The sequence below is a fragment of the Micromonospora sp. AP08 genome (assembly GCF_008085935.1).
GTDB classification, from domain to species: Bacteria; Actinomycetota; Actinomycetes; order Mycobacteriales; family Micromonosporaceae; genus Micromonospora; species Micromonospora chersina.
In genome coordinates, this window is the sequence record NZ_VSEZ01000005.1 from 228697 (window position 1) to 284507 (window position 55811).

General features: G+C 74.2%; 55 protein-coding genes and 1 tRNA gene (2 of these 56 only partly in view). 26 read left to right on the forward strand and 30 right to left on the reverse strand.

The window, feature by feature from the left end; all coding sequences use genetic code 11:
• Both FXF50_RS11220 and FXF50_RS11225 read left to right on the forward strand, forming a co-directional pair.
• Positions 1-418, forward strand: partial view of a thioredoxin domain-containing protein gene (locus FXF50_RS11220; protein ID WP_148427151.1) — the 3' portion only. Its footprint begins 299 nt before the window's first position; the window shows 418 of its 717 coding nt (coding positions 300-717); the start codon falls outside the window, past its left edge; the stop codon is at positions 416-418.
• A complete protein-coding gene (locus FXF50_RS11225) occupies positions 415-1497 on the forward strand; it encodes a hypothetical protein (protein WP_255509990.1) in 1083 nt (360 codons plus the stop codon). Before FXF50_RS11220 ends, FXF50_RS11225 begins: the two co-directional genes overlap by 4 nt.
• Before the next feature lie 86 nt (positions 1498-1583).
• Here the strand turns inward: FXF50_RS11225 and FXF50_RS11230 are convergent, their stop codons facing one another.
• From FXF50_RS11230 to FXF50_RS11245, 4 genes are read right to left on the reverse strand one after another with little or no spacing between them, the layout of a single operon-like run.
• Positions 1584-2345: an energy-coupling factor ABC transporter ATP-binding protein gene (locus FXF50_RS11230; RefSeq protein WP_148427152.1), complete on the reverse strand. Its 762-nt coding sequence runs from the start codon at positions 2343-2345 to the stop codon at positions 1584-1586.
• Positions 2342-3112 (reverse strand): cobalt ECF transporter T component CbiQ, encoded by a 771-nt coding sequence (gene cbiQ, locus FXF50_RS11235; RefSeq protein WP_148427153.1) that lies wholly within the window; start codon positions 3110-3112, stop codon positions 2342-2344. Before cbiQ ends, FXF50_RS11230 begins: the two co-directional genes overlap by 4 nt.
• A gap of 7 nt (positions 3113-3119) precedes the next feature.
• A complete protein-coding gene (locus FXF50_RS11240; RefSeq protein ID WP_148427154.1) occupies positions 3120-3566 on the reverse strand; it encodes a PDGLE domain-containing protein in 447 nt (148 codons plus the stop codon).
• Positions 3563-4282, reverse strand: a complete 720-nt coding sequence (locus FXF50_RS11245) for an energy-coupling factor ABC transporter permease (RefSeq protein ID WP_148427155.1) — start codon at positions 4280-4282, stop codon at positions 3563-3565. The genes FXF50_RS11240 and FXF50_RS11245 overlap by 4 nt, the downstream gene beginning before the upstream one ends.
• A gap of 121 nt (positions 4283-4403) precedes the next feature.
• Between FXF50_RS11245 and bcp the strand changes: the two genes are divergently transcribed.
• The 4 genes from bcp to FXF50_RS11265 all read left to right on the forward strand — a co-directional run bounded on the left by bcp (position 4404) and on the right by FXF50_RS11265 (position 6469).
• The gene (gene bcp / locus FXF50_RS11250; RefSeq protein WP_148427156.1) at positions 4404-4874 is read left to right on the forward strand and encodes a thioredoxin-dependent thiol peroxidase; all 471 of its coding nucleotides are present in this window, start codon (positions 4404-4406) and stop codon (positions 4872-4874) included.
• A gap of 100 nt (positions 4875-4974) precedes the next feature.
• Positions 4975-5802 (forward strand): helix-turn-helix domain-containing protein, encoded by an 828-nt coding sequence (locus FXF50_RS11255; RefSeq protein ID WP_222866047.1) that lies wholly within the window; start codon positions 4975-4977, stop codon positions 5800-5802.
• Positions 5788-5871, forward strand: a tRNA-Leu gene (locus tag FXF50_RS11260). Before FXF50_RS11255 ends, FXF50_RS11260 begins: the two co-directional genes overlap by 15 nt.
• Before the next feature lie 58 nt (positions 5872-5929).
• The gene (locus FXF50_RS11265) at positions 5930-6469 is read left to right on the forward strand and encodes a GNAT family N-acetyltransferase (RefSeq protein ID WP_187399625.1); all 540 of its coding nucleotides are present in this window, start codon (positions 5930-5932) and stop codon (positions 6467-6469) included.
• A gap of 121 nt (positions 6470-6590) precedes the next feature.
• Here the strand turns inward: FXF50_RS11265 and FXF50_RS11270 are convergent, their stop codons facing one another.
• Together FXF50_RS11270 and FXF50_RS11275 are read right to left on the reverse strand one after the other, a co-directional pair.
• Positions 6591-7598 carry an expansin EXLX1 family cellulose-binding protein gene (locus tag FXF50_RS11270; protein WP_148427159.1) on the reverse strand — a complete coding sequence of 336 codons (1008 nt, stop codon included), beginning with the start codon at positions 7596-7598 and terminating at the stop codon, positions 6591-6593.
• 70 nt (positions 7599-7668) lie between these two features.
• On the reverse strand, positions 7669-8502 hold the full coding sequence (locus FXF50_RS11275) for an O-methyltransferase (RefSeq protein WP_148427160.1): 834 nt from the start codon (positions 8500-8502) through the stop codon (positions 7669-7671).
• 120 nt (positions 8503-8622) lie between these two features.
• Between FXF50_RS11275 and FXF50_RS11280 the strand changes: the two genes are divergently transcribed.
• Complete coding sequence (locus FXF50_RS11280) at positions 8623-9696, forward strand: LCP family protein (protein WP_148427161.1); 1074 nt, start codon at positions 8623-8625, stop codon at positions 9694-9696.
• A gap of 11 nt (positions 9697-9707) precedes the next feature.
• Here the strand turns inward: FXF50_RS11280 and FXF50_RS11285 are convergent, their stop codons facing one another.
• From FXF50_RS11285 to FXF50_RS11305, 5 genes are read right to left on the reverse strand one after another with little or no spacing between them, the layout of a single operon-like run.
• Positions 9708-10850 carry an endo-1,4-beta-xylanase gene (locus FXF50_RS11285; RefSeq protein ID WP_255509991.1) on the reverse strand — a complete coding sequence of 381 codons (1143 nt, stop codon included), beginning with the start codon at positions 10848-10850 and terminating at the stop codon, positions 9708-9710.
• Positions 10847-12013, reverse strand: coding sequence for a polysaccharide pyruvyl transferase family protein (locus FXF50_RS29805; RefSeq protein ID WP_148427163.1), 1167 nt, complete (start codon positions 12011-12013; stop codon positions 10847-10849). Before FXF50_RS29805 ends, FXF50_RS11285 begins: the two co-directional genes overlap by 4 nt.
• Positions 12003-13394: a lipopolysaccharide biosynthesis protein gene (locus FXF50_RS11295; RefSeq protein WP_148427164.1), complete on the reverse strand. Its 1392-nt coding sequence runs from the start codon at positions 13392-13394 to the stop codon at positions 12003-12005. The genes FXF50_RS29805 and FXF50_RS11295 overlap by 11 nt, the downstream gene beginning before the upstream one ends.
• Positions 13375-14268: a glycosyltransferase gene (locus FXF50_RS11300; RefSeq protein WP_148427165.1), complete on the reverse strand. Its 894-nt coding sequence runs from the start codon at positions 14266-14268 to the stop codon at positions 13375-13377. The genes FXF50_RS11295 and FXF50_RS11300 overlap by 20 nt, the downstream gene beginning before the upstream one ends.
• Positions 14265-15656, reverse strand: a complete 1392-nt coding sequence (locus FXF50_RS11305; RefSeq protein ID WP_148427166.1) for an O-antigen ligase — start codon at positions 15654-15656, stop codon at positions 14265-14267. Before FXF50_RS11305 ends, FXF50_RS11300 begins: the two co-directional genes overlap by 4 nt.
• 384 nt (positions 15657-16040) lie before the next feature.
• Here FXF50_RS11305 and FXF50_RS11310 point away from each other — a divergent pair, with 384 nt between their 5' ends.
• Complete coding sequence (locus FXF50_RS11310; RefSeq protein ID WP_255509992.1) at positions 16041-16886, forward strand: glycosyltransferase family 2 protein; 846 nt, start codon at positions 16041-16043, stop codon at positions 16884-16886.
• Positions 16887-16892: 6 nt separating this feature from the next.
• Here the strand turns inward: FXF50_RS11310 and FXF50_RS11315 are convergent, their stop codons facing one another.
• On the reverse strand, positions 16893-18821 hold the full coding sequence (locus tag FXF50_RS11315) for a trypsin-like peptidase domain-containing protein (protein WP_148427167.1): 1929 nt from the start codon (positions 18819-18821) through the stop codon (positions 16893-16895).
• A gap of 129 nt (positions 18822-18950) precedes the next feature.
• On the opposite strand from FXF50_RS11315, the gene FXF50_RS11320 reads away from it, so the two are divergent.
• The 7 genes from FXF50_RS11320 to FXF50_RS11350 are packed head-to-tail and all read left to right on the forward strand — an operon-like array spanning position 18951 to position 28105.
• Positions 18951-19799 carry a MurR/RpiR family transcriptional regulator gene (locus tag FXF50_RS11320; RefSeq protein WP_148427168.1) on the forward strand — a complete coding sequence of 283 codons (849 nt, stop codon included), beginning with the start codon at positions 18951-18953 and terminating at the stop codon, positions 19797-19799.
• A gap of 12 nt (positions 19800-19811) precedes the next feature.
• Positions 19812-21467 (forward strand): urocanate hydratase, encoded by a 1656-nt coding sequence (gene hutU, locus FXF50_RS11325; protein WP_148427169.1) that lies wholly within the window; start codon positions 19812-19814, stop codon positions 21465-21467.
• Between the two features lie 55 nt (positions 21468-21522).
• Positions 21523-22722: an allantoate amidohydrolase gene (locus tag FXF50_RS11330; protein WP_148427170.1), complete on the forward strand. Its 1200-nt coding sequence runs from the start codon at positions 21523-21525 to the stop codon at positions 22720-22722.
• Positions 22719-24071 (forward strand): formimidoylglutamate deiminase, encoded by a 1353-nt coding sequence (locus FXF50_RS11335; RefSeq protein WP_148427272.1) that lies wholly within the window; start codon positions 22719-22721, stop codon positions 24069-24071. The genes FXF50_RS11330 and FXF50_RS11335 overlap by 4 nt, the downstream gene beginning before the upstream one ends.
• Positions 24068-25276 (forward strand): imidazolonepropionase, encoded by a 1209-nt coding sequence (gene hutI, locus FXF50_RS11340; RefSeq protein ID WP_148427171.1) that lies wholly within the window; start codon positions 24068-24070, stop codon positions 25274-25276. The genes FXF50_RS11335 and hutI overlap by 4 nt, the downstream gene beginning before the upstream one ends.
• Entirely contained in the window at positions 25264-26802 is a 1539-nt protein-coding gene (gene hutH, locus FXF50_RS11345; RefSeq protein ID WP_148427172.1) for a histidine ammonia-lyase, read from the forward strand. Before hutI ends, hutH begins: the two co-directional genes overlap by 13 nt.
• A gap of 40 nt (positions 26803-26842) precedes the next feature.
• Entirely contained in the window at positions 26843-28105 is a 1263-nt protein-coding gene (locus FXF50_RS11350; protein WP_148427173.1) for a hypothetical protein, read from the forward strand.
• A gap of 8 nt (positions 28106-28113) precedes the next feature.
• Here FXF50_RS11350 and rdgB read toward each other — a convergent pair whose 3' ends face one another.
• The 9 genes from rdgB to FXF50_RS11395 form a co-directional block, all read right to left on the reverse strand.
• Positions 28114-28731 carry an RdgB/HAM1 family non-canonical purine NTP pyrophosphatase gene (gene rdgB, locus FXF50_RS11355; RefSeq protein ID WP_148427174.1) on the reverse strand — a complete coding sequence of 206 codons (618 nt, stop codon included), beginning with the start codon at positions 28729-28731 and terminating at the stop codon, positions 28114-28116.
• Positions 28732-28765: 34 nt separating this feature from the next.
• Positions 28766-29491, reverse strand: coding sequence for a ribonuclease PH (gene rph / locus FXF50_RS11360; RefSeq protein ID WP_148427175.1), 726 nt, complete (start codon positions 29489-29491; stop codon positions 28766-28768).
• 380 nt (positions 29492-29871) lie between these two features.
• Complete coding sequence (locus FXF50_RS11365) at positions 29872-30618, reverse strand: MBL fold metallo-hydrolase (RefSeq protein ID WP_148427176.1); 747 nt, start codon at positions 30616-30618, stop codon at positions 29872-29874.
• Positions 30619-30843: 225 nt separating this feature from the next.
• Positions 30844-31809 (reverse strand): PLP-dependent cysteine synthase family protein, encoded by a 966-nt coding sequence (locus FXF50_RS11370; protein ID WP_091312998.1) that lies wholly within the window; start codon positions 31807-31809, stop codon positions 30844-30846.
• A gap of 11 nt (positions 31810-31820) precedes the next feature.
• Positions 31821-32156: a MoaD family protein gene (locus FXF50_RS11375; RefSeq protein WP_091313002.1), complete on the reverse strand. Its 336-nt coding sequence runs from the start codon at positions 32154-32156 to the stop codon at positions 31821-31823.
• 71 nt (positions 32157-32227) lie between these two features.
• Positions 32228-32713, reverse strand: a complete 486-nt coding sequence (locus FXF50_RS11380) for a Mov34/MPN/PAD-1 family protein (protein WP_091313004.1) — start codon at positions 32711-32713, stop codon at positions 32228-32230.
• A 55-nt stretch (positions 32714-32768) separates the two neighbouring features.
• Entirely contained in the window at positions 32769-33272 is a 504-nt protein-coding gene (locus FXF50_RS11385) for a DUF2017 domain-containing protein (protein ID WP_091313008.1), read from the reverse strand.
• On the reverse strand, positions 33269-33559 hold the full coding sequence (clpS, locus tag FXF50_RS11390) for an ATP-dependent Clp protease adapter ClpS (protein ID WP_091269570.1): 291 nt from the start codon (positions 33557-33559) through the stop codon (positions 33269-33271). The genes FXF50_RS11385 and clpS overlap by 4 nt, the downstream gene beginning before the upstream one ends.
• A 115-nt stretch (positions 33560-33674) precedes the next feature.
• Positions 33675-35240 carry a hypothetical protein gene (locus FXF50_RS11395; protein ID WP_148427177.1) on the reverse strand — a complete coding sequence of 522 codons (1566 nt, stop codon included), beginning with the start codon at positions 35238-35240 and terminating at the stop codon, positions 33675-33677.
• A 196-nt stretch (positions 35241-35436) separates the two neighbouring features.
• Here FXF50_RS11395 and FXF50_RS11400 point away from each other — a divergent pair, with 196 nt between their 5' ends.
• From FXF50_RS11400 to FXF50_RS11415, 4 genes are all read left to right on the forward strand, one after another.
• On the forward strand, positions 35437-38112 hold the full coding sequence (locus FXF50_RS11400; RefSeq protein WP_148427178.1) for a LuxR C-terminal-related transcriptional regulator: 2676 nt from the start codon (positions 35437-35439) through the stop codon (positions 38110-38112).
• A gap of 16 nt (positions 38113-38128) precedes the next feature.
• Entirely contained in the window at positions 38129-39415 is a 1287-nt protein-coding gene (locus FXF50_RS11405; protein ID WP_148427179.1) for a nicotinate phosphoribosyltransferase, read from the forward strand.
• Positions 39416-39428: 13 nt separating this feature from the next.
• Complete coding sequence (locus FXF50_RS11410; RefSeq protein WP_148427180.1) at positions 39429-40010, forward strand: isochorismatase family protein; 582 nt, start codon at positions 39429-39431, stop codon at positions 40008-40010.
• A 65-nt stretch (positions 40011-40075) separates the two neighbouring features.
• Positions 40076-41293, forward strand: a complete 1218-nt coding sequence (locus FXF50_RS11415) for an MFS transporter (RefSeq protein WP_148427181.1) — start codon at positions 40076-40078, stop codon at positions 41291-41293.
• Positions 41294-41372: 79 nt separating this feature from the next.
• Here the strand turns inward: FXF50_RS11415 and FXF50_RS29275 are convergent, their stop codons facing one another.
• The 3 genes from FXF50_RS29275 to FXF50_RS11425 form a co-directional block, all read right to left on the reverse strand.
• Entirely contained in the window at positions 41373-41546 is a 174-nt protein-coding gene (locus FXF50_RS29275; protein ID WP_187399626.1) for a hypothetical protein, read from the reverse strand.
• 108 nt (positions 41547-41654) lie between these two features.
• Entirely contained in the window at positions 41655-43412 is a 1758-nt protein-coding gene (ctaD, locus tag FXF50_RS11420; RefSeq protein ID WP_148427182.1) for a cytochrome c oxidase subunit I, read from the reverse strand.
• Positions 43413-43540: 128 nt separating this feature from the next.
• Positions 43541-44647, reverse strand: coding sequence for an FAD-dependent monooxygenase (locus FXF50_RS11425; RefSeq protein ID WP_148427183.1), 1107 nt, complete (start codon positions 44645-44647; stop codon positions 43541-43543).
• Positions 44648-44967: 320 nt separating this feature from the next.
• Between FXF50_RS11425 and FXF50_RS11430 the strand changes: the two genes are divergently transcribed.
• Positions 44968-46104, forward strand: a complete 1137-nt coding sequence (locus tag FXF50_RS11430; protein ID WP_148427184.1) for a cellulose binding domain-containing protein — start codon at positions 44968-44970, stop codon at positions 46102-46104.
• A gap of 59 nt (positions 46105-46163) precedes the next feature.
• On the opposite strand, the gene FXF50_RS11435 is transcribed toward FXF50_RS11430, so the two are convergent.
• A complete protein-coding gene (locus FXF50_RS11435) occupies positions 46164-46946 on the reverse strand; it encodes an aldo/keto reductase (protein ID WP_148427185.1) in 783 nt (260 codons plus the stop codon).
• Positions 46947-47064: 118 nt separating this feature from the next.
• Between FXF50_RS11435 and FXF50_RS11440 the strand changes: the two genes are divergently transcribed.
• Both FXF50_RS11440 and FXF50_RS11445 read left to right on the forward strand, forming a co-directional pair.
• Positions 47065-48099, forward strand: coding sequence for a DNA polymerase ligase N-terminal domain-containing protein (locus FXF50_RS11440; RefSeq protein ID WP_148427186.1), 1035 nt, complete (start codon positions 47065-47067; stop codon positions 48097-48099).
• An 8-nt stretch (positions 48100-48107) separates the two neighbouring features.
• Positions 48108-49295 carry a threonine synthase gene (locus FXF50_RS11445; RefSeq protein WP_148427187.1) on the forward strand — a complete coding sequence of 396 codons (1188 nt, stop codon included), beginning with the start codon at positions 48108-48110 and terminating at the stop codon, positions 49293-49295.
• A 91-nt stretch (positions 49296-49386) separates the two neighbouring features.
• Here the strand turns inward: FXF50_RS11445 and FXF50_RS11450 are convergent, their stop codons facing one another.
• The 4 genes from FXF50_RS11450 to FXF50_RS11465 all read right to left on the reverse strand — a co-directional run bounded on the left by FXF50_RS11450 (position 49387) and on the right by FXF50_RS11465 (position 51849).
• Positions 49387-49779 carry a cupin domain-containing protein gene (locus FXF50_RS11450; protein ID WP_148427188.1) on the reverse strand — a complete coding sequence of 131 codons (393 nt, stop codon included), beginning with the start codon at positions 49777-49779 and terminating at the stop codon, positions 49387-49389.
• A 200-nt stretch (positions 49780-49979) separates the two neighbouring features.
• Positions 49980-50759: a hypothetical protein gene (locus tag FXF50_RS11455; RefSeq protein WP_148427189.1), complete on the reverse strand. Its 780-nt coding sequence runs from the start codon at positions 50757-50759 to the stop codon at positions 49980-49982.
• 47 nt (positions 50760-50806) lie between these two features.
• Positions 50807-51208, reverse strand: a complete 402-nt coding sequence (locus FXF50_RS11460; RefSeq protein WP_148427190.1) for a hypothetical protein — start codon at positions 51206-51208, stop codon at positions 50807-50809.
• Positions 51209-51375: 167 nt separating this feature from the next.
• On the reverse strand, positions 51376-51849 hold the full coding sequence (locus FXF50_RS11465) for a septum formation initiator (protein ID WP_148427191.1): 474 nt from the start codon (positions 51847-51849) through the stop codon (positions 51376-51378).
• Between the two features lie 103 nt (positions 51850-51952).
• On the opposite strand from FXF50_RS11465, the gene FXF50_RS11470 reads away from it, so the two are divergent.
• The 4 genes from FXF50_RS11470 to FXF50_RS11485 all read left to right on the forward strand — a co-directional run bounded on the left by FXF50_RS11470 (position 51953) and on the right by FXF50_RS11485 (position 55771).
• A complete protein-coding gene (locus FXF50_RS11470) occupies positions 51953-52645 on the forward strand; it encodes a response regulator transcription factor (RefSeq protein WP_148427192.1) in 693 nt (230 codons plus the stop codon).
• Positions 52642-53916, forward strand: a complete 1275-nt coding sequence (locus FXF50_RS11475) for a HAMP domain-containing sensor histidine kinase (RefSeq protein WP_148427193.1) — start codon at positions 52642-52644, stop codon at positions 53914-53916. Before FXF50_RS11470 ends, FXF50_RS11475 begins: the two co-directional genes overlap by 4 nt.
• An 80-nt stretch (positions 53917-53996) precedes the next feature.
• Positions 53997-54539, forward strand: a complete 543-nt coding sequence (locus tag FXF50_RS11480) for a PepSY domain-containing protein (RefSeq protein WP_148427194.1) — start codon at positions 53997-53999, stop codon at positions 54537-54539.
• Positions 54540-54670: 131 nt separating this feature from the next.
• Positions 54671-55771, forward strand: a complete 1101-nt coding sequence (locus FXF50_RS11485; RefSeq protein WP_148427195.1) for a beta family protein — start codon at positions 54671-54673, stop codon at positions 55769-55771.
• Between the two features lies 1 nt (position 55772).
• On the opposite strand, the gene FXF50_RS11490 is transcribed toward FXF50_RS11485, so the two are convergent.
• Positions 55773-55811 carry the 3' portion of an iron-sulfur cluster biosynthesis family protein gene (locus FXF50_RS11490; protein ID WP_091313043.1) on the reverse strand. It continues 243 nt past the right edge of the window, so only the last 39 of its 282 coding nucleotides appear in the window; its start codon lies off the right edge, out of view — the gene reads right to left on this strand; it ends in the stop codon at positions 55773-55775.

Below are 55811 nucleotides of genomic sequence, written 5' to 3' on the forward strand. Positions count from 1 at the left end.
GCTCAACCAGCTGATCAGCGACGGCAAGATCCGGGTGAACTTCCACCCGGTGGCCTTCCTCAACCGCTTCTCCACCACCGAGTACTCCACCCGCTCCGCGGCCGCCGCCGGCTGTGCGGCGCAGGGCGGCAAGTTCAAGGAGTTCACCGACCAGCTCTTCGCCCGCCAGCCGGCAGAGGGCAGCGCCGGGCTCAGCGACGACGAGCTGATCGACATCGGCGCCGGCGTCGGGCTGAACCGCGACGACTTCGGCTCCTGCGTCAACGACGGCAAGTACAAGGGGTGGACCGAGCACGTCACCGAGGACGCCAGCAAGTCCGGCGTGACCGGCACGCCGACCATCCGGGTGAACGGCAAGGACGTCGCGGACCGCTCCCCGGAGGGAATCAAGGCGGCCGTGGAGGCGGCCGGCAAGTGATTTCCGCACCGCTGCGGCGGGCCGGCCTGGTGGTCACCGCCGCGCTCGCCGCCCTCCTCACCCTCGCCACGCCGGCCGCCGCGCACGGCGCCGACGCCCCCGCCGGCACCGACTACCGGGCCGAGGTCACCGGGGTCGGCCCCGCCCGGCCGGGGCTCACCGCCCGGATGGTCGAGGCCGGCGCCCGCCTGGAGCTGACCAACCGCACGGGGGCCGACATCGAGGTGCTCGGCTACTCCGGTGAGCCGTACCTGCGGATCGGACCCGGCGGGGTGTACGAGAACAGCCGCTCCCCCGCCACCTACCTGAACCGCACCCTCGCCGGGGACACCCCGCTCCCGCCGGAGGCCGACCCCGCGGCCGCGCCGGCCTGGCGGCGGATCTCCGACGGGCCGACCGCCCGCTGGCACGACCAGCGGACCCTCTGGCTGGAGTCGGAACCGCCCGCCCAGGTGGCCGCCGATTCCGGCCGCGAGCAGCGCGTCCGCGACTGGGTGGTGCCGCTGCGCGCCGGCACCGCGACCGGCGAGGTGCGCGGCACCCTGGACTGGGTGCCGCCGCCGGACGCGTACCCCTGGTGGGTGGCCGCCACCCTCGGCCTCCTGGTGATCGGCGCGGCCGGGCTGGTCCCGGCCGGCACCGCCACCGGCGTCCGCGCGCTGCGCGGGGTCGGCGCACTGCTCGCCGTGGGCGGGGCGGCGACCGTGGCGTTCACCGTCGGCAAAGCCGTGGACACCGGCGCCGCCGGGACCGGCGGGGTGCTGCTCGAACTGCTCACCGGGCAGCTGTGGACGCTGCTCACCGGCCTCGGCGCGCTCGCCGCCGGCGGGTACGCCCTGGCCCGCCGCCCCGCCGCCGACTTCGCGCTGGCGCTGGCGGGCGCCTGCGTGGCCCTGTTCGCCGGGATCGGGAACCTGGCCGTCCTGTCCCGCTCGGTCCCCCCGGTCGCCGGCCCACCCACTCTCACCCGCGTGCTGGTCACCGTGGCCCTGACCACCGGCGCCGGCGCGGTGGCCGCCGGCCTGCTCCGCCTCCACACCGCCGCCCACGCCACCCGCCCCGCCCCCGTCCCTCGCTGACGCTCCCGCCGATCTTGCGGTTGTGGCCCCTGACACGCGGCTTTCATCCCGCTCTGGGAGGGCCGAAAGTGCAAGATCGCGGGGGGTCAGGAGCGGCGGGGGGCGAACCCGTAGGGGAGTTCCAGGCGGTGCTGCGCCAGGAGCGGCTCGTTGGTCAGCAGGTCCAGCGTGGGGGCGTCGGCGACGATGCGGCCGGCGTCCAGGATCACCGCTCGGTCGCAGAGCTCCGCCGCGTACGGCAGGTCGTGCGTGACCATGAGCAGCGTCACCGGGAGGCCGCGCAGGATCTCCGCCAGCTCCCGGCGGGCGGCCGGATCGAGGTTGGACGACGGCTCGTCCAGCACCAGGATCTCCGGGCGCATGGCGAGCACGGTGGCCACCGCCACCCGACGGCGCTGCCCGAACGAGAGGTGGTGCGGCGCCCGGTCCCGGTGCTCCCCCATCCCCACGGCGGCGAGCGCCTCGTCCACCCGGGCGGCCAGTTCCGCCCCGCGCAGCCCCAGGTTGGCCGGCCCGAACGCCACGTCCTCGGCGACCGTGGGCAGGAACAGCTGGTCGTCCGGGTCCTGGAAGACGATGCCCACCCGGCGGCGGATCTCGGCCAGGGTGTCCCGGTCCCGGCTCACCGCCAGGCCGCCGACGCTGACCGTCCCCTCGGTCGGGGTGAGGATGCCGTTGAGGTGCAGCACCAGGGTGGTCTTGCCGGCGCCGTTCGGCCCGAGCAGCGCCACCCGGTCGCCGCGCGGCACGGTCAGGTCCACCCCGTGCAGGGCGACGTGACCGTCCGGGTACGCGTACCGGACGCCACGGACGTCCAGAGAGGGCGGCTGCTGCACGTACCCGATCATGTCAGGACGAGCGCGACGCCGGCGATGGAGGCCGCGATCACCGGCACGGTCGCGGCGGCCGCCCACTGCCCCGCGGTGGCCGCGCCCGCGCCCTGCCACACCGCCGGCATCCGGCCCGTGTAGCCGCGGGAGACCATCGCCAGGTAGACCCGCTCGCCCCGCTCGAAGGCCCGCAGGAAGAGCGCGCCCACACCGGCGGCGAACCCGCGCAGCTGCCACAGGAAACGCGGGTCGTCGCCCCGGGACACCCGGGCCACCCGCATCCGCCGGGCCTCCCCCACCAGCACGTCCAGGTAGCGCAGCATGAACGTGGCGATCTGGGTGAGGATCTGCGGACAACGCAGCCGGTCCAGGCCGACGATCAGGTCCCGCGTCGTCGTGGTCGCCGCCAGCAGAAGCGACGCGAGTACGCCGAGCGTGCCCTTGGCGAGGATGTTCCACGCGCCGTGCAGCCCGTCGACGGAGAGGCTCAGCCCGGCCACCTCGACCCGCTCCCCGGTGCCGAAGAACGGCAGCGCGAACGCGAACAGCACGAACGGCAGCTCGATCAGCGCCCGGGCGAGCAGCCAGCGCGGCCCCACCCGGGCCAGCGCCGCCACGGCGGCGACCAGCAGGGCGTAGCCACCGAAGGCCCAGTACGCCTCCCGGGGCGTGGCGACCACCGCGACGGTGAACAGCACCATCGCGACGATCTTCACCTCCGGCGGGAGGCGGTGCACCCGGGAGGACGACTCGCGGTAGAGCACGTGGGCGTGGCCGGCACCCATCCGGGGCTCAGCGGGTGCCGGCGGCGCGCGCCGCGCGCTCGTCGGCGGTCGGGTCGCTGTCGGGACCGGCCGGGCCGTCCGTCGGGCCGTGGGTGGGGCCGCTTGACGGGTCGGTCGCCGGGCCGCGGCGGCGGGCCAGCCAGAACAGGCCGCCGCCGAGGGCGAAGGTGAGCAGCACGCCGAGCACGCCGGACAGGCCGGTGGAGAGGAAGCCGTTGCTCACCCCCCGGACGCCGTAGTCGGCGAGCGGGCTGTCGGCCAGCTCATGGTCCTTCGCCTGCTGGGCCGGGCAGCTGCCGCCGGTGATCTCGTCGTCGGCGTTCACCGTGCAGCCCTTGAGCAGCGACGAGTCGAGCCCGTCCGGGTGCGCCGAGGCGTAGTTGCTGACCACGCCGGCCAGCAGCAGGGCAACCAGCAGGCCACCGAGGACGAACGGCCAGGGACGCTTGCTCATCGGGCACCTCCGGCGACCGGGACGGCGGGAGCCGGCACGGCCGGCTTCAGGGCGCGCAGCGCGTACACCAGGTCGGGGCGGACCTTGGCGACGGTGACCACCGTGGTCGCCGTGATCAGGCCCTCGCCGATGCCGATGAGCAGGTGGACGCCGGCCATCGTGCCGGCCAGCCCGGTGAGGTTGCCGCCCAGGTCGGTCGTGCCGCCCAGCCAGTACTGGAGCACGAAGCCCTGGGACGCCACCACGACGCTGACCAGCGCGGAGACGAAGGCGGTGACGGCGAGCCCGGCCGGGGTGCGCGGCAGGACCCGCAGCAGCAGCGCGATCAGCAGGTACGCGGCCGCGGTGCCGAGGAGCGCCATGTTCGTGATGTTGAGGCCGAGCATGGCCACCCCGCCGTCGCCGAACACCAGCGCCTGCACGACCAGCACCACGGCGACGCAGAGCGCGCCGACCCACGGGCCGACCAGCATGGCGGCGAGGGCGCCACCGAGCAGGTGGCCGCTGACCCCGGCCGTGAAGATCGGGAAGTTGAGCATCTGCACGGCGAAGATGAACGCGGCCACCAGGCCGGCCATCGGCGCCAGCCGGTCGTCGAGGTCACGGCGCCCCCGCAGCACGCAGAAGGTGAGCACGGCCAGCGCGAGGGCCGCGAACACCGCGGCGACAGGACCGTCGATGATCCCGTTCGAGATGTGCATCGCCAGGGTTTCCACCCGCTGAGCTTATTTGCGTACGGTCGTTGTTGCCAATCCCTTGCAACAAGCCATGGTGATCATCACGCGGCAGCGCGTCGCCACCCGCACCGGACCGCACGGCGGCGGTATCGTCAGCGCCATGACCGACCGCCTGAACCCCGGCGACCCCGCCCCCGAGTTCACCCTCCCCACCGACAGCGGCGGGACCCTGTCCCTGGCCGACCTGCGCGGCCGCAAGGTCATCCTGTACGCGTACCCGGCCGCCATGACCCCCGGCTGCACCAAGCAGGCCTGCGACTTCCGCGACTCGCTCGCCTCGCTCCAGGCCGCCGGCTACGAGGTCGTCGGCATCTCCCCCGACAAGCCGGAGAAGCTCGCCAAGTTCCGCGACCGCGACGCCATCACCTTCCCGCTGGTCGCCGACACCGACAAGGCCGTGCTGACCGCGTACGGCGCGTTCGGCGAGAAGCAGATGTACGGCCGGACCGTCACCGGCGTGATCCGCTCGACCTTCGTCGTCGACGAGGACGGGAAGATCGAGCGGGCGCTCTACAACGTCAAGGCCACCGGGCACGTCGCCAAGCTGCGCCGGGACCTCGGCCTCGACTGAACCTGTCGCAGGCCGCCGCTACGGTCGGCGCATGCCTCGATACAGATACTCCCCCGAGGCCCTGACCGCAGCAGCCGCGGAGGCACGGAGCATCGCGGAGGTGCTTCGGTTGCTGGGCATACCGATGAGCGGCGGCTCACACGCCCACATCAGCCGGCAGCTCAAGCGCTTCGGCATCGACACCTCACACTTCACCGGGCAGGGGCACAGCCGGGGAGTGCGGGGTCGTCGGCAGGCGTCGTCGCAGATCCTGGTCCGGCTGCCACCGGACGCGGCCAGAACACCCGGCTTCCGGCTCCGGCGCGCCCTTGCCGCCATCGGCGTGCCCGAACGATGTGAGACATGCGGCCTCGGCCCGAGGTGGCAGGATGCTCCGCTCATCCTCCACGTCGACCACATCAACGGCGACCGGCTCGACAACAGGCCACCCAACCTGCGGTTACTGTGCCCCAACTGCCACAGCCAGACGGCGACCTTCGCCGGCCGCGCCCGAGCCCAGGTCGGCGCGCCAGCCTCGTCGGACCTCTCGGCTCGCAGCGAATCAGGCGATGGACTGCCGGATGCCGCGACCCTGGTCGGGCAGGTCAGCGCCGGCCACATGACGACCGTGGAGGCCGCTCGCCTGCTCGGCTGCACGAGAGACCACGTGAGCAGATTGCGGCGGCGGCTCGACGCAACTGGAACCATCGCACCGCGAACGCGTATCCGTGACCGGCCGGTCCAGCACAGGTTCCGCGATTCCGTCATCCGGTTCGCACTCGCGCACCCTGAGGCCGGGTCCCGGAAGATTGCCGAGGCGCTGACCGACGCCTCGGGCACCGGCGCGGCGATCAGTCATCGCACGGTCCAGGTGATCCTGCGGGAGGCTGGACTCACCACGGCGGAAGCCCGACGCTCTAGACTCAGCAGGTCTGCGGGAGTGGCGTAACAGGCAGCCGCGATAGGTTTAGGTCCTATTGTCCGAAAGGACGTGGGGGTTCGACTCCCCTCTCCCGCACTGGCCCGATGTCGTGAAGGTCACGAACGCGGGTTCACGTGGCGTCGCCTCGCGCAGGATGGCGGGCGTGAACCTGCGTTTCGTCCTGGACCCCGACCTCACCCCCGAGCTGCGCGAGCAGATCATCGCCCTCTGGGTGGACGTGACCAACGCCGGCGGCGCGGTCGGCTTCGTCGCCCCGGTGACCGAGGCCGAGGTGCGGCCCATGGCCGCGACGACCTTCGCCGCGATCAGCGACGGCCCGGACCGGCTCCTGGCCGGCTACGAGGGGGACCGCCTCGTCGGCGTCCTGATCATCGCGGACAACCGGTTCCACCTGAAGACGCACTGGCGGGTGCTGAAGCGGGTCATGGTGCATCCCGACACGCAGGGGCGCGGCTACGGCGCGGCGATGATGCGCGAGGCCGAGCGGATCGGCCGGGAGCTGGGGCTGGCGGCGTTGCACGTGACGGTCCGGGACGGGCTGGGCCTGGGCGGCTTCTACGAGCGCCTCGGCTACCGCGAGGTCGGGCGGCTGCCCGGCGCTTTGCGGCTCGCCGCGGGGGACGACCGGGACGAGGTCTTCATGTGGCTCGACCTGGACGCCGCCGCGGCCTGAGCCCGCCGTCGCCGAAGCGGATCCGCACCCGGCAGAGTTTGCCGGGCCACCAGGCGCGAGCCGGACTCCCGCCTGCGCGCGTGCCGCGCCTGGCAGCCTCGGGACCGGGGCCGGATGGACGTCAGCCGCAGCCGGCAGGGACCGGGGCGAGGCTGGCCGGGGCGGCGGCCGCGTCCACCACGGCGGGAGTGCCGGGCGGTGCCGTGGTCGACGGGATGGCCGAGGCGCTCGGCCGGGGGCTGGGCCGGGCCGACACCGAGCGGCTGGGCGTGGCCGACCGGGCCGGGGCGCCCGCGCCGTACATCCGGACGCTGCTGCGCTGGACCTGGCCGGGGAGCATCCGGATGCCGGTGGCGGTGGCGCGGTGGCCGTACGCGTCGGTGACCCGGATCGTGTACGGCCCGGGGCCGGCGCCAGACGGGATGAGCCAGTAGTTGTAGTCCTCGCGGTCGGCGGCGCGCCAGGAGCCACCCTGCCGCACCTCGACGGCGCGCAGCGGGTTGCCGTGGTCGCCGATCAGGACGGCGAACCACCACTGCGAGGCGCCCTCCTTGACGCGGAAGGTGAGCGGGCCGGGCAGCGGCGGGTCGACGACCGCGCGGTAGCTGACCTTGACGGCGCCCTGCACGGGGTCGGCGATCCGGGCGAACGCCTCGGCGGAGAGGTCGAGGTGGCCGGGTTCGCATTCCGGGCACTGGTCCATGACGAGGACCCGGATGGTGCCCTTGGGGCCGGTGACGTCGAGGTGGCCGCCGCAGGAGGCGCCGGCCGCGTACTCGTCGGGGCCGAGGGCGACGTAGAGGTGGTTGGCGGGCGCGGCGGGCCGGGAGCAGTTGCCGCCGGCCCCCTTCGAGTCGTAGAAGGTGGCCTTTCCGGTGTGGACGGTGTTGCCCAGCGGTGGGGCGGCGAGCGCCCCGGCGGGCAGGGCGCGGGGCGGCGGGGCGGCGCAGGCGGGGGCGGCGCCGCCGCGTACCGCGAGGGTCACGGCGACCACGGCGGCGAGCGCGGCGAGGCCGCCGGCGGCGAGCCACCGGCGCGGGCCGGTCGGGGCGCGGCGGCGGCCGGCCCGGGTGGGCCGGTGCTCGTCCCCGTCGGGGACGGGGCGGCTGGGAGCGCTGCCGTCGGTCACGCCGGTCGATGCTGCCGGACGGTGGGGTACCGGACAAGCGGGCTAAGCGAAAGCTAAGACGGCGGGGCCGTCACCAGGCGATGCCGATGCCGTCGCCCGGGTACCAGTGCCGGGCCGGGGTCTCCCGGTAGGCGAGGAACCGGCGGCCGGTGCGTTCGGCGTGCTCGGCGAGGACGTTGGTGGCGGTGACGTTGTCGGTGAGCAGCACGGCGCCGGGGGCGAGTTTGGGTTCGACCGCTTCGAACTCGCTGCGTTCGTGGACCCGGCTGTGGTCGCTGTCGTGGAGGAAGAGGTCGACCGGCCGGTCGAGCGCGCCGATCGAGGCCACCGAGTCGCCGATGACGAGGTCGACCACGTCGGCCCACGGGGTGGCCCGGGCCAGGTAGCCGGCCTCGGGGTTGATGTCGAGCGAGGTGAGCCGGCCGGGGTGGCCCTCGGCGGCGTTGCGGAGCAGGGCGGCGGCCAGCACGCAGCTGCCGAGGCCCTTGTCGACTCCGGTCTCGACGACGTGGGCGGGTTTGCGGGCGCGGACGATGGCGTACCAGCCGATCCGGCGGGCGTAGCGGACCTGCCGGTCGGCCAGGCCGCGGCGGGAGGCGGTGGCGGTGGCGGTCTCGATGTGGGCGCGCAGCTTGTCGTCGCCCTCGATCTCGGCGAACCAGCGGCGCACCTGCCCGACCGGGACGTCGCAGGTCACGCTGACGAACCAGGCCAGATGGTGCCGGCTGAGCTTGGTCAGCTCGTACGTGTAGTTGTGGTGCTCCCGGGAGGTGAGCAGCCATCGGGCGGAGGTGCGCAGCACCCGGGCGTCGTGCCGGGCCACCCGGGCCAGGCGCTTGGGGAAGGCGGCGACCGGCGCCAGCCGGGTGCGGGCGATGGCCCGACGGAGCTTCGTTGCGTCCACCCGTGGTGTTGTACCAGGTTCGGGGTGACGGTTGAGAAGGAAAGCGCCGAACGGGTGACGGAGGCTGGCCGGTCGGACGAGGGTCGGCGTGACGGTGCGTGAATCAGTAGCATCGCGCCCATGCCAGATGCCCAGCAGACCGTCGACCCGGAGCCGGACGCGCCGGCCGCACCGTCCGAGGTGGACGGCAGCGGCGAGGAGGCGACCGGTCCGCGGCCGCGCCGGCGGCGTGGGCGGCGTGTCGCCCTGGGCGTGCTGTTGGTGGTGGTGCTGCTCGTCGGCGGCGGCGTGGGCGGCGGGTTCTTCTACCTGCGTTCGGTCGATTCCCGCATCGAGCGCGTCGACGCCTTCCAGGACGTGCCGCAGGAGGCGCGTCCGCCCGTCGCCGCCAAGGGCGCCATGAACATCATGATCCTGGGCAGTGACTCGCGCGACCCGGAGAACACCACCGGTTCGCGGTCGGACACGATCATCGTGGCGCACCTGCCGAAGGACCGGAAGAGCGCCGAGCTGGTGTCCATCCCGCGGGACACCTGGGTGCACGTGCCGCGCTCGAAGGACGGCCAGCACGGCGGCCGCGACGCAAAGATCAACGCGGCGTACGCCTGGGGCGGGGTGCCGCTGATGGTGCAGACCGTCGAGCAGTTCACCGGGGTCCGGATCGACCACGTGGCCATCGTCGACTTCGCCGGGTTCAAGGACATCATCGACGCGATCGGCGGCGTCGACATCGACTCCGAGCGGGAGTTCGCCTCGATCCACCCGCCGTTCCGGAAGTTCGCCAAGGGTGTGCAGCACATGGACGGCGAGACGGCCCTGGACTGGTCGCGGCAGCGCAAGCAGTTCCCGGACGGCGACTTCGCCCGGATCCGGCACCAGCAGCAGGTGATCCGGGCCATCCTCGACCGGGCCGCCTCCGGCGGCATTCTCACCAATCCCGGCAAGCTGAACGACTTCGTCAAGGCGTCCTCGGCGGCGGTGTCCGTCGACAAGGGGATGTCCCTGCTCGACATGGCGGGCGACCTGCGCAACCTGCGGGGCGGCAACCTGTTCTTCTTCACCAGCCCGACGAGGGGCACCGGCCGGGTCGGCACCGAGAGCGTGGTGTTCCCGGACCCGGCGAAGGTGCGTACCTTCTACGACGCGGTGCGCCGCGACGCGGTCAAGGAGATCGTGGGCGGCGCCCAGGGGTGACCGGCCGGCGGTCAGGCGCCCGGCCCACGGGGATGCCGGGTGCCGAGCAGTTCGATCATGGCGGCGTGTGCCGGCTTGGGCCGGTACCGGTCGTCCAGCAGGCATGCGGCCCCGTAGCCGCGGTGGTAGTTGGGGATCCAGCTCCGGGCGTCGGTGAAGCCCCAGACGGTCAGCGACACGCAGGCCGGCACGGACAGGCAGGCGGCCAGGACGTCGCGGTAGACGGCGGCCTGCTGGCGCAGCTTCTCCGGGCCGGCCGGCAGCTTCACGCGGACGTCGAGTTCGGTGATCGCGACGGAGACACCGAGGGCGGCGAAGCGGTGCAGGTTGGCGAGGAGACCCGCGGGCGGCCGGTCCGACTCCAGGTGGGCCTGGAAGCCCACCCCGTCCACCGGCACGCCCTGGGCGCGCAGGTCCCGGACCAGCTTCAGCAGGGCGTCGGCCTTGCGGGTCCGCTCCTCCGTCCCGTAATCGTTGATGAACAGGCGGGCGCCGGGGTCGGCGCCGTGGGCCCAGCGGAACGCGTCGGCGATGTAGCCGGGGCCCAGCTTGCGCAGCCACAGCGTGTCCCGCAGCGAGCCGTCCTCGTCGAGCGCCTCGTTGACCACGTCCCAGGCCCACACCCGGTCGCGGTAGCGGGAGACGACGGCGGTGACGTGCGCGCGGAGCACGGCCCGGAGCCGCTCCGGCGACCAGTCCGGCGACACCCACTGCGGCACGTCGTTGTGCCAGACCAGGGTGTGGCCGTAGACGGACTGGCGGTTGCGCTGGGCGAAGTCGACGAGCTGGTCGGCGCCCACCCACGTGTTGACGCCCTCCGTGGGCTCCAGGTTGCGCCATTTCATGGCGTTCTCGGCGGTCACCGTGTCGAACTCGGCGGCCAGCACGTCGCGGTAGGTGGAGTCGAGGCTCAGCGCGCGCCCGTCGATGGCGGTGCCGATCCGTACCCCGGACGGCATGAGGTCGCGCAGTCTGTCGCGCTCCGGTGTGGCCGCCGGCGCGGAGGGCGTCGGCGAGCCGGCGGCGGACGGGCCGTGGGAGCGGTCGTGGCCGCTCGCGGCGACCACCAGTGCGGCGAGCAGGACGGCGCTGACCGCCAGGGTCACCGCGAGCAGCGGGGTGTGCCTGGTGGCGCGACGAGCGTCGCCGGTCACCGGGGGGACGGCTCGGCGCCGAGCGCCCACGGCGCGCGGGTGAAGTTCAGCCGGGCCCGGTCGGCGAAGTCCACCCGGGACAGGCCGGGCACCGCGTCGTCGGAGAGCATGGCGGCCAGTATCCGGGTCACCTCCGCCGGGTCGCGTGGCACCCGGCCGAGCCGCAGCGACGCCGGCTGGGCGATCTCGTCCAGGAAGTCGTCGCATTTCTTCTGGTACGGCACCAGCGTGAACGGGACCCCGGCCAGGTAGGCGAAGACGGCGCCGTGCAGCCGCATGTGCAGGCCCAGGTCGCACCGCTTCATCTCGTCCCAGCACGCGCGTACGCCGTCCCGGGCCGTGACGACGCGGACATCGCAGAGACCGTCGACGGCGGCACGCAACCGCTGGCTGACCCGCTCGTCCCCGTGCACCGGGTGGGTGTTGAAGACGAAGACGGTGACATCCACCGGCTCCTTGAGGACCAGGGCGCGGACCCCCTCGACCAGTGCGTCCTCGCGCCGCCGGGACTCCTCGTCCCCGGCCTCGTAGTCCACGCCGAGCAGGGTCACGCCCAGCCGGGCCCGCCGCGCGGGCCGGGGCGCCCGGGGCGGGACGGGCTCGCCGAGCGCCTCGGGGAGCAGGCCGGCCAGGTCGCCGGCCGGCACCAGCAGGCCCGGATGCCCGGCGCTTCGGAGGATCTCCGCGGAGGCGAGGTCGCGGACCCCGATGAAGTCGATCCGGCGCAGCACGTCGAGCAGCCGCCGCTCGGCGACCGGCGACAGGAAGGGCCCGACCGAGACGCCGAGGGCGGCCATCGGGTGCCCGGACATCCGGGAGAACAACGAGAAGAGCTTCTTCTCGCTGAGCGGGCCCATCTCCCGGAACACCGACCCACCACCGAAGACCACCATGGAGGAGCGCCGGAGCAGGGCGGCCTTGTTGAGCAGGGTGCCGGCGCGGCCGGTCATCCCGCCGCGGACGTACCAGCGGGGGTCCATGCCGGTGCGGTCACCGGGCAGGTCCACGAGCGGCGGCGCCGCGAAGACCGGCGCCGCGGAGCCCCAGTACGCCCGGAGCGCCCAGTCCACGACCACACAGAAGGCGTTGTCGCCGACGTTGTCCATGCCGTAGTAGCCGACGACGAGTGGACGCCGGGCGGCGGGCGCTGGCTCAGGACGCACGGGACTCCTCCCCGGTCAGGCGGCGCCGGACGTCCCGCCAGGACGGCAGCGTGGCACCGGCGACGACCCGCCGGCGCACCGCGACCCAGAAGAGACAGCAGAGCGCGACCTCGGCGATGACGGTGGCCGTCGCGGCCCCCATGATGCCCCACACCGGTGTGGCCACGGCCAGCGCGGCCAGGTAGACGGCCGCGCCGACACCCTGGTAGGCGACCTTGCGCCGCAGGAGGCCACCGCTGGTGAGCAGGGACGCCACGGCGGCGCCACCGAAGCGGAACGGGATGGCCAGGGCCAGCACGGCGAGCACGGCCGACGATTCGGCGTACTCGGCGCCGAGCAGCACCGGCAGCACCGGGCCGGCGGCCACCGCCACGAGCGCCGCGACCACCGCCCCGAGCAGCACCATCCCGGCGCCGCCGTAGCGGTAGGCCAGCAGGATCGCGTCCCGGTCGGAGCCGGCCCAGCGGTGCAGCTTGGCGAGGAAGTACTGCTGGTAGACGACCCGCGGGACCAGGTAGACGGCGGCCAGCACGGACATCGGTACGGACAGCAGGGCGGCCGCCTCGGGGCTGAGGAACTCGCCGGCAACCACTGTCCCGAAATACATGCCCAGCAGGTAGAAGACGTTGCCCAGCACGAAGGGCAGCGCACCGCCCAGCACGTCGCGCACCGCCACCGGCCGGCCCGGCGGCGGCGGAACGGCGGCCCGGGCATGCCCCTCCAGCGGCATGACGCCGCGCAGGAACGGGCGCATCACCACCAGGCAGGCCACCACGGTGAGCAGGGCGACGACGGCGTACCCGGCCGCCGCGGCGACCACGCCCAGGCCGGCGGCCCACACCGCGAGCACCACCAGCACCCGCCCCAGGTGCGGTGCGAACTGGAGCGCGGACAGCCCCCGGTAGTCGCCCCGCAACTGCTGCACCGACGCGACCAGGCCCAGGGCGGCCTGCGCGACCACCACGGCGGCCAGCAGCACCCGGACGGTCGCCGCCCGCGGATCGGGAAGCGCCGCGAAACCCCACAGCAACACCGCCGCGACGATCAGGGCCGAGCAGGCGGTGACCACCCGCACGGAGGGCCGGACCCAGCGGTACGCCTCGGCGCCCCGCTGGCCGAACTGCTGCAACCACAGCTCGGACACGCCGAACACGGCCAGCGGGGCGGTCAGCGAGATCAGCGCGAGGGCGGTCGTGAACGTGCCGAAGGCGGCCTGCGACAGGCTGCGGGCCAGCAGGATCTGGGTGGCGAACGCGGCGACGGTCACTCCGACCTGGCTGAGCCCCAGCATCCCGAGGTGCACCAGCATGGCGACGAGCCGGTTGCCGCGTCGGGACGGGACGGCAGGGTCGGCGGGCAGCTCAACGGCCGAGGGTGACAAGCCACTTCCCCGCTTCGCTCAGGGCACGCAGGGCCTTGATGCCCAGGCCGGCTCCCGGCACCGCGGACGGCCGGTACATGTCCACCAGACGGAACCAGAATCCCAGGCCGCCCATCCGGCCCCGGGTCACGTTGCCGTCGTGGCGGCGGAACAGCACGACGGGATGGGCCAGCCGACGCGGGTGCACGCCGGCACGCAGCGCGCGAAGCACCAGCTCGATGTCCTCGAAGAGCCGGAAGCTCTCGTCGTAGCCGCCGATCCGGTCGATCACCCGGCGGTCGATGGTGGTGCCGGAGTGTTTGAACGGCAGCCGCGGCCGGGTCAGCACGCCGAGCAGCATCCGCCGCGGGCTCCGGTACTCGGGCAGCCGGATGGTGCGCGCCCGCGCGCCCCTCACCTCGCGGTAGTCGGTGTAGACCCAGTGCGCTCCGGTGGTCGCCAACAGGTGGTGCAGCCGGGCGAGCGCGTCGGCGGAGAGCTCGTCGTCGGAGTCGAGCACGGTGACGTAGCGGCCGGTCGCCATCCGCAGCGCCACGTTGCGCGCCTGCGCGATGCCGCTGGGCGGCTGGGTGAACACCCGGACCCGGCCGTCCGCGGAGAGCATCGCCTCGTCCAGCACCCGCGTGACCGGCACCTGCGAGCCGTCGTCGACGACGACCACCTCGAAGTCGGGGAAGTTGTTCGCGAGCACGCTGCGGACGGCGTTGACCAGCAGCACGGCCCGGTCCCGGACGACGATGCACACCGAGAAGGTGGGGACCACGCGCGGTGCCTCGGCCGGCTGGGGCAGGTGACGGGGCCGGCCGACGCCCTGGATCCCACCGGACGGCGCCACCCCGTGCTCCCGCAGGGGCGCCGGCGGCCAGAAGCTCATCGAGCGTCCCCGCCTTCCTCCGCCACCGCGGTCGTCTCCCGGTCGATGCTGATGAGCAGCACCGCGCCGAAGACGAAGAGCCAGAGGAAGTACGGGTAGGCCAGCGGCTTCTGGGTCAGTCCGAAAAGGACGAGTGTGGCGTAGAGCACCGCCAGCGGCAGCCGCCCGGCCGGGCTGACCTGGGCGCGGATCAGGCGATAGAGCCCCACCAGGACGGCGATCGTCAGCCCCACGCCGACCACGCCCCAGATGACCAGCACCCGCAGCCAGTCGTTGTGCATGTCCCACGGCTCGTAGCCGAAACCGAACAGCCACACGTCCAGCGGGGACCGGTGCAGGATCTCGGCCACGTCGTTCCAGATGGCGCCCCGGCCGTGCATGAACGTGTCGGAGCGGACGTCCAGCGAACCCACCTCGGTGAGGGTGACGTGGGCCTTGTTGCGGACGGTGGCGCTGGACAGCGCCCCGGCCACCACGACCACCGCCGCCCCGACGGCCAGCGGCAGCCGCCGACGCGTCGTGCCGGCCCGCCAGCCGCGCAGCCGCCGCGCCTCGAAGGCGACGACGATGACCGCCAGGCAGACGATGGTGAAGCGGTGCAGAGACACGACGCCGGTGGCGACGAAGAGGGCGATGAGGGCGTAGCGCACCGCGGCGCGTACGCGCAGCCGGTCGCCGAGCACGTAGATCAGGAACACCGCGAACATGAGCAACCGGCCGAGCGACATCGGGTGGTAGTAGCCACCGGAGGCCCGGCCGATCTTCTGTCCGGGCAGTTCGAAGTAGAACGAGTACGGGAGCACGCCGGCCACCTGGAGCCAGGCCAGTACGCAGTGCACCACCGCGGCGACCACCACCACACCGGCGACCAGCGCGAGCCGTCGGGAGCGGAACCAGCCGGGGCGCAGCAGCGCGAGACCCAGCAGGGCCAGCGGGGCGAAGCCGACGACCAGGCGGAGCGCCTCGGCGGGGATGGCCGAGGCGGGCTCCAGGTGCGGGCCGTAGATCGAGTAGCGGCGGACGTCGAAGAGTTCGAGCAGGTCCTGCCGGGCCGGCACCGCCAGGTAGTCGATGCCGGACATGACGAGCATCGCCACCAGCGCCACCAGCATGTAGAGCAGCGGGCGGGCGGGCAGCCGACGGCCGGTGTACACCACGGCCGCGAGCGCGCCCAGCATCAGCATCGCGCCCAGCACCGTGACGACGACGCCGACGTCGAGCGCGTCACCGGCCTTCGACTCGCCGACGTCGAGCAGCGGCTTGACCGCGACCAGCGCCAGCGCCCCGGTGACCGCGTGGCGGGCGAGGCGTTCGACCCGGGTCGCCCGGGCGTCCGACGACGCGGCCCCCGGTGCGGGATCCCGGGCCGGCTGGGTCAGGGTCTGCATGAGGGCGTGCGTCTCCCAAGGTCTGTCGCCACCACAACTACCGCCGGTGCGGTCGGTCCCGATGGCGGCGGCAATGCCTACACCCGGCCACCGTCCTGCCCGGACGGTCGTGGTCAGGCTCCAAACAGGAGGACGGTATCAGCGGAGCAGGAGCCCACGATGCCCCGAACGACGTGGTCCACATCGCATCCGGCCCTCTGAGTGGGGCGCTGAGCAGCACTTCGGACCGGTCCGGTTCATCGGACACCTCCCCATGACGGTGCTGCTGCCCGATACGTGGACCCGCCTTGCGGCCGGCGCGACCGGTCCGGCAAGCTGACAGCCGATCACGGCCGGCCGCGCGACGCACGGGTCGGCCACCGCCCCTCGCGGAAGTGTGGACAGGTGCACGGACCGGCCGAGCCGAAGACGATCAGCGTGGTGATCGCCGCGCACAACGAGGCGACGGTGATCGGCGGTTGCCTGGACGCGCTGCTCGCCGACACCCAGCCGGGCGAGCTGGACGTCGTCGTGGTCGCCAACGGCTGCACCGACAACACGGCCGAGGTGGCGGCCGCGCGCCCCGGCGTACGCGTGGTGGAGCTGGCGGAGGCCGGGAAGGCCCGGGCGCTGAACGCGGGTGACGCGGCGGCGCGCGGCTTCCCCCGCTTCTACCTGGACGCGGACGTGGTGCTCAGCCCGGGCGCGTTGCGCCGGATGGCCGAGGTGCTGACGGCCGACGGGGCACCGCCGCTCGCGGTGACCCCGCGGCGGGCGATGGTCACCAGTGGACGGTCCCTGCCCGTCCGGGCCTACTACGCGATCAGCACCCGCCTGCCCATCTTCGGCGACGCGCTCTTCGGCCGCGGCACCGTGGGCCTGTCCGCGGCCGGCCGGGCCCGGTTCGACACCTTCCCGGGCGAGATCGCCGACGACATGTTCCTCGACTCGCTGTTCACCTCGGCCGAGAAGAGCGAGGTGTCCGGGGCGACCTCGTACGTGCAGGCGCCGCGCCGGACGCCGGACCTGGTCCGCACCCTGGCCCGGGTGCGGGCCGGCAACACCATGCTGCGGGCCAGCCACGAGGGGGTGCGACCCTCGGCGCGCTCGTCCTGGCTGCGCGACGTGGTCCTGCCGCGGCCGTGGCTGGTCCCGGCGGCCGCGGTCTACGTCACGCTGACCCTGGTCGCGGCGGCGCAGGCCCGGTGCCACCCGCGCGACGGCTGGGGCCGGGACAACTCCACCCGCTGACCGGCGTCAGCGCTGGCGCCGCCGCAGCAGCAGGGCGAGCAGCCCGACCACCAGCGCCCCGCCCAGCGCCGCGAAGACGACCGCCGGCAGCGCCGAGGGGTTCGGCTCGTCGGCCGCCAGCTTCTCCCGGTCCGCGGCGCTCTGTCGGTACGCCTGCGCGAGCAGGTTGGTCGGCTCGGCCTCCGCCACCGCGTCGAGGTGGGACACCGCGGTGCCGCTGCGGCCCGTGAACCAGGCGTCGAGCCCGGTGCGGTAGAGCCGGTCGGCGTCGGAGAGGCTGTTGGTCACGCCCGCCTCGCCGAGCAGGCTGGTGAGGGCGGAGACCGGCACGAGGGCGCGGTTCGCGCCACCGTCGGCCGCCCGGTCGCTGTCGACCACGCCGACCACCCGGCCGGTGGTGTCCACCGCGATGCCGCCGTGCGAGTAGATCCCGATGTCGTCGTTGACCCGCTGGACGGCGACGCCGCCCTGGTCGCCGGCCCCCGTCACCTGCACCACTTTGGACTCCACGGTGAACCGGGCGCCCCGGAAAGCGGTGTCGGTGGTCTGGTAGCCGAGGAGCAGCAGCACGCTGCCCGGGCCGGGGCCCTCCGCCGGACCCAGTTCCACGGCGGGCAGCTTGGCCTGGGAGAGCTTGACCACGGCCAGGTTGCCGGCGTCCGGTTCGAGCACCCGGACCACCTGGCCGGGGACCGCCGGGCTGGCGGCCAGGTCGCCCCGGGCCACGTTGAACTGGCCGGAGACCTGGCTGGTGAACGGGGAGGCCGGGTCGGTGCCGGTGAAGCGGGTGGTGGCCAGCTTGGTCCGGACGTACCCGTCGAGACCGGCGGCGGTGAGCCGCTTCTGGTCGACGAGGATCCGGCCCAGCGTGTAGAGGGCCCGCTCGCGGGCCGAGTCGTCGGTCGGCCGGACACACTGGCCGTTGGTGACCACCATCCCGTCGGCGTGCACCACGAAGCCGGAGCAGCGCCGCTTGAACGTGACGGGGGTGGGGCTGATCGGCGCGTTGCTCTTCGCGTCCCGCAGCATGCCGGTGAAGCTGGCCTCGACGAAGACCAGGGACGGCGCGGCGATCGCGAGCGCGCGCTCCTCGGCGCTGTACGGCGCGGCCTGCGTCCAGGGCCTGAGCCCCGGCACGGCGGCAGACGCCTCCGGCGCGGCCGTCGCGAAGCTGGTCGCCGGGTCCGGTCCGGACGGGGAGTCCTCGTCACCCGAGTTCGCCCAGAGCAGCGCGCCGGTGCCGACGGCGACCACCAGGACGACCAGGACGGCGACGAGGGCCACGGTCGGGCCGCGCCGGCGCGCGGGCCGCGACACGGGTTGGATACGCCGCACCGGGTCGGCGAACGGGTCGGCCTGCGGCACGTCGGTGGGCGGGACCGGCCGTGCCGGCGAGATCGGCGCGGCCTCGACGGGCGGCTGCTGCCGCGGCACGACCGGCTGCGGCGCCTGCTGGTGCGGCATCGACTCCTGCGGCACCTGCTGGTGCGCCGGCACGGCGGCGTGCATGGCCCAGGGCAGCGGGGACCCCGAGGTCGGGGTGCCGGAGACCGGCGCACCGGAGACCGGCTGCGGCGGGTCGGCGACCGTGCCGGTGGCGGGGATGAGGACGTCCGCCTCCGCCTCGGCCGGGTGCAGGTCCATGCCGAGGGTCTGGAACAGCCGCTGGGCGCCCATCCCCTCCTCGGAGGGGTACGCCACCCAGGGCTTGGCGGCGGCGAAGTCGGCGTTGACGTAGCGCTGCCCGTCGGGGCTGTGCGCCATGGCGTTCGCCGCGTTCGTGAACGCCTCCCGCCACGGCTGGTCGGTGGCCGCGGCGCCGTCCAGCACCGCCACGGTCACCAGCCGGTCCTGCCCGTCGATGGCCCACCACGCCGTGCCCACCTGGCACACGCCGAGGGCCTCGGTGAACCTGTACGGGCCGACCGGCTGCATGTGACAACTCCTCTGCTTATCCGCCGTGCGGATAGTACAGAGGGGACGCCTCCTCCCTCGTCCTCCGGTCGCCGCAGGGCCACCGGCCGAAGGTTGCGCTCTGAAAGTTTTCATGCATAGAGTCACGCTGTGAATGAAAGCGGTGCGGCACCCACCGACCGCCTGCTCGACCTCTTCCACGGCGTCCGGCTCACTCCGACCCAGCGCCGGATCGCGCACTGCCTCGTCCAGCAGGCGGGCGCGGCGGCGTACCTGTCCGCGGCGGAGGTGGCCGAGCTGGCCGGGGTCAGCCAGCCGTCGGTGACCCGGTTCGCCATGGCGCTCGGGCACGACGGCTACCCGGCGCTGCGCCGCCGGCTGCGCGAGCTGACCGCCACCGGCGCCGCCGACCCGGCCGACGCCGGCAACGCCCTCCAGCGGGCGGTGCACGCCGAGATGGGCAACCTCGACCGGCTCGCCGGGCAGCTCGCCGACGCCGGCCGGATCGCCGAGGTGGGCAAGCTGCTCGCCGCCAGCCGGCCGCTGCCGGTGCTCGGGCTGCGCGCCGCCGCGCCCCTGGCGGCGTACTTCGCGTACTTCGCCGCGAAGGTGCACCCGGACGTGCGGGTGCTCGACGACGGCGGCAGTCTCCTCGCCGACCGGCTCGAACAGGCCGTCGCGGCCGGGGCGGGCGCGCTGCTCGCCTTCGTGCTGCCCCGCTACCCCCGCGAGACCATGGACGCGCTGCGCGAGGCCCGGGAGGTCGGGCTGACCGTCGTGGCGATCACCGACTCGCCGGTGAGTCCGGCCACCGACCACGCCGACGTGGTGCTTCCCGCCGCCGTCGGCACCGATCTGGTCTTCGACCTGCACACCGCACCGATGACCCTGGCCATGGTGGTGCTCCAGGCGATCTGCGACGCCACCCCCGCCGAGACCCAGGCCCGGCTCGAGGCGTTCGAGTCGTCCGCCACCCGTCGTCAGTTGTTCCTCGGCTGAGAGGAGTACGAGATGCACCAGCCCGTCCGCGCCGCCCGCGGCACCGCACGCACCGCCAAGGGGTGGCCGCAGGAGGCCGCGCTGCGGATGCTGATGAACAACCTCGACCCGGAGGTGGCCGAGCGCCCCGAGGACCTGGTGGTCTACGGCGGCACCGGCAAGGCGGCCCGGGACTGGCCGTCGTACCACGCGCTGGTCCGCACGCTGACCGACCTGCGCGAGGACGAGACCATGCTGGTGCAGTCCGGCCGGCCCGTGGGCGTGATGCGCACCCACGAGTGGGCGCCCCGCGTGCTGCTGGCCAACTCGAACCTGGTCGGCGACTGGGCCACCTGGCCGGAGTTCCGCCGCCTCGAAGCGCTCGGCCTGACCATGTACGGGCAGATGACCGCCGGCTCCTGGATCTACATCGGCACGCAGGGGATCCTCCAGGGCACCTACGAGACGTTCGCGGCCGTGGCCGAGAAGCGGTTCAACGGCACGCTGGCCGGGACGCTGACGCTGACCGCCGGCTGCGGCGGGATGGGCGGGGCCCAGCCCCTGGCGGTCACCATGAACGGCGGCGCCTGCCTGATCGTCGACGTGGACCGCACCCGGCTGGAGCGCCGGGCGCACGACCGCTACCTGGACGAGATCGCCGACTCGCTGGACGACGCGGTCGAGCGGGCGCTCGCCGCCAAGCGGGACCGGCGGGCGCTCAGCGTCGGTGTGGTCGGCAACGCCGCGACGGTCTTCCCGGAGCTGCTGCGCCGGGGCGTCGCCATCGACATCGTCACCGACCAGACCAGCGCGCACGACCCGCTGTCGTACCTGCCGGAGGGGGTGGAGCTGGCCGACGCCCGGGACTACGCGGCGACGAAGCCGGCCGAGTTCACCGACCGGGCGCGGGCCTCGATGGCCAAGCACGTCGAGGCGATGGTCGGCTTCCTCGACGGCGGCGCCGAGGTCTTCGACTACGGCAACTCGATCCGCGGCGAGGCGAAGCTCGGCGGCTTCGAGCGGGCCTTCGACTTCCCCGGGTTCGTGCCGGCGTACATCCGGCCGCTGTTCTGCGAGGGCAAGGGTCCGTTCCGGTGGGCGGCGCTCTCCGGCGACCCGAAGGACATCGCGGCCACCGACCGGGCCATCCTCGACCTGTTCCCGGAGAACGAGTCCCTGGCCCGGTGGATCCGGATGGCCGGCGAGCGGGTCGCCTTCCAGGGCCTGCCGGCCCGGATCTGCTGGCTCGGCTACGGCGAGCGGGACAAGGCCGGTGTGCGGTTCAACGAGATGGTCGCCTCCGGCGAGCTGAGCGCGCCCGTGGTGATCGGCCGCGACCACCTGGACTGCGGCAGCGTGGCCAGCCCCTACCGGGAGACCGAGGCGATGGCCGACGGCTCCGACGCGATCGCCGACTGGCCGCTGCTCAACGCGCTGGTCAACACCGCGAGCGGGGCCTCCTGGGTGTCGATCCACCACGGCGGCGGCGTCGGCATCGGCCGGTCCATCCACGCCGGGCAGGTCTGCGTGGCCGACGGCACCGCCCTGGCCGGGCAGAAGATCGAGCGGGTGCTCACCAACGACCCGGCCATGGGCGTCATCCGGCACGTCGACGCCGGCTACGACGACGCCCGCGAGGTCGCCGCCCGCACCGGCGTCCGGGTGCCCATGGCGGAGGGCACCGCGTGAGCGCGAGGAGTGCAGCGCAGCGGAGCCCCGCAGTCGCGAACAACCGGGGTGCCGCGTGAGCGATCTCGCCGTCCGGTTCCGCAAGCTCTGGGACGAGATCGCCCCCGTCGGTCGGGACGCCGGCAGCGGCGGCTACCTGCGTTACGCGCTCACCGAGCCGGAGCTCACGCTGCGCGGCTGGTTCCGGGAGCAGGCCGGGCAGCGCGGCATGCCGGTCACCGAGGACGGCAACGGCAACCTGTTCGCCTGGTGGGGCGACCCGGCGGCCGGGGACGCCGTGCTCACCGGCAGCCACTTCGACTCGGTGCCGCACGGCGGGGCGTACGACGGGCCGCTCGGCATCGTGAGCGCGTTCCTGGCCGTGGACGAGCTGCGGGCCGCCGGGGCCGCCCCGGTCCGGCCCGTGGCCGTGGCCGCGTTCGTCGAGGAGGAGGGCGGCCGGTTCGGCGTACCCTGCCTGGGGTCGCGGCTGCTCACCGGTGAGATCGCGGTGGACCGCGCGGCCGGGCTGCGCGACGCGGCGGGGGTGAGCTTCGCCGAGGCCCTGGGCGACCGGCCGGCGGGCGCCGGCCCCGGCCTGCTCGGCCGCTTCGCGGCCTTCGTGGAGCTGCACGTCGAGCAGGGCCGCGCGCTGGTCGACCTCGGCGCGCCGGTCGCGGTGGCCAGCGCCATCTGGCCGCACGGCCGCTGGCGCTTCGACTTCCACGGCGAGGGCAACCATGCGGGTACGACCCGGATGGCCGATCGCCGCGACCCGATGCTCACCTACGCGTTCACGGTGCTCGCGGCGAACAAGGAGGCCCGGCTGCGCGACGCGCACGCCACCGTGGGCCGGGTGGCCGTCGAGCCGAACGCCACCAACGCCGTCCCGTCCAAGGTGACCGGCTGGCTGGACGCCCGGGCGGCCGAGCCGGCGACGCTGGACGGCCTGGTCGAGGCGGTCCGGGCCAAGGCCGCCGAGCGGGCGAAGCGGGACGGCACCGAGCTGACCTGCACCCAGGAGTCGGCCACCCCGCTGGTGGAGTTCGACGGCGGGTTGGCCGACCGGCTGGCCACGCTGCTCGACGCGCCGGTGCTGCCCACCGGGGCCGGGCACGACGCCGGGGTGCTCGCCGCGCACCTGCCGACCGCGATGCTCTTCGTGCGGAACCCGACCGGGGTGTCGCACTCCCCCGCCGAGTCGGCCAGCGACGCCGACTGCGCCGCCGGGGTGGCCGCCCTGGCCCGGGTGCTGGAGGAGCTGGCATGCCGCTGACCCGCTGGCTGGCCGAGTACGCCTGGCTGCCCGACCACGCCGAGCCCACCCCCGACGTGCTGATCGAGGCCGAGGGCGGCCGGATCACCGCGGTCACCCCGCTGGTCGGCGGTGGCGCGGCCCCCGCCGGGGTCGAGGTGCTGGGCGACGCCGTACGCCTGCCCGGGCTCACCCTGCCCGGCCTGGCCAACGCCCACTCGCACGCCTTCCACCGGGCGCTGCGCGGGCGCACCCACGGCGGGCGCGGCGACTTCTGGAGCTGGCGGGACGTCATGTACGACGTGGCGGCCCGGCTCGACCCCGACTCCTACCTGGCCCTCGCCCGGGCCGCGTACGCCGAGATGGCCCTCGCGGGGATCACCTGCGTCGGCGAGTTCCACTACCTGCACCACGGCCCCGACGGCAGGCCGTACGCCGACCCGAACGCCATGTCGGCCGCGCTGGTCGAGGCCGCCGCGCACGCCGGGATCCGGATCACCCTGCTGGACACCGCGTACCTGACCGCGAGCGTGGACGGCGCGCAACTGGCCGGGACACAGCGCCGGTTCGGCGACGGCGACGCGCTGCGCTGGGCGGCGCGGGTCGACGCGTTCCGCCCGGAGAACGACCACGCCCGGCTGGGCGCGGCCATCCACTCGGTCCGGGCCGTGCCCGCCGAACAGCTCGCCACCGTGGCCGGCTGGGCCGACCGCAACGGGGTGCCGCTGCACGTGCACCTCTCCGAGCAGCCGGCCGAGAACGACGCCTGCCGTGCCGTGCACGGCTGCAGCCCGACCCGGCTGCTGGCCGACCACGGGGTGCTGGGCCCGCACACCACGGCGGTGCACGCCACCCACCCGACCAGCGCCGACGTCGCCCTGCTCGGGGAGAGCCGGACCGGGGTGTGCCTCTGCCCCACCACCGAGCGGGACCTGGCCGACGGGATCGGGCCGGCCCGGCGGATGGCCGAGGCGGGCAGCCCGCTGAGCCTGGGCAGCGACAGCCACGCCGTGGTCGACCTCTTCGAGGAGGCCCGGGCCGTGGAGCTGGACGAGCGGCTGCGCACCCGCAAGCGCGGGCACTTCAGCGCCGCCGAGCTCGTCACCGCGGCCACCGTCGCCGGCCACGCCGCGCTCGGCTGGGGCGACGCCGGCCGGCTGTCCGTCGGCGACCGGGCCGACCTCGTGACGGTACGCCTGGACAGCGCCCGGACCGCCGGGGTCCCGCCGGTCGGCGCGTTCTTCGCGGCCACCGCCGCCGACGTGACGCACGTGGTGGTCGACGGGCGGACCGTGGTGGCCGACGGCCGGCACCTGACCGTGGACGTCCCCGCCGAACTACGCTCGGCCATCGCGGAGGTGACCTCATGAGGGGCAGCCTGCTGGTCGACAACATCGGGGAGCTGGTCACCAACGACATCGGCGGCGAGGCCGGGCCGCTGGGCATCCGCCGGCACGCCGCCGTTCTGCTCGAGGACGGGCAGGTGGCCTGGGTCGGGCCGGCCCGGGACGCGCCGGCCGCCGACCGGCGGATCGACGCCGAGGGCGGGGCCGTGCTGCCCGGCTTCGTGGACAGCCACGCCCACCTGGTCTTCGCCGGGGACCGGGCCGCCGAGTTCGCCGCCCGGATGGCCGGCGAGCCCTACACCGGGGGCGGCATCCGGACCACCGTCGGCGCCACCCGGGCCGCCTCCGACGACGAGCTGCGGGCCACCGTCCGGCGGCTGCGCGGCGAGGCCATGCGGCAGGGCACCACCACGATCGAGATCAAGAGCGGGTACGGGCTGACCGTCGCCGACGAGGCCCGCTCGCTGCGGATCGCCGCCGAGTTCACCGAGGACACCACCTTCCTCGGCGCGCACGTGGTCCCCGCCGAGTACGCCGACCGCCCCGACGACTACGTGGGCATGGTGTGCGGGCCGATGCTCGCCGCCGCCGCGCCGTACGCCCGCTGGATCGACGTGTTCTGCGAGCGGGGCGCCTTCGACGTGGACCACGCCCGGGCGATCCTCGCCTGCGGGCAGGCCGTCGGGCTGGGGATGCGGGTGCACGCCAACCAGCTCGGCCCCGGGCCGGGCGTCCAGCTCGGGGTGGAACTCGGTGCGGCCAGCGTGGACCACTGCACGCACCTGACCGACGCGGACGTTGACGCCCTGGCGTCCACCGGCACGACGTGGGTGTCCGGCTTCGAGCCCACCACCGTCGCAACCCTGCTGCCCGGGGCCGAGTTCTCCACCCGGTCGCCCTATCCGGACGCGCGCCGGCTGCTCGACGCCGGCGCCACCGTGGCCCTCGCGACGGACTGCAACCCCGGGTCGTCGTACACGTCGTCGATGCCGTTCTGCATCGCACTCGCCGTACGCGAAATGCGGATGACCCCGGCGGAGGCGGTGTGGGCCGCGACGGCCGGCGGCGCGGCGGCGCTGCGCCGCACCGACGTGGGCCGGCTCGCGCGGGGCGCGCGGGCCGACCTCGTGATCCTCGACGCCCCGTCCCACCTGCACCTGGCCTACCGGCCGGGGGTTCCCTTGATCCGCCAGGTTCTGCACAACGGAGTGCCGCAATGTCGACCGTAGTCATCCAGCCCACCGGGATCTCCCCCGCCGACGTGCTCGCCGTGGCCCGCGGCACCGCCAAGGTCGTCCTCGACCCCGCCACGGTGGAGGCGATGGCGACCAGCCGGTCCATCGTGGACGGCATCGAGGCCGCCGGCCGGCCCGTGTACGGCGTCTCCACCGGATTCGGGGCGCTCGCGAACACCTTCGTGGCGCCCGAGCGGCGGGCCGAACTCCAGCACGCGCTGATCCGCTCGCACGCCGCCGGCGTGGGCGCGCCCATGCCCCGCGAGGTGGTGCGGGCCATGATGCTGCTGCGGGTACGCTCGCTCGCCCTGGGCCGCTCCGGGGTCCGGCCGCTGGTCGCCGAGGCCCTCGTGGACCTGCTCAACCACGAGGTGACCCCGTGGGTGCCCGAGCACGGCTCGCTGGGCGCCTCCGGCGACCTGGCCCCCCTCGCCCACTGCGCGCTGGTGCTGCTCGGCGAGGGCTGGGTGCTCGGCCCGGCCGGCGACCGGATCCCGGCCGGCGACGCGCTGCGCCGGGTCGGGCTGGAGCCGCTGGAGCTGGCCGCGAAGGAGGGGCTGGCGCTGATCAACGGCACCGACGGCATGCTCGGCATGCTGCTGCTGGCCGTCCACGACGCCCGGCACCTGTTCGCCATGGCCGACGTGACCGCCGCGCTGGCCATCGAGGCGATGCTCGGCTCGGAGCGGCCGTTCCTGCCGGAGCTGCACGCCATCCGGCCGCACCCCGGCCAGGCCGCCTCGGCCGCGAACATCCACAAGCTGCTGCAGAACTCGGCGGTGATGGACTCGCACCGCGACGACCTGGGGCACGCGGTGCAGGACGCCTACTCGATGCGCTGCGCGCCGCAGGTGGCCGGCGCGGCCCGGGACACCCTCGACTTCGTCGAGGTGGTGGCCGGCCGGGAGCTGCTGTCGGTGGTGGACAACCCGGTCGTGCTGCCGGACGGGCGGGTCGAGTCGACCGGCAACTTCCACGGGGCGCCGCTCGGCTTCGCCGCCGACTACCTGGCCATCGCCGCGTCCGAGGTGGGCGCGATCGCCGAGCGCCGGGTGGACCGGCTGCTCGACGTCACCCGCTCCCGGGAGCTGCCGGCGTTCCTGTCCCCCGACGCCGGGGTCAACTCCGGCCTGATGATCGCCCAGTACACGGCCGCCGGGATCGTCGCGGAGAACCGCCGGCTGGCCGCCCCCGCCTCGGTCGACTCGCTGCCCACGAGCGGCATGCAGGAGGACCACGTCTCGATGGGCTGGGCGGCGACCAAGAAGCTGCGCACCGTGCTGGACAACCTGACCAGCCTGCTCGCGGTGGAACTGCTGGCCGCCGTACGCGGGCTCCAGCTCCGCGCCCCGCTGACCCCCTCGCCGGCCGGCCGGGCCGCGCTGGCCGCGCTCGGCGAGGTGGCCGGCGAGCCGGGCCCGGACGTGTTCCTCGCCCCGCTCATGGAGGCGGCACGGGAGGTCGTCCGCGGCCGCGGACTGCGCGCCGCGATCGAGGGCGAGGTCGGCCCGCTGGGCTGAACAGGGATGCTGTCGGCGGGGGCTGCTACCGTTCGCCGCCGTGACCGATGACGCCGTGGCAGCCCCCGACCGTGCCGACATCCCCGACGGCGACGACCTGCCCGAGCAGGTCCGGGCCTTCGTGCGCCGGCAGGTGGCGTTGGCCGAGTTGCCGGCGGCCGCCATCGTCACCGAGACGGTGGAGTACCTGGACGACGCGGCCGAGCGGAACCGGATCGCGGAGCTGGCCTGGGCGGCGGTGGCCGAAGAGCTGACCGCGCACCTGGCCGACCAGGAGACCTGGCCGGAGACGACCGACAGCGACCGGCTCACCACCGCGTTCCGGGCGCTCGACGCCGCCGGGATCGTGGCCCGGGAGAGCTTCACCTGCTGCCAGAACTGCGGCGTCGAGGAGATCGGCGCCGAGGCGCGGCGGGGCCTGAAGCCGCGGGGCTACACCTTCTACCACCGGCAGGACGCCGAACGGGGCGTCGAAGGCTCCGGGGTGTGGCTCGCATACGGGGCGTTCGAGGGAGCCTCCGCAGCGGAGATCGGCGCGGAGGTGGCGGCCGCGCTGCGCGCCGCGGGGCTGACCGTCAACTGGGACGGCGAGGTCGGCCGGCGGATCCACGTACCGCTGCGGTGGCAGCGGCGACGGGTCGGCCGGCTCGCTGCCGTACCCGCCGCCGTGGTGGACGACGTCGACATCGACGTGGAGCTGCTCGGCGCTTGGACCGGCGTGCACGCGCCGGCGGAGGGGCCGGTGCGGGCCGGCCGGTTCACCGCCCTGCACCTGCCGTGGCTGCCCGCCGCCGTCCCGGTCCGCCTGGAGTGGGAGGGCCGCGCGGTGCAGGTCCGGCGCAGCGGCGACGCGCTGGTCGGCACGTACGACGACCCGGACGTGTCGGCGCTGACCGTGGGCCGGCACGATGGCCTGGCGCTGGTCCGGGCACTGCGCGGCCTGCCCCCGGCCGGCGAGCCGGAGCCCGCACCGGTCGGCTACGTCGAGGTGACCGGCGGCCACGCGACGGGGTGGGAGCAGGAGGTGCCGCTGGAGCTGGCGGAGCTGCTGGCCCGGATCCGCGCCATGCGCCCGTCCAGCTACGACTGCCTCACCTGCGTGGGCCGCTCCGGCGCCTGCGTGCAGACCGCCTGGGAGCCGGGCGGCCTCTGGGTGGAGCACCTCGACATCGAGGCGGCCGTCTCGGTGGGTCGGCACGCCACCCTGGCCGAGGTGGAGCGGGTACTCACGGCGCTGGCCGTGGAGGACCGGTTGGCGGTACACGAGCTCGGCGGCGAGCTGACCACGCTGCACCACCGCTGAGCGGTCGGTCAGCCGGCCGGCGGGAGCACCTTCGCGACCAGCTTGGCCAGTTCGCGCAGCGCCTTGCCGCGGTGGCTCACCGCGTCCTTCTCCTCCGGGGTCAGCTCCGCGTTGGTCCGCTCCTGCCCGTCGCCCAGGAAGATCGGGTCGTAGCCGAAGCCGCCGTCGCCGCGCGGGGCGCGCAGCAGCCGGCCGGACTGCCGGCCGTCGACCAGGTGCTCCTTGCCGCTGGGCAGCACCAGCGCCACCGTGCAGACGAAGGCGGCGCCGCGGTGCTCGTCCGGCAGGTCGGCGATCTGGTCCAGCACGAGCTGGAGGTTGGCCCGGTCGTCGCCGTGCGAACCGGCCCAGCGGGCGCTGAACACGCCCGGCATGCCGTTGAGCGCGTCCACCGCCAGACCGGAGTCGTCAGCGATCGTCGGCAGGCCGGTGCGCCGGCAGCCCTCCCGGGCCTTGATCAGCGCGTTCTCGCCGAAGGTCAGGCCGGACTCCGGCAGCTCCGGGTACTCCTCGACGTCGTCGAGGCCGAGCAGGGCGATCCGGTGGGCGCCGAGCGCGCCGTCGAGGATCCGCTGGAGCTCGACGAGCTTCTTCCGGTTGCGGGTGGCCAGGAGCACCTTGTTCATCGTCAGCGCCTTCCGCTACGCGTCAGCCAGTTCATCAGTTCAGCGCCTTCCGCTGCGCGTCGGCCAGGTCCAGACAGCCCATCACGCCCAGGTCGAGCAGGGCGTCGAGCTGCTCCCGGGCGAAGACGCCGGCCTCGCCCGTCCCCTGCACCTCGACGAAGTCACCCGTCCCGGTGCAGACCACGTTCATGTCGACCTCGGCGGCCACGTCCTCCTCGTAGCAGAGGTCGAGCCGCGGCTCGCCGGAGATGATGCCGACGCTGACCGCCGCCACCGACCGGTGCATGACCTTCTCCACCTTGCCCGCCAGGGCCTTACGCTCGGCGAGCCAGGTCACCGCGTCGTGCAGCGCCACGTACGCCCCCGTGATGGCGGCCGTCCGGGTGCCGCCGTCGGCCTGGAGCACGTCGCAGTCGAGCACCACCGAGTTCTCGCCCAGCGCCTTGAGGTCCACGCAGGCCCGCAGGCTGCGGCCGATCAGCCGGGAGATCTCGTGGGTCCGGCCGCCGACGCGGCCCTTGACGCTCTCCCGGTCGGAGCGGGTGTTGGTGGCCCGGGGCAGCATCGCGTACTCGGCGGTCACCCAGCCGAGCCCGGAGCCCTTGCGCCAGCGGGGCACGCCCTCGGTCACGCTGGCCGTGCAGAGCACCCGGGTCGCCCCGAACTCGACGAGCACCGAGCCCTCCGGGTGGGTGCTCCAGCCCCGCGTCAGGGTCACCGGTCGGAGTTGGTCGGGCCGCCGCCCGTCAGGTCGCGCCATGCCTGCACCTTATGCGGTGCCGTGATCGAACCGGCCCGCGGTCTCCCAACGGCCGCCGGCCACGGTCGCGCTCGGCCGGTTTGACAGGCCGCGGAGCAGGTCACTGTCCGCGACGGCCGCGCCGGTCGGGCAGGTGCCCGTGGCCGCCTTTGCTCTGCAGCCATGGACGCATCAGCTACCGAACGTCATGAGCGTCGGCCGCGACGGCGATCGGCAAGCCGCAGCTCAATGGGCTGCTGCGTGGATGGCTGCAGAGCAAAGCCTGGCGCTGGCGACCTGCCGTCGGAACCGAGCCGGACACGGAGTGTCACAAGACCCGTCCACACGATGCGTAACCGGACTCGCGCCGCCGACAGCGACCGACGGCGATACCGGCGGGGTCAGACCTCGTAGGAGGCGCCGGCGCGGACCACCTCGAGCGGCCCGGCGTACGCGCCGGCCGCCGACTCCACGGTGTGCGACTCGCTACCCCAGGCGGGGACGAGGTGGGTGAGCAGCAGCCGACCCACCCCCGCCTTGGTGGCCACCTCGCCAGCCTCCCGGCCGGTCAGGTGCAGGTCCGGCGGGTTCTCCACCCCGTCCATGTAGCTGGCCTCGCAGAGGAACACGTCGGCGCCCTGGGCCAGGCGCAGCAGCGCGTCACAGGGCGCGGTGTCCGAGGAGTAGCAGAACACCCGGCCGCCGTGCTCCAGCCGCACCCCGTACGTCTCGACCGGGTGGTTCATCTGGTCGACGGTGACGGTGAACGGGCCGATCGGGAAGGTGCCTGGCTGGAGGCCGTAGAACTGGTAGACGTCCTCGACCGTGCTGTCCTCCTGCCCGTACGCGCTGGCGAGCCGGTCCGGCGCGCCCGAGGGGGCGTACACGGGCAGGGGCGGATACGGGCCGTCCGGGGCGTACCGGCGCACCACCACGTAGGTGACCGCGTCGAGCATGTGGTCGCAGTGCAGGTGGGTGAGGAGGATGGCGTCGGGGGCGTGCAGCCCGACGTAGCGCTGGAGGGTGGACAGCGACCCCGAGCCGAAGTCGATGAGCAGCCGGAACCCGTCGGCCTCCAGCAGGTAGGCGGAACACGGGGACTCGGGCCCGGGAAAGCTGCCGGCGCAGCCGAGAACGGTCAGTCGCATCCGGTCGCCTCGATCTCACGCTCGGTAGTCGACACGCCGGCAGTCGCCCCGCCGATGATCTCTACCGACGCGTTCGCCACGCTGCGCAGCCTACGCGTCGGCCCGGTCGGGCAAGAATCGACTGCCGGAAGTTGTCATCAACGTGACACCCGCACGCGTCCGGTCCCGGGACGCAACGGTCGGTTCGGTCGGCGGCGTACGCGGACCGAACCGACCGGCGGGCCGTCAGGCCCAGAGCTGCCCCTCCAGGGCGTCCTCGGCGTCCGCCAGGGTGCCGCCGTACGCCCCGGTCGACAGGTACTTCCAGCCGCCGTCGGCGACCACGAACGCCACGTCGGCACGCCGGCCGTCGCGGACCGCCTCGTGCGCCACCGCGAGGGCGGCGTGCAGGATCGCCCCCGTGGAGAAGCCGGCGAAGATCCCCTCCACCTCGACGAGCTGCCGGGTCCGCAGCACCGCGTCCCGGGTGCCCACCGAGAAGCGCCGGGAGAGCACCGAGGCGTCGTACAGCTCGGGCACGTAGCCCTCGTCGATGTTGCGCAGCCCGTAGACCAGCTCGCCGTAGCGGGGCTCGGCGGCGACGACCTGGATGCCGTCGACCTTCTCCCGCAGGTAGCGCCCGGTGCCCATGAGGGTGCCGGTGGTGCCTAGGCCGGCCACGAAGTGGGTGATGGTCGGCAGGTCGTGCAGCAGCTCCGGCCCGGTCGTCTCGTAGTGCGCCCGGGCGTTCGCCTCGTTGCCGTACTGGTAGAGCATCACCCAGTCCGGGTGCTCGGCCGCGATCTGCTTCGCGGTCGCGACGGCCTGGTTCGAGCCGCCCGCGGCCGGCGAGAAGATGATCTCCGCGCCGTACATCCGGAGCAGCTGGACCCGCTCGGTGGAGACGTTCTCCGGCATCACGCAGACCAGCCGGTAGCCGCGCAGCTTGGCCACCATGGCCAGGGAGATGCCGGTGTTGCCGCTGGTCGGCTCCAGGATGGTGTCGCCGGGGCGGAGCCGGCCGGACTCCTCGGCCGAGCGGACCATGAACAGGGCCGCGCGGTCCTTGATGCTGCCCGTCGGGTTCCGGTCCTCCAGCTTCGCCCAGAGCCGCACCGGCGGCGCCCCGTCGGGCACCGTCGGCGAGAGCCGGGGCAGCCCGACCAGGGGCGTGCCGCCGCAGGCGTCGAGCAGGCTGTCGTACCTGGCCATGGCCGCCGCCCTCAGCGGGCGGTGACGGCCGCGCGGTGACCGGCGATGGCAGCCGCCGCGGCGAAGCCGAACGCGCCACCCGCCACAGCCGGCAGGATGGTGACGCTGTCACCGTCGTTGAGCTTGGCGTCGAGCGCGCCGAGGAAGCGGACGTCCTCGTCGTTGACGTAGACGTTGACGAACCGGTGCAGGGCGCCGGCGTCGGTGACCAGGCGGGCCCGCAGGCCGCCGTGCCGGGAGTCCAGGTCGGCGAGCAGGTCGCCCAGGGTGTCGCCGCTGCCCTCGACGACCTTCGCGCCGCCGGTGTAGCTGCGCAGGATGGTGGGGATGCGAACCTCGATGGCCATGATGTCTCGTGCTCCTTGTTCGGGTGCTGCCAGGTGACGGAAGGAAGAAAAGGTGTGCCGGCGCTGGGAAGTCAGCGGTCGGAACACTCGTAGTCGACCGTCGCCGGGCTCTGCCCGAACATGTAGGACTGGACGGCGTGCGGGTCCACGGCAGCCACGATCTCGACCGGCTCCTCGGTGACCACGCCGTCGACGATCCGGAAGGACCGGATCTCCTCGGTGTCGGGCTCGCGGGTCGAGACGAGCAGGTAGTGCGCTCCCGGCTCCCCGGCGAAGGAGATGTCCGTGCGGGACGGGTAGGCCTCCGTCGCGGTGTGCGAGTGGTAGATGACCACCGGCTCCTCGTCGCGGTCGTCCATCTCCCGCCACAGCCGCAGCTGCTCCATCGAGTCGAACTCGTAGAAGGTCATGGAGCGGGCGGCGTTCGCCATCGGGATGTGCCGGGTCGGGGTGTCGCTGCCGGCGGGACCGGCGACCACGCCGCACGCCTCGTCCGGGTGGTCCCGGCGCGCGTGGGCCACGATCGCGTCGATGATCGACCGGTCGATGCTCAGCACGCCGCCCAGCCTAGCGCCTGGCGGTCCCGGGCGGCGAGGTGGTGACCGTCACGGCTCAGTCGATCAGGGCGTTGAGCAGGGACTCCTGGAGATATCCCAGGTACGCGTAGACCGATAGTTGGAACACGCGGGACGAGGTGGGGTCCTCGGCGACCGCGTCGTCCAGCTCCTCGCCCAGGTCGGTGCCGTCCTTGATCTCCAACCGGACGCCCATGGCCAGCCGGGCGTCGTTGAGGGCGCGCAGCCACGCCTCGGCCGCCTCCGCGTCCAGCCGCACCTCGCCGCCGGCCTCGCCGTCGGGCAGCGCGGCGAGGATCGCCCCGGCCTGGTCGATCTTGGCGGTCTTGAGGTCGCCCTCGGTGTAGCGGCGGAACTCCGCGCTCCCCGCCGCGTCGTCCGGGTAGACCTCGGGGAAGAGCCGGCCGACCACCGGGTCGCCGTGGTCGAAGCCGTCGGTGAGCAGGCCCACCACCTCGGAGGCGACCTTGCGCAGCACCCGGACCTCGTCCACCGCGAAGGTGGCCACGTAGCGGTCGCCCTGGCGACGGAACATGCTCATGACCGGTCCACCGTCGCCCAGAGGCCGTACGCGTGCAGCTGCGACGCGTCGTGCTCCATCCGCTCCCGGGCGCCGCTGGAGACGACCGCCTTGCCCTTGTGGTGCACGTCCAGCATGAGCTGCTCGGCCTTCTCCCGGCTGTATCCGAAGAGCTTCTGGAACACCCAGGTCACGTACGTCATGAGGTTGACCGGATCGTCCCAGACGATGGTCACCCAAGGCCGGTCGGAGACCGGCACCTCTTCGGTGTCCGGCGTCTCGACCGGCGCAACCTGTGGAGCCGCCATGCCCCCCATCGTGCCACCGGATCCGGGGAACCGATGAACCGGAACGGCGCGGCGGTCGGGATCACCCGCCCGGGCCGCGTACGCCGGCCCGCGCGGCCGTGCCGCCGCCCCGACCTCAGGCGAGCAGGATGCCGTGGTCGACAGCATCGGTGAGGACCGCGCCCAGCGAGAGACGGATCACCTCGAAGCGGCGGGACACCTGACGGGACAGCTCCAGCTCGACCTCGCGCAGCGCCCGCTGCGCCCAGGAGCGGGCGGCGTTCGGGTCGGCGTTGCCGGGGACCCGCCAGTGCTGCCAGCACCCGCCGTTGAGGGCCACCCCGACGGGCGGGAGCGCCTCGTCGCGCTCCGCGCCCGGACAGCCCGCCAGCGCGTCGAGCGCGCCGGCCCCGGCCAGCCCGGCCACCCCGGCCGTGCTGGTGACCAGGAGCACCCGGTCCAGCTCCGGACCGTCCGGGTGGTCGGCCAGGCCCCAGCGGACGGCGTGCACGATCCGGCGGCGCACCCCCTCGGCGAGCGGCGCGCCGAAGACCCGGGCGGTCGCGTCGTCGACGATGCCCCGGACCGCCTCGTCGCACTGCGCGGTGGCCAGCAGCGACAGCGCCTCCATCTCGCGGTCGAGCAGCTGCGGTAGGCCGGCGCAGCCCACCCCGAAGACGATCTCCTGCACCACCCGGAGGTGGATGTCGGCCAGCTCCAGGGCGAGGTGCTGGCGGATCCGCTGGGCGCACGAGCGGGCCTGGCGGTCGATCCGCTGGACGAGGTCGGCCGGCTCGACGCCGGCCACCACGGGCACCCGGCCGTGCGCGCCGGGCGGCTCGGGCGGGCGGGAGCTGGCCCGGCGCAGCCCCTCGTCGGCGGCCCAGCCGACCAGCGCGCGGCGCAGCACCGAGTGCTCGTTCTGGCGGACCGGGAACCAGCGGGCCGGTGCGAGTGCGGGCACCGCGGCCAGCAGCGCGGCCCGGTGCGCCGCCACGGAGACGTCCACCGGGTCGTACCGGCGGGCGGCGGGGCCGGGCGGGCCGGACCGGCCGGCCGACGACCGGGACGCCCCCGTGTCCTCCGTCGTCGTGCCGTCCGCCGGCGCCGCCCAGCCGGCCACGCCGGGGGTGACGGCGAAGAACACCTCGACCGGCGTGCGCGCCACCTCGGCCAGCAGGTGCAGCTCGGCCGCGCTGAACGCCTGGTCGGCGGAGATCACGAAGAGCAGGGCGCCGGCTCGGCCCGCCGCGTCGAGCAGCACCCGGCCGCCGGCCACCCCGAGGGTGCCGGTGTCCGGCGTGTCGAGCACGGCGAAGTGCCGCAGCAGCGGGTCCGGCAGGCTCAGCTCCACCCGGCGCGGCGGGCGGGCCAGCGCCGGACCGGCGGCGAGCGGGTCGGCGCCGTAGGAGTGCGGCTGGCGGTAGCCCGGCACGTAGGCGGCGCGGGTGGGCACCTTGGCGTGGTTGACGAGCAGGTGGCTGCCGGCGGGCACGGCGAGCATCCCGGGATCCAGCCCGAGCAGGCCGGCGAGCAGCTCGCGGCGGCCGGCACCGGCCGGGCCGGTGACGACGACACACAGCGGCTCCTCCGGCCCGGGTTCGGTCACCCCGAGCCGGGTGGGCAGCGGGGCACAGCGGGGCGGCTCGGCGAACCCGTCGGGGTCGGGCACGTCGACCGCGGGGAGCGGACCCGGCTTCATCAGTCGGCCTCCGGTAAGGCGACCGGGTTGCGGTCCGGTCGCGTGGAAATCCCTGGTCGCAGGGGATGTCGGAAGAGTACGGCTGTCGCGGATACGACACCGAAGACATCCGATACTCACGAGTAATCACCAGATTACTCAACTTCGCAGCGTGACGGTACGCGCGCGGAGGGAACACCGTCGATATGCTGCACCGATGAGTCGGTGGGACTTCGTCGGCCGCACGGATGAACTCAACCGTCTGTTGTCGGCGGTAGGAGGTGCGGAGGGACGCGGGCTGCTCTTCAGCGGAAGCGCCGGGGTCGGCAAGAGCCGGCTGCTGCGCGAAGGGGTGGCCGCCCTCCCCACCGACCGCTACGCGATCTGGTCCGTCGCGGCCAGCGCCACCACCGCCGCGCTGCCGTTCGGCGGGCTGGTCCAGGTGCTCCCGGCCGCCCAGCCGCAGGGCCTCTCCCCCGCCGGTGTCCTGCGTTGGGCGGTCGACGTGCTCCAGGAACAGGCCGCCGGCCGGCCGATCGTGCTGGCCATCGACGACGCGCACCTGCTCGACCCGCCGTCGGCGGCGCTGGTGCACCTCATCGCCCGCTCCGAGAACGCCACGGTGCTCGGCACGCTGCGCAACGGCGAGCAGATCCCGCTGCCGATCCGTGCCCTGTGGACCGACGACCTCGTCGACCTGGTCGAGCTGGGTCCGCTGGGCCCGAGCGAGACCACCGGGCTGCTCGCCGCGATCCTCGGCGGCCCGGTCGACGCCGGCTCCTCCGAGCGGCTGTTCCGGCTCTCCGCCGGCAACCCGCTGCTGCTGCGCGAGCTGGTGCTGGCCGCCTCCGGCGGCGACGAGCTGAGCCGGCGGTACGGCATCTGGAAGTGGACCGGCCGGCTGGAGTTGGCGCCCAGCCTCACCGACCTGATCGACACCCGGATCGGCCAGCTCACGCCCGGCGTACGGGCCGTGGTCGAGCTGGTCGCGTTCGGCGAGCCGCTCGGCCTGCAACTACTGGAGCAGGCGGTCGACCCGGCCGACGTGGAGATCGCCGAGGAGCGCGGCCTGATCTCCATGGTGCACGACGACCGGCGGCTGAACGTCCGCCTCGCCCACCCGCTCTACGGCGAGGTGATGCGCCGGCACTGCCCGGTCAGCCGCACCCGCCGGCTCCAGGCCACCCTGGCCGGCCTGTTGGAACGCGTCGGCAAGCGGCGCCGCGAGGACCTGCTGCGGGTCGCCGTGTGGCGGCTCGACTCGGGCACGGCGCAGGACCCCGCGCTGCTGCTCGACGCGGCGGCCCAGGCCTTCGGCCGCTACGACGTGCCGCTGGCCACCCGGCTGGCCCGGGCGGCGCTGGACGCCGAGGGCGGCTCCGACGCGGCGGAACTGCTCGCCACCATCCTCATGTTCGGCGACCGGCCGGAGGAGGCCATCGTGGTCCTCGACCAGGTGGCCGGGGCGATCCAGGACGACCGGCGGCGCGGCCGCTGGCTGACGGCCCGGGGCATGGTCAGCTACTGGGGGCTGAGCCGGGAGTCCACGGTGGAGGAGATCGCGGCGCGGGGCGCCGAGCTGAGCGACGCCGCGGACCAGGCCCGGGTCCGCGCCTTCGAGGCGATCATGCGGCTGCACCGCCTGGACGTCGAGACGGCGGTCCGGCTGGCCCAGACGGTGCTGGACCGGCCGGCCGCCCCGATGGCGGCACGCGAGCTGGCCCGGTGCACCCTCGCGCACCTCCAGGCCGCGCAGGGGCAGTACCGGCGCAGCGCCACGGCGATCGCCCGGGTGGAGGCCGAGGCGGCGTACTGGCGGGGCGACATGCCCTATCTTCAGCTCGCCATGGAGCTGGCCCGGGGCACGCGACTGGCGCTCTCCGGCGACCTGGCCGGCATCGACGCGATCGTCGCCGACGAGTTCGCCGACCTGGCCGGCGCCGGGGACTTCCGGCTCGGCACCGGCTACCTCGCCATCCTCCAGGCGCACGCGGCGCGGCTGCGCGGGCGCGGCGACGAGGCGCTGAAGACCAGCCTGGGCGCCTGCGCCGTCCTCGCCACCAGCCGCGTCTACGCCGGTCTCGCCCACGCCGAGCGGGCCCAGGCGGCGGCGCTGCGCGGCGACGCCGGCCACGCGGCGGAGGCGATGGCCGAGGCGGACCGGACCCACGCGCCCGGGATGGCGGTGCTCTACCCCTGGCTGGAGCAGGCCCGCGGTGCCGTGCACGCCGTGGCCGGCGACCTGCCGGCGGCCGTCAAGCACCTCTGCGCGCTCGCCGACCGGCTGCGCGAGGACGGCCTGGCCGGGCACGAGCTGCTCGTCCTGCTCGACCTGGTCCGGTTCGACCAGGCCGCCGCGGCGGTCGGGCCGAGCTGCACCGACGGCGGCCGGCGGACCGTGGCGCAACGCCTGGCGGAGCTCTCCGAGCAGGTCGACGGGGTGCTGCCGCCGCTGGTCGCCCGGTACGCCCGCGCCACCCTCGACGGCAGCCCCGACGAGCTGCTCGCCGTGGCCGACGGCTTCGCCGCCCGGGAGCTGACCGTCTACGCCGCCGAGGCGACCGCCATGGCGTTGCACCGGATGGGCCGGCGCGCCGGCGCCACCGGCCCGGCCCGGGAGCGCCTCGCCGACCTGCTCGGCCGCTGCGACGAGGTGTCCACGCCGGCGCTGCGGCTGCTCCGCCCGACGCTGACCGAGCGCGAGTGGGAGATCGGCCGGCTCGCCGCCGACGGCGTGACCAGCCGCGCCATCGCCGAGCGGCTCTTCCTCTCCACCCGCACCGTCGAGAACCACCTCCAGCGGATCTACAGCAAGCTCGGGGTGGCCGGGCGGGCGGAGCTGCGGGCCGCGCTGCGCTCGATGCCGGGCCACGACGGCGGGGATCCGGCCTGAACTCTAGGCTGAGGCGGTGAGCACCCTTCGCCCCGCGCTGCTGACCGACCACTACGAGCTGACCATGGTCAGCGCCGCCCTGCGGGACGGCACGGCCGACCGTCGCTGCGTCTTCGAGGTGTTCAGCCGGCGGCTGCCGGCCGGCCGCCGCTACGGCGTGGTCGCCGGGACCGGCCGGCTGATCGACCTGATCCGCGACTTCCGGTTCGACCCCGACGAGATCGAGTTCCTGCGCCGCACCGGCGTGGTGGACGACCGGGCCGCCCAGTGGTTGGCCGACTACCGCTTCAGCGGCGACGTCGACGGGTACGCGGAGGGCGAGTTGTTCTTCCCCGGCTCCCCGATCCTCACCGTCTCCGGCACCTTCGCCGAGTGCGTGGTGCTGGAGACGCTGGTGCTGTCGGTGCTCAACCACGACTGCGCGGTGGCCGCCGCGGCGGCCCGGATGGTGACCGCCGCCCGCGGCCGGGCGCTGATCGAGATGGGCTCCCGGCGGGCGCACGAGGAGGCCGCCGTGGCCGCCGCCCGGGCCGCGTACCTGGCCGGGTTCCGGTTCACCTCCAACCTGGCCGCCGGCCAGCGCTACGGCATCCCCACCGCCGGCACCGCCGCGCACGCGTTCACCCTGCTGCACGACGACGAGCGGGCGGCGTTCGCCTCGCAGGTCGCCACGCTGGGCAAGGACACGACGCTGCTGGTCGACACCTACGACATCAGCCAGGGCATCCGCAACGCCATCGCGGTGGCCGGGCCCGAGCTGCGGGCGATCCGGATCGACTCGGGCGACCTCGCGGTGATCGCCCAGCAGTCCCGCGAGCTGCTCGACTCGCTGGGCGCCACCGAGACGAAGATCATCGTCTCGGGCGACCTCGACGAGTACGCCATCGCCTCGCTCGCCGCCGAGCCGGTCGACATGTACGGCGCCGGCACCGCCGTGGTGACCGGCTCGGGCGCCCCCACCGCCGGCCTGGTCTACAAGCTGGTCGAGGTGGAGGGGCGCCCGGTGGTCAAGCGCTCCGAGCACAAGGCCACCATCGGCGGCCGGAAGGTGGCCGTCCGCCGGCACAAGCCCACCGGCACCGCCACCGAGGAGATCATCGTGCCGCAGGGGGTGCCGGACCGGCAGCCCAACGACCGGCTGCTCCAGCGCTCGTTCGTCGTCGAGGGCGAGCCGGTGGCGCTGCCCACCCTCGACGAGTCCCGGGAGCACCTGCGGGAGTGCCTGATCTCCATCCCCTGGGAGGGGCTCAAGCTCTCCGGCGGCGACCCGGCCGTCCCGGTGACCGTCGTACCCGCGAGCTGAGAGGAGCGATCCGATGGCCAACGCCTTGATCATCGTGGACGTGCAGAACGACTTCTGCGAGGGCGGCTCCCTGGCGGTGACCGGCGGGGCGGGCGTCGCCGCCGGCATCTCCCGGCTGCTCGCCGCCGAGCCGGAGCGCTGGGACCACGTGGTCGCGACGAAGGACTTCCACATCGACCCGGGCGCGCACTTCGGCGACCCGCCGGACTACGTCGACTCCTGGCCCCGGCACTGCGTCGTGGGCACCGCCGGCTCGGAGTTCCACCCCGACCTGGAGACCGGCCCGGTGGAGGCGATCTTCCACAAGGGCGAGCACGCGGCCGCGTACTCCGGTTTCGAGGGCCACGCGGACGACGGCGAGCGCCTGGCCGACTGGCTGCGCCGGCACGACGTCGAGCGGGTCGACGTGGTGGGCATCGCGACCGACCACTGCGTCCGCGCCACCGCGCTGGACGCCGCCCGGGAGGGCTTCCGGACCACCGTGCTGCTGGACCTGACCGCCGCCGTCGCGCCCGACACGCTCGACGTGGCGCTGCGCGCCTTCGACGGCGCCGGGGTCACCATGGTCGGCGAGCCTGTGATCAGGGCCGCTTGAGCCGGTAATTGGTTGCGGCTGTCGTACCCCCGGCCGAGGATTGTCGGCCGGAGGTACGGACCGTCGTGAACTTGAAGCCTTACCGGGAGGCACTCGCCCTGCCCGGTCTCCGGTCGTTGCTGCTGATCTCGGTGCTGGCGCGCATCCCGCTCACCGCGACCGGCGTGACGCTCACCTTCCACGTCGTGCTCGACCTCGGTCGCGGCTACGGCGCGGCCGGGCTGGTGGGCGCCGCGTCCACCGTCGGGGCCGCGCTCGGCTCCCCGCTGCTCGGCCGGCTGGTCGACCGGCGCGGGCTGCGCCCGGTGCTGCTGCTCACCACGGTCGCCGAGGGCGTCTTCTGGGCGTGCGCGCCGACCCTGTCGTACCCCGTGCTGCTGCCCACCGCGTTCCTGGCCGGCCTGCTCGCGCTGCCGGTCTTCTCGGTGGTCCGCCAGTCGGTAGCCGCGCTGGTGCCGGCCGAGCGACGCCGCCCCGCGTACGCCCTCGACTCGATGTCGGTGGAGCTGTCGTTCATGGTCGGCCCCGCGCTGGCCGTGGCCATGGCCGCCGCCGTGTCGCCCCGGCTCACCATGTGGGCGGTCGGCGCCGGGATCGTCGCCTCCGGGGTCTGCTTCTGGCTGCTCGATCCGCCCACCCGCGCCGCCGACGAGCCGGCCGGCCCGGCCCGCAAGGTGCCCCGCCGGGAGTGGCTCACCCCCCGGCTGCTCGCCGTGCTGGCGGTCAGCCTGGCCGCCACCCTCGTGCTCGGCGGCACCGACGTCGCGGTGGTCGCCGTGCTGCGCGAGGGCGGCGAGGTCGGCTGGACCGGCGCCGTCCTGGCCATGTGGGCAGTCGCCTCGCTGGTGGGCGGCTTCGCGTACGGGGCGGTGACCCGCTCGCTCTCCCCGCTGGTCCTGGTGGCGGCGCTGAGCCTGACCACCATCCCGGTCGGGCTGGGCGGCGCGCACTGGTGGCTGCTCTGCCTGGCACTCGTCCCGGCGGGGGCGCTCTGCGCGCCGTCCATCGCCTCGACCTCGGACGCGGTGAGCCGGCTCGCCCCGGCGGGCGTACGCGGCGAGGCCATGGGCCTGCACGGCTCGGCCGTCACCGTCGGCATCGCGCTGGGCGCGCCGCTGGCCGGCGCGGTGATCGACGCCTCGGCGCCGGCCTGGGGCTTCGCGGTCACGGGCGCGATCGGCGTGCTGGTCGCCCTGGCCGTCCTCCCGCTCGAGCTCCGCCACCGCCGCACCACGGCTGCCACCATGGACCCCGAGCCCGAACTCGCTCCCGCCCTCCCCTGAGCCGCCTCGCCCTCGTGTGAGGGACGACGAAAGCCCCCTCAGCCGGGCGCGGTCCGGCGACGGGGGCTTCGTTCGTCAATCAGGCGGGCCGGTCAGGGCGGCGACGCCGGCTGGTCGGCAGAGGGCGACAGGCCGGGTGGCGCACGGGCGCGGGCTCGCCGAGTTCGGCGGCGATCCAGGCGGCCACGGCGTCGATCAGACCGGGGGGCCAGCTGGGCGGCGGGGTCGGGTCAGCTCCCTTGTCGTTGTCCACGAGGCCGGAGGATACGCCGACGGGAGGCACGCCGGTGATCACCGGGCCGGACACGGCGACGGGCGCCGCCCCCGGTGGGTGCGGCGCCCGTCGTTTGTTCTGGCGGGGTCAGCTCTTGTCGAGCCGGCCCTCGGTGTCCTCGCGGTAGCTGGCGCCACCGTCGGACTCGCTGGTCAGCGGCTTGGCGCCGCCCTCCGGCGGGCCGGCCAGGGTGGTGCCGGCGGCCAGCTCGGGGAACTTGAGGTCGAACGCCGGCCGCTCGGAGCGGATCCGCGGCATCCGGTCGAAGTTCCGCAGCGGGGGCGGCGAGCTGGTGGCCCACTCGAGCGAGTTGCCGTGGCCCCACGGGTCGTCGACCTCCACCACCGGACCGGTCTTGTACGACTTCCAGCAGTTCCAGATGAACGGCAGGGTCGAGATACCGGTGATGAACGCGCCGATCGTGGACAGCGTGTTCAGGAAGGTGAAGCCGTCACCGGGCAGGTAGTCGACGTACCGGCGGGGCATGCCCTCGGCGCCGAGCCAGTGCTGCACCAGGAAGGTGGTGTGGAAGCCGATCATCGTCAGCCAGAAGTGGATCTTGCCGAGCCGCTCGTCGAGCATCCGGCCGAACATCTTCGGGAACCAGAAGTAGATGCCGCCGAAGACGGCGAACACGATGGTGCCGAAGAGCACGTAGTGGAAGTGCGCCACCACGAAGTACGAGTCGTGCAGGTGGAAGTCCAGCGGCGGGCTGGCCAGCAGCACACCGGTCAGGCCACCGAAGAGGAAGGTCACCAGGAAGCCGACCGCGAAGAGCATCGGCGTCTCGAAGGTGATCTGGCCCCGCCACATGGTGCCGATCCAGTTGAAGAACTTCATACCGGTCGGCACGGCGATCAGGTAGCTGAGGAAGCTGAAGAACGGCAGCAGCACCTGGCCGGTGGCGAACATGTGGTGCGCCCACACGCTCATCGACAGGGCGGCGATGGCGATGGTCGCGGCGACCAGGCCCTTGTAACCGAAGATCGGCTTCCGGGAGAAGACCGGGATGATCTCGGTGATGATGCCGAAGAACGGCAGCGCGATGATGTAGACCTCGGGGTGCCCGAAGAACCAGAACAGGTGCTGCCAGAGCATCGGGCCGCCGGTGGCGGGGTCGTACACGTGGGCGCCGATCAGGCGGTCCGCGGCAAGCGCGAAGAGCGCGGCGGCCAGCAGCGGGAAGACCAGGATCGCCAGCAGGCTGGTGACCAGCATGTTCCAGGTGAAGATCGGCATCCGGAACATGGTCATGCCGGGCGCGCGCAGGGTCAGGATCGTGGTGATCAGGTTGACCGCGCCGAGGATCGTGCCCAGACCGGAGATGGCCAGGCCGACGACCCACATGTTCGCGCCGACGCCCGGCGCGTGCTCGGCGGTGCTCAGCGGCGTGTACGCCGTCCAGCCGAAGTCGGCCGCACCGCCCGGGGTGATGAAGCCGGCCGTGGCCATGGTGCCGCCGAACAGGTACAGCCAGTAGGCGAACGCGTTCAGTCGGGGGAACGACACGTCGGGCGCGCCGATCTGCAGCGGCACCACGTAGTTCGCGAAGGCGAACACGATCGGCGTCGCGAAGAACAGCAGCATGATCGTGCCGTGCATGGTGAAGAGCTGGTTGTACTGCTCGGGCGACAGGAACTGCAGGCCCGGCCGCGCCAGCTCGGCGCGCATGATCAGGGCCATGAGGCCACCGATCATGAAGAACGCGAACGCGGTGACCATGTACATGATCCCGATCTGCTTCGCGTCCGTGGTGCGCAGCAGCCGCGCGAGGGCCGACCCCTTGACCGGCTCGCGGACCGGCCAGGGCCGGGTCACGACCGGCTTGGGTGCGACGGTGGTCACGAGTGGCCTCCGGTTCTGGGTTGTCCCGCTCGGCGCGCTGTTCATCTGCGCAGCCGTCATCCGCAAGGAGGATAGTCCCCGGTAGTGGGCCCCGCCGCGTGGGGTGGGCGGCTACGATCTTCGGCCCGTCAGAGCGGGCCGGTGAGTAGCCGGTAGTGCTCCTGGAAGATCCGCCCGCCACGTCCGCGCAGCAACGGGTCGCGCAGCGCCGGCGGCACGTCGCGGGTGCGGTTGCGGTCCCGGGTCCGGTCCCGCACCCAGCGGGTACGCGGGCGGCGGCGACTCTCGTACGCGATGAGCGCGGCCTCGACGCTGCCGGCCGCCCGCAGCGACTCGGCGAGCACCACGGCGTCCTCCAGCGCCATGGCGGCGCCCTGGGAGAGCGTCGGCGCGGTGGCGTGAGCCGCGTCACCGACGAGCAGCACCCGGCCGTGGAACCAGCGCCCCAGCTCGACCTCCGTGGTGAGCTCCACGTCCACCGTCTCCAGCGCGGCGAGCACCTCGGGGACCGGGCCGCCGTAGTCGCCGAACAGCTCGTGCAGCCGGGCGAGCGGGTCGGCCGGCAGGCTGGTGCCGGCCTCGTCGGCGTAGCAGTGCAGCCGGCCGGCGCCGAGCGGCACCACGAGGAAGCCGGCGCGCTGGCCGAGCAGGGCGGTCCAGTCGGCCACCCGGGGGCCGCCGCGCACCACGCTGCGGTAGACCACCTGGCCGGCGGGGCGGGGCGGGCCACCGAGCGCGGCCAGGGTACGCACCGCCGAGCGGGGGCCGTCGGCGCCGATGACGAGGTCGTACTCCCCGCTGGTGCCGTCGGTGAAGCCGACCGCGACGCCGCCGGGCAGCGGATCGACGGTGCTGACCTCGGCCCCGTGCCGGACGGCGCCGCCGGCCCCGGTGAGCAGCACGCGGTGCAGCTCGGCGCGGGGCAGCGCCCGGCACTCCCCCACCCCGGCCCAGAGCCCGTCGAGGTCGACCTCGCAGAGCGGCGCGCCGGTGGCGTCCAGGAAGCGCTGCCGGTGGATGACCTGGCCGAGGGGGCGTACAGGGCCGTCCAGGTCGAGCCGGCGCAGCGCGCGGGCCGCGTTGCCCGGCAGGTAGAGGCCGATGTCGGCACGCTCGGTCGGCGGCAGCTTCTCGGTCACGTCGGGGCGGAACCCCGCGAGGCGCAGCGCCCGGGCCACGGCGAGACCGGCGATGCCCGCGCCGACGACGAGGATGCGCAGGGGGGAACCACCCATCGTGGGGTACGCCTCCGGAGGGGATCGGAACGCGTTGGAGGCAAGACATTACTCGCCGCAACCAACCGGCGGAAGTGCCCATCGGCCCTGGCGTCACGGCCCGGTCAGCGGCCGGGAGCCCTCCCACCGGCGGGAATCCCGCCCCGACCGGAGGAACCGCCGTGCGACCGCCACGACAGAACGACATCAGAAGTTCACAGACCGTGGCCGGAACTATCGAGACGGTCGGTGCGGTTGCGCCGCAGTTTCAGGCATGTAAATGTGTTGGTCTAAGTGTGGGAGCGCTCCCGGACCCACCCGCCACCACGAATCGGAGCATCATGAAGCGTCCATTGAGAGCCCTCGCGGCGGCCGGCCTGTTGGCCGCCGGCGCGATCGTCGCCGTCGCGCTCGGCGGCACCGCCTCGGCCGACACCCAGATCTGCGAGCAGTACGGGTCGACCACCATCGGCGGGAAGTACGTCGTGCAGAACAATCGCTGGGGCACCAGCGCCCAGCAGTGCATCAACGTGACCTCCACCGGCTTCTCGATCACCCGCCAGGACGGCGTCGGATCGACCAGCGGCGCGCCGGTGTCGTACCCGTCGATCTTCGTGGGCTGCCACTACACGAACTGCTCACCCGGCACCAACCTGCCGGTGCAGGTGAAGAACATCAGCAGCGCGCCGGCCAGCATCAGCTACAACTACGTCAGCGGCGCCATCTACGACGCCGCGTACGACATCTGGCTCGACCCGTCCCCGAAGAAGGACGGCGTGAACCAGATGGAGATCATGATCTGGCTCAACCGGCAGGGCCCCATCCAGCCCATCGGCTCGCCCGTCGGCAACGCCAGCATCGCGGGCCGGACCTGGGAGGTCTGGCGGGGCAGCAACGGCTCGAACAACGTCATCTCGTACGTGGCCCCGTCGGCGATTCCCAGCCTGAGCTTCGACGCCATGGCGTTCATCAACGACACGAAGAACCGCGGCGCGATCACCAGCGACTGGTACCTGACCAGCATCCAGGCCGGCTTCGAGCCGTGGCAGGGCGGCGTCGGCCTGGCGGTCAACTCCTTCTCGCAGAGCGTCAACACCGGCGGCACCACGCCGCCGCCGGCCACCACGCCGCCGCCGGCCACCACCCCGCCGCCGGGCAACGCCGCCTGCTCGGTGAAGTACACCACCAACGTCTGGAACAACGGCTTCACCGCCGACGTGACGATCACCAACACCGGCTCCAGCACCGTCAACGGCTGGACCCTGAACTACAACCTGCCGTCGGGGCAGACCATCACCGGCTCGTGGAACGCCACCGTGACACAGAGCGGGTCCGCGGTGACCGCGCGCAACCTGAGCTACAACGGCACGCTGGCGCCCGGAGCCTCGACGAGCTTCGGCTACCAGGCGACGCTGAACGGCGCGTTCTCCACGCCGTCCAGCTTCACCCTCAACGGCGCCACCTGCACCAGGGCGTGACGCCCGCCTGATCCCGGGGCGCGGTCCGCACGGGCCGCGCCCCGCCTCAGGCTCGGACCTCAGTGGCCGAGGGCGTCGATGTCGCGCATCTCCTCGGCGGTGAGCGAGAAGCCGAACACGTCGGCGTTTGCCCGGATCCGGTCCGGGGTGACCGACTTCGGGATGACCACGATCTCGTGGTCGATGTGCCAGCGCAGCACCACCTGGGCCGGCGAGACATCGTGCGCCTGGGCGATCCGGACCAGCACGGGATCGGAGAGGTCGCTGGTCTTGAACGGGCTGTAGCCCTCCAGCACCACGCCCCGGTCCCGGTGCGCGGCGTGCACCTGACGGTCGTACAGGGACGGGCTCCAGCGGATCTGGTTGACCGCCGGGGTCTCCTCGGTGGCCTGGATCAGCTCGTCGATCTGGCTGATGCTGTAGTTGCTCACCCCGACGGCGCGGGTCAGGTTCTCGTCGCGGGCGGCGAGCAGCTCACGCCAGACCGGGATGCTGTCACCGGGCGCGGACGGCGGCCAGTGGATCAGCCACAGGTCGACGTGGTCGGTGTCCAGGGCGGCCAGGCTCGCCTCGATGGTCTCCCGCTCCCGGCCCACCCGGTCCGGCGGCAGCTTCGTGGTGATGAAGAGGTCCTCGCGGCGCAGCCCACTCTCCTTCACCGCCCGGCCGACCTCCTTCTCGTTGCCGTACATCGTGGCGGTGTCGATGTGTCGGTAACCGGCGTCGAGGGCGGCGAGCACGGCGTCGTACCCGGCCTCGCCGGTGGCCTGCCAGGTGCCGAAGCCGAGCAGCGGCATCCGGACGTCGCCGGGGAGCAGGACGGTGGGCTGGTCGAGGTCCATACCGACGCTTCTACCCGTGATCGCCGCCGCCATGCCGGCGACCCGCCGAGCGGCGGCCGAACTGGACAGAAGCGGCAGGAACCGGGCGATCGGGCCGGACCTGCCGGAGAATGCGGGGGTGGCTGACCGGCTGGAGGAGTACCGGCGGAAACGGGACGCGGCGCGTACCCCGGAGCCGGTGCCGGAACGGACCGCGGAGCGGAAGCGGGCCGCGCGGCGCAAGCCCCGGTTCGTGATCCAGCAGCACCACGCCCGGAGCCTGCACTGGGACCTGCGCCTGGAGCACGACGGCGTGCTGGCCTCCTGGGCGGTGCCGCGCGGCCTGCCCCGCGACCCGGGCCGCAACCACCTCGCCGTGCACACCGAGGACCATCCGATGGAGTACCTCACCTTCCACGGCGAGATCCCGGCCGGCGAGTACGGCGGCGGGCGGATGACCGTCCACGACACCGGCACCTACCGCCTGGAGAAGTGGCGCGACGACGAGGTCATCGTGGTCCTGGACGGCCGGCGGACGAAGGGGCGCTACGTCCTCTTCGCCACCGGCGGCCGGGGCCGGGACTGGATGGTCCGCCGCACCGACCCGGCCCCGGAGGGCTGGACGCCGATGCCGGAGCTGGTCCGGCCCATGCACACCACGCCCGGCAAGGGACTGCCGAAGGACGAGGCCGCCTGGGGGTACGAGCTGCGCTGGGACGGTGTGCGGGCGATGGCGTACGTCTCGGGTGGCCGGCTGCGGCTGCTCGATTCCTCGGACGAGGACGTCGCCGGGGCGTACCCGTGGTTGCGGGCCATGGCCGAGGAGTTGGCCCCGGTCGAGGCGGTGCTGGACGGCGTGCTGGTCCGGATCGACCCGGGCGGGCGGGTCAAGCCGCCCAGCAAGCGCGACGGTCAGTTCCTCGCCGTCGACCTGCTCTGGCTGGAGGGCGTGAGCAGCCTCGACCTGCCGTACGCGCAGCGCCGGGAGCTGCTCGACGGTCTGGCGCTGACCGGTCCGCACTGGCAGACTCCGCCGTGGTTCCCGGGGGTCGGCGCGGACGCCCTGCGGACCGCCCGCGAGCAGGGGCTCCCGGGGGTCGTGGCCAAGCGGCTGGACTCCCCCTACGAGCCGGGTCGGCGCAGCCGGCACTGGCTGAGCCTCCACCCGAGCTGAGGAGCACCGTGCACCTGACGCACCTGGAGTGCCCGCGCTGCGACGAGCGGCACCCGGCCGACAAGTTGCAGAATCTGTGCGCGTGCGGCTCCCCGCTGCTGGCCCGCTACGACCTCGCCGCGGTGGCCGCCTCGGTCACCCCCGAGCAGTTCGGGCTGCGCCCGGCCGACCTGTGGCGCTACCGGGAGCTGCTGCCGGTGGCCGATCCCCGCTTCGTCACCACGCTGGGCGAGGGCTGGACGCCGCTGCTGCGCGCCCCGGCGTACGGGCAGGAGATCGGCATCCCGGACCTGATCGTGAAGGACGAGGGACTGACCCCGACCGGGTCGTTCAAGGCCCGGGGCGCGGCGGTGGGCGTGAGCCGGGCCCGGGAGCTGGGCGTCGAGCGGATCGCCATGCCGACGAACGGCAACGCGGGGGCGGCCTGGGCGACGTACGCGGCCCGGGCCGGGATGGGCGCGACCATCGCCATGCCGCTGGACGCGCCGACCATCTGCCGGCGGGAGTGCGTCGCCGCCGGGGCGGACCTGCGACTGGTCGACGGTCTGATCAGCGACGCCGGCCGGTGGGTGGCCGGGCTCGTCGCCGAGTCGGGCGGGCGGATCTTCGACGCCGGCACGCTGCGCGAGCCGTACCGCCTGGAGGGCAAGAAGACCATGGGGTACGAGATCGTCGAGCAGCTCGGCTGGCAGGTGCCCGACGTGATCATCTATCCGACCGGCGGCGGGGTCGGGCTGATCGGCATCCACAAGGCGCTGCACGAGCTGCGCGAGCTGGGCTGGGTGGAGGATCGGCTGCCCCGCCTCGTGGCGGTCCAGTCCACCGGCTGCGCGCCGATCGTCCGGGCGTTCGCAGCGGGCGAAGCCCGGGCCACGCCGTGGGCGGACGCGCACACCCTGGCGTTCGGCATCACGGTGCCCGCTCCGCTCGGTGACGAGCTGATCCTGGCCGCGCTGCGGGAGAGCAGCGGCACCGCGATCGCCGTGGACGACGAGGAGATCCTCACCGACCTGCGCGACTTCGCCGCCCGGGAGGGGCTGCTGCTCTGCCCCGAGGGGGCGGCCTGCCTGACCGCCGCCCGGCACCTGCGGGCCGGTGGCTGGATCCGGCCGGGCGAGCGGGTGGTGGTGCTCAACACCGGCGCGGGCCTGAAGTATCCGGAGACGGTGGACGTCTCCGGCGTGCCGACGGTGTGACGCGGGCTCCCGCGAACGGGGAGCCCGCGAGCTCAAACGACTCGCGCTCCACCATCCGTTGATGGTGGAGCGCGGGAGCGGATCGGCGCGGTCAGGAGGTGGGCGGCTCGTCCTCGCCGGCGGCCTCGGCCGCGTCGGCCTCCTCCTTGGTCCGGTGCACCGCGCCGTCGGCGTGCTCCGGCGGGCCGTACACCGTGTACAGCACGAGCGGGTTGGGGCCGGTGTTGACGAAGTTGTGCTTCGTGCCGGCCGGTACGACCACGAGGTCGCCCGCCACGACCTCCTTCTTCTCCCCGGCCACCCGCGCCTCGCCGGTGCCGCTGACGAAGGTGAGGATCTGGTCGATGCCCTCGTGGACCTCCTCGCCGATCTCGCCGCCCGCCGGGATCGTCATGATCACCAGTTGGGTGTGCTCCCCGGTCCAGAGCACGCGGCGAAAGTCGGGACTCTTCTCGGCGACGGTCGCGATCGTGAAATGCTCCATGGCCCGCACATACCCGGTCCCCGCGCCGCTCACGCCGGGACTCGCAAATGGTGGAATTCCCCACCTGCGCCGGGTTTGGATCCCCTCTGGGCGGGCATCTGCTGCTCCGAGACCGGTGCACGCTGGCCGGTCGAGCCAGGTCCCTGCTGTCGTACCGCCGTACGGCTGCGATGGTGGGAGACGGCCAGAGCGCGGCGACGTTACGACCCAGGTCGGGCGGCGCCGTGCGCTCGTGTGCGCACCTGTTCCGCCCACCGGCAGCCGGCCAGCACGAACGCCGCCGCCAGGAAGCCCAGCAGGTCGGCCCAGACGCCGCCCCCGGTCACCCGGACGTGGTACTCCTCCGCGCTGTAGAAGGTCAGGCCCGCCTGGGAGCCGCCCGCCGACCAGACCGGCGGCAGCACACCGAGCGCGGCCACCGCCGCCAGGCCCAGGCCCAGGGCCACGGGCACCGACCCCGACCGGACCAGGGCCACCAGGGCGAGGGCCACCAGCACGAGGTACGCCGGCAGCACGTCGGCCGGGTCGGGCGGCAGCGCGTACGGGGGCAGGAAGGCTGGGCTGTCCCGGAACACGGCGAGCAGGGCGGCCAGCACGGCCAGCACCAGGGCGGTCGCCGTGCGACGCCGGTCCGGCGCCCGCCTCGGCAGCGCGGCGACGGCCACCGCTAGCCCGATCCCGGCCACGCCTCGCAGGGCCTGTCCGGCGGTCCATCCCGGCTCGACCGGGGGCGCCACCGCCCAGCCGAACTGCGGCTCACCGTGCAGGGGCAGGGTCGCTACCGCGACGGCGGCCGCGGCCACCGCCAGCGCGTACCGGGCGCGGGGAGGTGGTTCGGGCGCGGTCAGCGCGGCGCCGGCCAGGGCGCACCAGGCCAGTGCCTGCGCGGCGGGCAGCAGTGGCTGGGCGTACGCGCGCCCGACCAGGTGGGCGACGGCCAGGAGGGCCGCGGCCGCGACGAGCAGGCGGTGGGGACGCACCGCGCGATGCTGCCACAGGACGTACGCCCGGCGCCGCCCCGCGCCGGTCAGGCGAGCACGGCCAGGTGGAACGGACGGTCGGTGTGGCCGCTCGCCGCGTACGTCTCGACGAAGACGGCGTTCGGGATGCCGGTTCGGGCCGCCACCGTGATGGACCCCTGCGGGGCCAGCCCGCCGGCGGCGGGACCCACGGTGCCGACGTAGGCGGCGCGGGCGACGTCCTGGTCGAAGGCGACCTGGTACATCCCGGCGGCCAGCCGGGTGGCCGAGGTGGCGCCGAGCCCACGAACCAGGCTGCCGTTCGCGTCGACCACGGCGAACAGCACGCGGGCGCTGGCCGGCAGCCCGGCCCCCGTGCACGAGTTGATCTCGGTGTCGGCGCGGGCGGCCTCCTCCGCGTCGGGGGCGGGCTGGCCGACCGCTTCCCTCCTCGATCTGGAGCTGGACATGGCGGTCCTCTCTGCCGCCGGTGCGGCGGCGGCGGCGAGGCGTACACGGCGGCGGAGATCGACGGCGATCACCCTCCGTGTTCCCGAAGCTATGCCGGCCCACCGCCCGCCAACCAGCCACAGCACTGTCCGATCAAGGACAGTCAGCCTCTCTGAGCTGCGAATATTCAGTCATGCGGAGCCGCGATGGGCTCACCGCCGTGGCACCGCAGGCGGAGTTCGTGCTCCCCCTCGGGGCCGACGAAGCGCACCTCGACGTGATCGTCCGGCCCCCGGTCGTAGTCCTTCACCCGGTAGCCCTGCGCCGGGGACCAGGAGACCAGGCGTACGCCGGCCCGCCCGCACTCGGCGACCGCGGTGCCCCCGCCCGTGACGAAGCCGCGCCGGCCCCCGCCCGTGGCCGGCGGTCGGCTCGCCGTGGTGACGGTCGTGGTTGCGCCCGCCGTGGGTTCCGGGCCCGGCGTCGTGGTCACCGGCGCGGGCGAGGCGAGCGCGCGGGCGACCTCCCGCTCGTCGCGTACGCCGCCGGGGGTGCCGGTGATGCCCGCACCGACCAGCTGGATCGCGGCCAGCCCGACCAGGGTCGCGGCGACGGTGGTGGCCAGCCAACCGGCGGCGGCGAGAAGCGGACGACGGCCCATGTGCCGAGTCTGCCCGATCCGAGGTTGAGCCCGGCTCGGGGCAACGCTAAGGCTCGGTTAACGGGGGCGGGTCCGGGCGGCGGCAGGGGCTAGCCTGCGAACCGTGGCTCGGCTGCTGCTCATCGAGGACGACCTGACCATCCGTACGCCGTTGCTCCGGGCCCTGCGGGAGCGCGGGCACGCCGTCGCCGCCGCCTCGACCGCGCTGGACGGGCTGCGCGACGCGCTCGACGACCGGCCCGACCTCGTCGTGCTCGACCTCGGACTGCCCGATCTGGACGGTGGCGAGCTGCTGCGGATGCTGCGCGCGGTCAGCTCGGTGCCGGTCATCGTGGCCACCGCCCGCGACGACGAGGCGGAGATCGTCCGGATGCTCGACGCCGGAGCCGACGACTACCTGGTCAAGCCGTTCACCGCGGCGCAGCTGGACGCGCGTGCCCGGGCCGTGCTGCGCCGCTCGGCCGGCGACCCCGCGACGGACCCGGTGCTCGTGGTCGGTGGGCTGCGGATCGACCCGCGGGCCCGGCAGGTCACCCTGGACGGCGCGCCGGTCGAGTTGACCCCCCGCGAGTTCGACCTGCTGCACCATCTCGCCGGCCGGCCCGGGCAGGTGGTGACCAAACGCGAGCTGCTCACCGAGGTCTGGCGGATCCCGTACGGCGGGGCGGACAAGACCGTCGACGTGCACCTGTCCTGGCTGCGGCGCAAGCTCGGGGAGAGCGCCCAGGATCCGCGCTACCTGCACACCGTGCGGGGAGTCGGGGTGCGGTTGGACGCCCCGGGGAGCGCCCGGTGAGGGGGCGGCTGGCGCTGCTGGTCGCCGCGGTCGCGGTGCTCGTCCTGGTCGCGTTCCTGGTGCCGCTGGCCGTGCTGGTGCGCACCGTCGCCGCCGACCGGGCCACCGTGCGGGCCACCGCCGACGCGCAGGGCCTCGTCCCGGTGGTGGGCACGGCAGGGCCGGACACCGTCCGGCTGACCGTCGAGCAGCTCGCCGCCGACTCGGGCCGCGAGGTGAGCGTCTTCCTGCCGGACGGCAGCGTGCTCGGCGCGCGGGTGCCGCGTACCCCGGCCGTGGCCCTGGCGGCGCGGGGGCAGAGCCTCACCGTCGAGTCGGCCGCCGGCCGGGAGGTGGTCATCGCGGTCCAGGGCCGGCCGGACGGGACCGCGGTGATCCGCACGGTCGTCCCCCGCGCGGAGCTGACCGCCGGGGTGACCCGGGCCTGGCTCGTGCTGGCGCTGCTCGGCGCGCTGCTGGTGCTGGTCGGTCTGGCCGTCGCCGATCGGTTGGCCCGCGGCCTGGTCCGGCCGATGGCCGACCTCGGCGCGGTCTCCCACCGGCTCGCCAACGCCGAGCTGGACGCCCGGGTCGACCCGGCCGGACCGGCCGAGCTGCGGGAGGTCGCGGGCGCGCTGAACCACCTGGCCGAGCGGATCCAGGTGCTGCTGCGCGAGGAGCGCGAACAGGTGGCCGACCTGTCGCACCGGCTGCGCACCCCGCTGACCGTGCTGCGGCTGGAGGCCGAGTCGCTGCGCGACCCGGACGACGCGGCGCGGCTGACCACCGCCGTGGACGGCCTGGAACGGGCGGTCACCGGCGTCATCCGGCAGGCCCGCTGGCGCAGTGCGGCGGCGGAGGGTGGTCGCTGCGACGCGGCGGCGGTCGTCGGCGAGCGGGTGGCGTTCTGGTCGGTCCTCGCCGAGGACACCGGCCGGAGCGTGACGCTCGACCTCGCGCCCGGGCCGCTGCCGGTGCCGGTGGCCGGCGACGAGCTGGCGGCTGCCGTGGACGCCCTGCTGGGCAACGTGTTCGCACACACGCCGGACGGCACGCCGTTCACCGTCCGGCTCGCCTCCGACGCCGGGCAGGTGGCGTTGACCGTGGCGGACGCCGGCCCGGGCCTGCCGCCCGGGCCGGTGCGGCGGGGCGCCAGCCGGGCCGGATCGACGGGGCTCGGCCTGGACATCGCCGACCGGGCCGCCCGGGCCGGCGGCGGCCGGCTGGAGCTGGACAGCGGTCGCGAGGGCGGTGCGGCGGTGACGCTACGGCTCGGGCCCGCGCGGCATTAACCCGCGCTTAGACCTCGGGTAGCCCGCCGCTAGCCGTCCCCGACCGATCCTCGACACACAACCGAGGAGAGGTGGAGACGATGCGACGAACTTCCCTGGCGCTGGCGGCGATCGGCGGGGCGGCGGTGCTGGCGGTCACCGGCGCGGCGGTCGGCGTGACCACGGCCGGCGGGTCGGCTCCGGCGCCCGTGCCGGCCGCCGTGACCTCCGACGACGGCCCGGAGACGGCGGGCGCGACCCCGGACGACAACCCCGGCGGGGCGGACGACAGTCCCGGGCCGGACGACTCCGCGACCACCGGCGCCCCCCGACCCGGCGCCGCCCCGGACACCCCCGGCCCGAACGGCGCGGTGGACCGGCGGCAGGCCGGCACGGTGGCCCTGACCCGGCTGGGCGGCGGCCGGATCGTCGAGATCGAGGCCGAGACGGAGCACGGCCGTCCGGTGTGGAGCGTCAAGGTCGCCCGCGACGGCCTCACCTGGGAGGTCAAGGTCGATCGGGCCGACGGCGCCGTGGTCGAGGTGGAGCGCAGGGCCGCCGGCGCCCGCCACGCGGCCGACGGACGCCGCGGCGACGACCGGTACGACGACCACGGCGGTGACCGGTCCGGCGACGACGACTGAGCACCCGGTCGCGGGTCCGGGCGGACGGGGTTCCGCCCGGACCCGGATCCGTGCGGGCACCGGGACGGACGGTGCGTCGACGATGCCCGGAAGTCCTGTGGCGGAACGCGATCGGGTCGCTACATTGAAGTATGGTGCCCGCCCACGGGGGTCGGGCGGCGGAACCGGTCTACCGCCCTGTACTGGCCGGTCGCCGGGGTGAGCTGGACGCGCTGGCCCATCTCGACGAGGCCATCGCTCCGCTGCTCGCTCCGGTCATCGACGTCCACGCGGTGGATCCGTGCACCGTGGACCTGCTCGGCCGGCTGCCGGCCGGGCTCCTCCCCGCCGTCGACGTGTCGGCGCTGCCCGAATCGCCGGAGAGCGAACTGGTCCGCTGGGGCGTACCGCTGGTGCCGGTGATCGGGCTCGCGGAGGGCAGCCGGAGGCTCGTGGCGCACGGCGCGGCCGCCCGGGCGTACGCGCGGCGGGCCGTGGTGCGGCTGCGGACCGGGCAGGACCGGGCCGGCCCGGACGCCACCACGGCCGCGGTGGAGCGGGTGTGGCGCCTGACCCGGCTGGTGCCGGAGCAGTGCGACCTGCTCGTCGACGCCGGGGACGTGTGCTGCCCCGCCGATGTCCGGCTGGTCGAGCCCCGGGTCCGGCGGCTGGCGGAGTGGGCCCGGCGGCACGCCTGGCGCTCGGTGAGCGTGGCGGCCGGCGGGATGCCGCCGACGCTGGCCCGGCTGCCCACCGACGAGCCGGTACGCGTCGACCGCTTCGACTGGCAGCTCTGGCAGCGCCTGGCCGACCTCGGTCTGGGCTACGGCGACTACGGCGTGAGCTGCGCGGTCCCGGGGGACGGGCCGGGCGACCGGCTGCCGACGCTGCGCTACACCACGACCGGGGCGTGGTGGGTCTACCGGTGGTCGCGCCGGGGCGGCCGGGGCGACGACCGTTTCGCCGACCTGTGCCGCACGCTCGTCGCGGCCCCGCACTGGCCGGCCGCGGGCGCGGGTTTCTCCTGGGGCGACCACGAGATCCTGCGGCGGGCACGCCGTGGTGCGGGCGCCGGCTCGCCGGTGAACTGGATCGCGTGGAGCACGTCGCACCACCTGGCGCACGTGCTGGCCACGCTGCTCCGTCCGGAACGCGAACAGCGCGGCGGGCCGTGGCGGGCCGACCAGGACAGCCCCGAGCGGGGGCGCGGCGGCCGGCCGCAGCGCGGCGGCGAGACCCGCCGAGCCGGGTGAGTCACTCCTTCTCGGTGAAGCCGAACTGGACGATGCCCTC

Excerpts from the sequence above, each read along its gene's own strand:
- FXF50_RS11385 (WP_091313008.1), bottom strand. The coding sequence starts at position 33,272 with ATGAGCATGTTCCGTCGCCAGGGCGACCGCTACGTGGCCACCTTCGCG.
- FXF50_RS11460 (WP_148427190.1), bottom strand. The coding sequence starts at position 51,208 with ATGTCCAGCTCCAGATCGAGGAGGGAAGCGGTCGGCCAGCCCGCCCCC.
- rph (WP_148427175.1), bottom strand. The coding sequence starts at position 29,491 with ATGGCGCGACCTGACGGGCGGCGGCCCGACCAACTCCGACCGGTGACC.
- FXF50_RS11395 (WP_148427177.1), bottom strand. The coding sequence starts at position 35,240 with ATGAAGCCGGGTCCGCTCCCCGCGGTCGACGTGCCCGACCCCGACGGG.
- FXF50_RS11265 (WP_187399625.1), top strand. The coding sequence starts at position 5,930 with ATGGCGGGCGTGAACCTGCGTTTCGTCCTGGACCCCGACCTCACCCCC.
- cbiQ (WP_148427153.1), bottom strand. The coding sequence starts at position 3,112 with ATGGGTGCCGGCCACGCCCACGTGCTCTACCGCGAGTCGTCCTCCCGG.
- FXF50_RS11480 (WP_148427194.1), top strand. The coding sequence starts at position 53,997 with ATGCGACGAACTTCCCTGGCGCTGGCGGCGATCGGCGGGGCGGCGGTG.
- hutU (WP_148427169.1), top strand. The coding sequence starts at position 19,812 with ATGCACCAGCCCGTCCGCGCCGCCCGCGGCACCGCACGCACCGCCAAG.
- clpS (WP_091269570.1), bottom strand. The coding sequence starts at position 33,559 with ATGGCGGCTCCACAGGTTGCGCCGGTCGAGACGCCGGACACCGAAGAG.
- FXF50_RS11450 (WP_148427188.1), bottom strand. The coding sequence starts at position 49,779 with ATGGAGCATTTCACGATCGCGACCGTCGCCGAGAAGAGTCCCGACTTT.
- FXF50_RS11400 (WP_148427178.1), top strand. The coding sequence starts at position 35,437 with ATGAGTCGGTGGGACTTCGTCGGCCGCACGGATGAACTCAACCGTCTG.
- bcp (WP_148427156.1), top strand. The coding sequence starts at position 4,404 with ATGACCGACCGCCTGAACCCCGGCGACCCCGCCCCCGAGTTCACCCTC.
- FXF50_RS11370 (WP_091312998.1), bottom strand. The coding sequence starts at position 31,809 with ATGGCCAGGTACGACAGCCTGCTCGACGCCTGCGGCGGCACGCCCCTG.
- FXF50_RS11230 (WP_148427152.1), bottom strand. The coding sequence starts at position 2,345 with ATGATCGGGTACGTGCAGCAGCCGCCCTCTCTGGACGTCCGTGGCGTC.
- FXF50_RS11375 (WP_091313002.1), bottom strand. The coding sequence starts at position 32,156 with ATGGCCATCGAGGTTCGCATCCCCACCATCCTGCGCAGCTACACCGGC.
- FXF50_RS11435 (WP_148427185.1), bottom strand. The coding sequence starts at position 46,946 with ATGGACCTCGACCAGCCCACCGTCCTGCTCCCCGGCGACGTCCGGATG.
- FXF50_RS11365 (WP_148427176.1), bottom strand. The coding sequence starts at position 30,618 with ATGCGACTGACCGTTCTCGGCTGCGCCGGCAGCTTTCCCGGGCCCGAG.
- FXF50_RS11425 (WP_148427183.1), bottom strand. The coding sequence starts at position 44,647 with ATGGGTGGTTCCCCCCTGCGCATCCTCGTCGTCGGCGCGGGCATCGCC.
- FXF50_RS11305 (WP_148427166.1), bottom strand. The coding sequence starts at position 15,656 with ATGCAGACCCTGACCCAGCCGGCCCGGGATCCCGCACCGGGGGCCGCG.
- FXF50_RS11410 (WP_148427180.1), top strand. The coding sequence starts at position 39,429 with ATGGCCAACGCCTTGATCATCGTGGACGTGCAGAACGACTTCTGCGAG.
- FXF50_RS11315 (WP_148427167.1), bottom strand. The coding sequence starts at position 18,821 with ATGCAGCCGGTCGGCCCGTACAGGTTCACCGAGGCCCTCGGCGTGTGC.
- FXF50_RS11485 (WP_148427195.1), top strand. The coding sequence starts at position 54,671 with ATGGTGCCCGCCCACGGGGGTCGGGCGGCGGAACCGGTCTACCGCCCT.
- rdgB (WP_148427174.1), bottom strand. The coding sequence starts at position 28,731 with ATGAACAAGGTGCTCCTGGCCACCCGCAACCGGAAGAAGCTCGTCGAG.
- FXF50_RS11300 (WP_148427165.1), bottom strand. The coding sequence starts at position 14,268 with ATGAGCTTCTGGCCGCCGGCGCCCCTGCGGGAGCACGGGGTGGCGCCG.
- FXF50_RS11465 (WP_148427191.1), bottom strand. The coding sequence starts at position 51,849 with ATGGGCCGTCGTCCGCTTCTCGCCGCCGCCGGTTGGCTGGCCACCACC.
- hutH (WP_148427172.1), top strand. The coding sequence starts at position 25,264 with ATGTCGACCGTAGTCATCCAGCCCACCGGGATCTCCCCCGCCGACGTG.
- FXF50_RS11240 (WP_148427154.1), bottom strand. The coding sequence starts at position 3,566 with ATGAGCAAGCGTCCCTGGCCGTTCGTCCTCGGTGGCCTGCTGGTTGCC.
- FXF50_RS11280 (WP_148427161.1), top strand. The coding sequence starts at position 8,623 with ATGCCAGATGCCCAGCAGACCGTCGACCCGGAGCCGGACGCGCCGGCC.
- FXF50_RS11430 (WP_148427184.1), top strand. The coding sequence starts at position 44,968 with ATGAAGCGTCCATTGAGAGCCCTCGCGGCGGCCGGCCTGTTGGCCGCC.
- hutI (WP_148427171.1), top strand. The coding sequence starts at position 24,068 with ATGAGGGGCAGCCTGCTGGTCGACAACATCGGGGAGCTGGTCACCAAC.